45 protein-coding genes (2 of these 45 cut by a window edge) are annotated in these 57,671 nt (G+C 42.8%); 22 read left to right on the plus strand and 23 right to left on the minus strand.

Features of this window, described 5'->3' with window-relative positions; all coding sequences use genetic code 11:
- On the minus strand, positions 1-251 hold the start of the coding sequence (gene lptF, locus CXF80_RS09095) for an LPS export ABC transporter permease LptF (RefSeq protein ID WP_101032571.1). The gene continues 862 nt to the left of window position 1, outside the view; 251 of the gene's 1,113 nt are visible here — the first part of the coding sequence; the start codon lies at positions 249-251; its stop codon lies off the left edge, out of view.
- A gap of 273 nt (positions 252-524) precedes the next feature.
- On the opposite strand from lptF, the gene pepA reads away from it, so the two are divergent.
- Positions 525-2,033 carry a leucyl aminopeptidase gene (pepA, locus tag CXF80_RS09105; protein ID WP_101032573.1) on the plus strand — a complete coding sequence of 503 codons (1,509 nt, stop codon included), beginning with the start codon at positions 525-527 and terminating at the stop codon, positions 2,031-2,033.
- Positions 2,034-2,173: 140 nt separating this feature from the next.
- Here the strand turns inward: pepA and punR are convergent, their stop codons facing one another.
- Positions 2,174-3,076 carry a DNA-binding transcriptional activator PunR gene (punR, locus tag CXF80_RS09110; protein ID WP_101032574.1) on the minus strand — a complete coding sequence of 301 codons (903 nt, stop codon included), beginning with the start codon at positions 3,074-3,076 and terminating at the stop codon, positions 2,174-2,176.
- Positions 3,077-3,283: 207 nt separating this feature from the next.
- On the opposite strand from punR, the gene punC reads away from it, so the two are divergent.
- The 5 genes from punC to CXF80_RS09135 all read left to right on the plus strand — a co-directional run bounded on the left by punC (position 3,284) and on the right by CXF80_RS09135 (position 10,518).
- Positions 3,284-4,567: a purine nucleoside transporter PunC gene (gene punC, locus CXF80_RS09115; protein ID WP_101032575.1), complete on the plus strand. Its 1,284-nt coding sequence runs from the start codon at positions 3,284-3,286 to the stop codon at positions 4,565-4,567.
- A 367-nt stretch (positions 4,568-4,934) separates the two neighbouring features.
- Positions 4,935-5,384 carry a DNA polymerase III subunit chi gene (locus tag CXF80_RS09120; protein ID WP_101032576.1) on the plus strand — a complete coding sequence of 150 codons (450 nt, stop codon included), beginning with the start codon at positions 4,935-4,937 and terminating at the stop codon, positions 5,382-5,384.
- 33 nt (positions 5,385-5,417) lie between these two features.
- Entirely contained in the window at positions 5,418-8,330 is a 2,913-nt protein-coding gene (locus tag CXF80_RS09125; RefSeq protein WP_101032577.1) for a valine--tRNA ligase, read from the plus strand.
- A 144-nt stretch (positions 8,331-8,474) separates the two neighbouring features.
- Positions 8,475-8,813, plus strand: coding sequence for a PBPRA1643 family SWIM/SEC-C metal-binding motif protein (locus tag CXF80_RS09130; RefSeq protein ID WP_101032578.1), 339 nt, complete (start codon positions 8,475-8,477; stop codon positions 8,811-8,813).
- Positions 8,814-8,982: 169 nt separating this feature from the next.
- Positions 8,983-10,518 (plus strand): MFS transporter, encoded by a 1,536-nt coding sequence (locus tag CXF80_RS09135; protein WP_101032579.1) that lies wholly within the window; start codon positions 8,983-8,985, stop codon positions 10,516-10,518.
- 922 nt (positions 10,519-11,440) lie between these two features.
- Here CXF80_RS09135 and CXF80_RS09145 read toward each other — a convergent pair.
- The 4 genes from CXF80_RS09145 to CXF80_RS09160 all read right to left on the minus strand — a co-directional run bounded on the left by CXF80_RS09145 (position 11,441) and on the right by CXF80_RS09160 (position 18,802).
- The gene (locus CXF80_RS09145; protein WP_101032581.1) at positions 11,441-13,834 is read right to left on the minus strand and encodes an OmcA/MtrC family decaheme c-type cytochrome; all 2,394 of its coding nucleotides are present in this window, start codon (positions 13,832-13,834) and stop codon (positions 11,441-11,443) included.
- Positions 13,835-14,266: 432 nt separating this feature from the next.
- Positions 14,267-16,732, minus strand: coding sequence for an OmcA/MtrC family decaheme c-type cytochrome (locus CXF80_RS09150; protein WP_101032582.1), 2,466 nt, complete (start codon positions 16,730-16,732; stop codon positions 14,267-14,269).
- A 336-nt stretch (positions 16,733-17,068) separates the two neighbouring features.
- Positions 17,069-18,025, minus strand: a complete 957-nt coding sequence (locus CXF80_RS09155; RefSeq protein WP_101032583.1) for a LysR family transcriptional regulator — start codon at positions 18,023-18,025, stop codon at positions 17,069-17,071.
- Between the two features lie 63 nt (positions 18,026-18,088).
- Positions 18,089-18,802 carry a 16S rRNA pseudouridine(516) synthase gene (locus tag CXF80_RS09160; protein WP_101032584.1) on the minus strand — a complete coding sequence of 238 codons (714 nt, stop codon included), beginning with the start codon at positions 18,800-18,802 and terminating at the stop codon, positions 18,089-18,091.
- Between the two features lie 81 nt (positions 18,803-18,883).
- Between CXF80_RS09160 and glnD the strand changes: the two genes are divergently transcribed.
- Positions 18,884-21,535: a [protein-PII] uridylyltransferase gene (gene glnD, locus CXF80_RS09165; protein WP_101032585.1), complete on the plus strand. Its 2,652-nt coding sequence runs from the start codon at positions 18,884-18,886 to the stop codon at positions 21,533-21,535.
- 665 nt (positions 21,536-22,200) lie between these two features.
- Positions 22,201-22,701, plus strand: coding sequence for a YcxB family protein (locus tag CXF80_RS09170; protein WP_101032586.1), 501 nt, complete (start codon positions 22,201-22,203; stop codon positions 22,699-22,701).
- Positions 22,702-22,739: 38 nt separating this feature from the next.
- Here the strand turns inward: CXF80_RS09170 and CXF80_RS09175 are convergent, their stop codons facing one another.
- Positions 22,740-23,363, minus strand: a complete 624-nt coding sequence (locus tag CXF80_RS09175; protein WP_101034728.1) for a uracil-DNA glycosylase family protein — start codon at positions 23,361-23,363, stop codon at positions 22,740-22,742.
- Positions 23,364-23,449: 86 nt separating this feature from the next.
- Here CXF80_RS09175 and CXF80_RS09180 point away from each other — a divergent pair, with 86 nt between their 5' ends.
- A complete protein-coding gene (locus CXF80_RS09180; protein WP_101032587.1) occupies positions 23,450-23,695 on the plus strand; it encodes a hypothetical protein in 246 nt (81 codons plus the stop codon).
- A gap of 63 nt (positions 23,696-23,758) precedes the next feature.
- On the opposite strand, the gene CXF80_RS09185 is transcribed toward CXF80_RS09180, so the two are convergent.
- On the minus strand, positions 23,759-24,142 hold the full coding sequence (locus tag CXF80_RS09185) for an MAPEG family protein (RefSeq protein ID WP_101032588.1): 384 nt from the start codon (positions 24,140-24,142) through the stop codon (positions 23,759-23,761).
- Positions 24,143-24,590: 448 nt separating this feature from the next.
- Between CXF80_RS09185 and bufA2 the strand changes: the two genes are divergently transcribed.
- From bufA2 to CXF80_RS09200, 3 genes are all read left to right on the plus strand, one after another.
- Positions 24,591-25,049 carry a BufA2 family periplasmic bufferin-type metallophore gene (bufA2, locus tag CXF80_RS09190; RefSeq protein ID WP_101032589.1) on the plus strand — a complete coding sequence of 153 codons (459 nt, stop codon included), beginning with the start codon at positions 24,591-24,593 and terminating at the stop codon, positions 25,047-25,049.
- Positions 25,050-25,262: 213 nt separating this feature from the next.
- Entirely contained in the window at positions 25,263-26,207 is a 945-nt protein-coding gene (gene bufB, locus CXF80_RS09195) for an MNIO family bufferin maturase (RefSeq protein ID WP_101032590.1), read from the plus strand.
- Positions 26,208-26,209: 2 nt separating this feature from the next.
- Positions 26,210-27,019, plus strand: a complete 810-nt coding sequence (locus CXF80_RS09200; RefSeq protein ID WP_101032591.1) for an HvfC/BufC N-terminal domain-containing protein — start codon at positions 26,210-26,212, stop codon at positions 27,017-27,019.
- 74 nt (positions 27,020-27,093) lie between these two features.
- Here CXF80_RS09200 and CXF80_RS09205 read toward each other — a convergent pair whose 3' ends face one another.
- The 7 genes from CXF80_RS09205 to CXF80_RS09235 form a co-directional block, all read right to left on the minus strand.
- Entirely contained in the window at positions 27,094-28,491 is a 1,398-nt protein-coding gene (locus CXF80_RS09205; protein ID WP_101034729.1) for a sensor histidine kinase, read from the minus strand.
- 2 nt (positions 28,492-28,493) lie between these two features.
- Positions 28,494-29,897, minus strand: a complete 1,404-nt coding sequence (locus CXF80_RS09210) for a sigma-54-dependent transcriptional regulator (RefSeq protein ID WP_101032592.1) — start codon at positions 29,895-29,897, stop codon at positions 28,494-28,496.
- A 147-nt stretch (positions 29,898-30,044) separates the two neighbouring features.
- Positions 30,045-31,244, minus strand: coding sequence for an FtsX-like permease family protein (locus tag CXF80_RS09215; protein WP_101032593.1), 1,200 nt, complete (start codon positions 31,242-31,244; stop codon positions 30,045-30,047).
- A gap of 10 nt (positions 31,245-31,254) precedes the next feature.
- Positions 31,255-32,565, minus strand: coding sequence for an ABC transporter permease (locus CXF80_RS09220; protein ID WP_101032594.1), 1,311 nt, complete (start codon positions 32,563-32,565; stop codon positions 31,255-31,257).
- Positions 32,566-32,583: 18 nt separating this feature from the next.
- A complete protein-coding gene (locus CXF80_RS09225) occupies positions 32,584-33,282 on the minus strand; it encodes an ABC transporter ATP-binding protein (RefSeq protein ID WP_101032595.1) in 699 nt (232 codons plus the stop codon).
- A gap of 96 nt (positions 33,283-33,378) precedes the next feature.
- Positions 33,379-33,600 carry a hypothetical protein gene (locus CXF80_RS09230; RefSeq protein WP_101032596.1) on the minus strand — a complete coding sequence of 74 codons (222 nt, stop codon included), beginning with the start codon at positions 33,598-33,600 and terminating at the stop codon, positions 33,379-33,381.
- Between the two features lie 92 nt (positions 33,601-33,692).
- A complete protein-coding gene (locus CXF80_RS09235; RefSeq protein ID WP_101032597.1) occupies positions 33,693-34,952 on the minus strand; it encodes an efflux RND transporter periplasmic adaptor subunit in 1,260 nt (419 codons plus the stop codon).
- Between the two features lie 971 nt (positions 34,953-35,923).
- Between CXF80_RS09235 and CXF80_RS20100 the strand changes: the two genes are divergently transcribed.
- Positions 35,924-36,091, plus strand: coding sequence for a hypothetical protein (locus CXF80_RS20100; protein ID WP_157822205.1), 168 nt, complete (start codon positions 35,924-35,926; stop codon positions 36,089-36,091).
- Between the two features lie 233 nt (positions 36,092-36,324).
- Here CXF80_RS20100 and CXF80_RS09240 read toward each other — a convergent pair whose 3' ends face one another.
- The 3 genes from CXF80_RS09240 to CXF80_RS09250 all read right to left on the minus strand — a co-directional run bounded on the left by CXF80_RS09240 (position 36,325) and on the right by CXF80_RS09250 (position 41,037).
- Positions 36,325-37,608: an alpha/beta hydrolase-fold protein gene (locus tag CXF80_RS09240; protein WP_101032598.1), complete on the minus strand. Its 1,284-nt coding sequence runs from the start codon at positions 37,606-37,608 to the stop codon at positions 36,325-36,327.
- A 1,463-nt stretch (positions 37,609-39,071) separates the two neighbouring features.
- Entirely contained in the window at positions 39,072-39,890 is an 819-nt protein-coding gene (locus CXF80_RS09245; protein WP_443019086.1) for a cobalamin-binding protein, read from the minus strand.
- Between the two features lie 85 nt (positions 39,891-39,975).
- Positions 39,976-41,037, minus strand: a complete 1,062-nt coding sequence (locus CXF80_RS09250; RefSeq protein ID WP_101032600.1) for a DUF2235 domain-containing protein — start codon at positions 41,035-41,037, stop codon at positions 39,976-39,978.
- Positions 41,038-41,169: 132 nt separating this feature from the next.
- On the opposite strand from CXF80_RS09250, the gene CXF80_RS09255 reads away from it, so the two are divergent.
- From CXF80_RS09255 to CXF80_RS09265, 3 genes are read left to right on the plus strand one after another with little or no spacing between them, the layout of a single operon-like run.
- Positions 41,170-41,712: a hydrolase gene (locus CXF80_RS09255; RefSeq protein WP_101032601.1), complete on the plus strand. Its 543-nt coding sequence runs from the start codon at positions 41,170-41,172 to the stop codon at positions 41,710-41,712.
- 60 nt (positions 41,713-41,772) lie between these two features.
- Positions 41,773-42,819, plus strand: a complete 1,047-nt coding sequence (locus tag CXF80_RS09260; RefSeq protein WP_101032602.1) for a sulfotransferase family protein — start codon at positions 41,773-41,775, stop codon at positions 42,817-42,819.
- Positions 42,820-42,837: 18 nt separating this feature from the next.
- Positions 42,838-43,992, plus strand: coding sequence for an aspartyl/asparaginyl beta-hydroxylase domain-containing protein (locus tag CXF80_RS09265; RefSeq protein WP_101032603.1), 1,155 nt, complete (start codon positions 42,838-42,840; stop codon positions 43,990-43,992).
- 46 nt (positions 43,993-44,038) lie between these two features.
- Here CXF80_RS09265 and CXF80_RS09270 read toward each other — a convergent pair whose 3' ends face one another.
- On the minus strand, positions 44,039-45,613 hold the full coding sequence (locus CXF80_RS09270; protein ID WP_101032604.1) for a tetratricopeptide repeat-containing sulfotransferase family protein: 1,575 nt from the start codon (positions 45,611-45,613) through the stop codon (positions 44,039-44,041).
- 161 nt (positions 45,614-45,774) lie between these two features.
- Here CXF80_RS09270 and CXF80_RS09275 point away from each other — a divergent pair, with 161 nt between their 5' ends.
- The 3 genes from CXF80_RS09275 to bla all read left to right on the plus strand — a co-directional run bounded on the left by CXF80_RS09275 (position 45,775) and on the right by bla (position 48,578).
- A complete protein-coding gene (locus CXF80_RS09275) occupies positions 45,775-47,097 on the plus strand; it encodes an ABC1 kinase family protein (protein WP_101032605.1) in 1,323 nt (440 codons plus the stop codon).
- Between the two features lie 52 nt (positions 47,098-47,149).
- Positions 47,150-47,533 (plus strand): VOC family protein, encoded by a 384-nt coding sequence (locus tag CXF80_RS09280; protein ID WP_101032606.1) that lies wholly within the window; start codon positions 47,150-47,152, stop codon positions 47,531-47,533.
- A gap of 262 nt (positions 47,534-47,795) precedes the next feature.
- A complete protein-coding gene (gene bla / locus CXF80_RS09285; RefSeq protein WP_101032607.1) occupies positions 47,796-48,578 on the plus strand; it encodes a subclass B1 metallo-beta-lactamase in 783 nt (260 codons plus the stop codon).
- Positions 48,579-48,930: 352 nt separating this feature from the next.
- Here the strand turns inward: bla and CXF80_RS09290 are convergent, their stop codons facing one another.
- Positions 48,931-50,997: a multiheme c-type cytochrome gene (locus tag CXF80_RS09290; RefSeq protein WP_101032608.1), complete on the minus strand. Its 2,067-nt coding sequence runs from the start codon at positions 50,995-50,997 to the stop codon at positions 48,931-48,933.
- Positions 50,998-51,448: 451 nt separating this feature from the next.
- Between CXF80_RS09290 and CXF80_RS09295 the strand changes: the two genes are divergently transcribed.
- Complete coding sequence (locus tag CXF80_RS09295) at positions 51,449-53,173, plus strand: RluA family pseudouridine synthase (protein ID WP_101032609.1); 1,725 nt, start codon at positions 51,449-51,451, stop codon at positions 53,171-53,173.
- Positions 53,174-53,330: 157 nt separating this feature from the next.
- Here CXF80_RS09295 and CXF80_RS09300 read toward each other — a convergent pair whose 3' ends face one another.
- The 3 genes from CXF80_RS09300 to CXF80_RS09310 all read right to left on the minus strand — a co-directional run bounded on the left by CXF80_RS09300 (position 53,331) and on the right by CXF80_RS09310 (position 56,437).
- Positions 53,331-53,912 (minus strand): hypothetical protein, encoded by a 582-nt coding sequence (locus tag CXF80_RS09300; RefSeq protein WP_101032610.1) that lies wholly within the window; start codon positions 53,910-53,912, stop codon positions 53,331-53,333.
- Between the two features lie 281 nt (positions 53,913-54,193).
- The gene (locus tag CXF80_RS09305; RefSeq protein ID WP_101032611.1) at positions 54,194-54,988 is read right to left on the minus strand and encodes a 2OG-Fe(II) oxygenase; all 795 of its coding nucleotides are present in this window, start codon (positions 54,986-54,988) and stop codon (positions 54,194-54,196) included.
- 81 nt (positions 54,989-55,069) lie between these two features.
- Positions 55,070-56,437 (minus strand): aldehyde dehydrogenase family protein, encoded by a 1,368-nt coding sequence (locus tag CXF80_RS09310; protein WP_101032612.1) that lies wholly within the window; start codon positions 56,435-56,437, stop codon positions 55,070-55,072.
- A 121-nt stretch (positions 56,438-56,558) separates the two neighbouring features.
- Between CXF80_RS09310 and CXF80_RS09315 the strand changes: the two genes are divergently transcribed.
- Positions 56,559-56,915 (plus strand): winged helix-turn-helix transcriptional regulator, encoded by a 357-nt coding sequence (locus CXF80_RS09315; RefSeq protein WP_101032613.1) that lies wholly within the window; start codon positions 56,559-56,561, stop codon positions 56,913-56,915.
- A 179-nt stretch (positions 56,916-57,094) separates the two neighbouring features.
- On the plus strand, positions 57,095-57,671 hold the 5' portion of the coding sequence (locus tag CXF80_RS09320; protein WP_101032614.1) for a substrate-binding periplasmic protein. Its footprint extends 233 nt past the window's final position; the window shows 577 of its 810 coding nt (coding positions 1-577); it begins with the start codon at positions 57,095-57,097; its stop codon lies off the right edge, out of view.

A 57,671-nucleotide genomic window follows, 5' to 3' on the forward strand; every position in this document is an offset into this window, starting at 1 on the left:
TCATTTTCGGCATACATTCGCCCATGGGCCAACAATATCCCTAAAAAGAAACTCAGCGGCAACACTAACACCGTTAATTGAGGCAAATTTAAGCCTAATAATGTCATCACCAAGGAAGCCGGGAATTCACCATCAGAGGCATCAGCTAACACGCGCACAAACTGTTGACTGATAAAAATAGTTAACAGCACTAAAAGTACTGAGAATTGCGCTTTTAAAACTTCACTAATAAGATATCTAAATACAATCACAAGTAGGATCCGGTGGCTAAACTTATCTTTTTACTGGTATCAGAGCAACTTTCATGTAAACTGTCTACTTTCAGCAGTTTTGCTAGTTTTCTGACCAGCGCGTAAGGTGCTTTGGGGTCATGGTTAACATCTATTTTGGCTGTCAATTTACGCCTTTTTTTCGTTAATAATCCCAAACAGCTATCACCTTTTCGTTGATTATATGCCAGATGGCCTAATGCAAACATTATCTAATAAATATAGTAATTTGTCTTTAAGAATCTAGGAGTGCTCATGGAGTTTAGCGTAAAAAGCGGTAGCCCCGAAAAGCAACGTTCAGCCTGCATCGTTGTCGGAGTATACGAACCCCGCCGTCTGTCTGGTATCGCAGAGCAATTGGATAAAATAAGTGAAGGTTACATTAGTAACCTACTTCGTCGTGGTGACCTTGAAGGTAAACCGGGTCAAATGTTGCTACTGCATCATGTACCAAACGTACTAAGTGAGCGCGTTTTACTGGTTGGTTGTGGCAAAGAGCGTGAGTTAGATGAACGCCAATACAAACAAATTATCACAAAAACCATCAGTACCCTCAATGAAACCGGTTCAATGGAAGCAGTGTGCTTCTTAACTGAACTGCATGTCAAAGGCCGCGACACCTACTGGAAAGTTCGCCAAGCCATTGAAAGCACTAGAAATAGCCTGTATTCATTTGATGCCTTAAAAACCCGTAAAGACGAAACTCGTCGTCCATTACGTAAAATGGTATTTAACGTGCCAACACGCCGCGAATTAACCATTGGTGAGCGCGCAATTGAACACGGAACCGCAGTGTCAGCGGGTATGCATTTATGTCGAGACGTGGCCAACATGCCACCTAACATCTGTAATCCAGCCTACTTAGCGTCCCAAGCTCGTCAAATGGCTGAAGTGCATGAAAACCTCACTGTCACGACTATTGGCGAAGAGCAAATGGCTAAGTTAGGCATGAACGCTTACCTTGCTGTTGGCCGCGCGAGTAGCAATGAATCAATCATGACCGTGATGGAATATCAAGGCGCAGTCGACAGCACTGAAAAGCCAATTGTCCTCGTCGGTAAAGGGTTAACCTTTGATTCTGGAGGAATTTCATTAAAACCTGGCGAAGCCATGGATGAAATGAAATACGACATGGGTGGCGCTGCAGGTGTTATTGGCACCATGAAAGCATTATGCGAAATGAAACTGCCTATTAACGTCATTGGCATTTTAGCGGGTTGTGAAAACATGCCTGCGGGCAATGCCTATCGCCCAGGTGATATTTTAACCACTATGTCAGGTCAAACGGTTGAAGTGCTTAACACTGATGCCGAAGGTCGCTTAGTATTATGTGATGTATTAACCTACGTTGAGCGCTTTGAACCTGAATTAGTCATCGATACTGCAACCTTAACGGGTGCCTGTGTTATTGCCCTTGGTAAGCACGCTTCTGGTTTATTCAGTTCGCACAATCCATTAGCACATGAGCTGTTAAATGCCGGCGAGCAAAGTGGTGACCGCGCATGGCGCATGCCGTTATGGGATGAATATCAAGACATGCTAGACAGCCCATTTGCCGACATGACTAACTTAGGCGGCCGTCCTGCAGGGTCGATTACTGCCGCATGTTTCTTATCTCGCTTTACTAAGAAGTACAATTGGGCGCATTTAGATGTCGCAGGTACTGCTTGGAACAGCGGCGCGAATAAAGGCTCTACCGGTCGTCCGGTACCGATTTTAAGCCAATTCTTAATTAATCGCGCTGGTGTTGAAATTAGCGAATAAGCATTGTTAGTGCGTGATACGCAAATAAAAAGGGTAAAGCATCATGCTTTACCTTTTTTTTGTATCTCGATAGCGCAAATCAAACAATGCTAAACCATAACTTGGATTCAAATAATAAGCCCTTTTATCGCGCGGTAAGCCTACGCTAACCATTGACGATGTAATTGCTCACTATCACCTAAATAATCTAACACCCAGGCGAGTGCTGGCGACATTTGCTCATCATTCCACGCTAAACAACAAGGGCTAGGTTGTTTAACGGTGCACAGCACTTTACTGACTAATTTACCGGACTCGATTAACGGTGCAGCTAAATGTTCAGGCATGTACCCTACCCCTAAGCCTTCGACAAAACAGTTGATTGCACTGTGCCAGTCGGGTACCACTAATCGCCGTTGATTATTGAGCAACCAATCAATTCGTTTAGGGATCTCTCGCGAGGTATCTTCAAGACAAATAGACGGAAAATCACGTAACTCATCATCCACTATAAGCCGTGTAATATTCGCCAATGGATGATCAGCACTCACCACAAATAACCAATCAATATCCCCCATATGAGTGAATTTAAATGACCCATCAACTGGATTTGCAGTTGTCGCACCAATAGCGATGTCACTGCGCCCTGTGGCGAGCGCTTCCCATACACCATTAAAAATTTCAATCCGAATAATCAGCTCAACATCCTGAAACTTTCTGTAAAAGTCAGCGATTAAGGCATGCACACTGTCGGTTCTGGCAATATTATCCAGCGCAATTGATAACGAAGGCTTCCACCCATTAGCCACTCGTTGAGTGTCTCTTTTCATCAGCGCCATATCGTTAAGAAACTGGCGAGCTTTAGCGACAAAATGTTTCCCTGCCGGGGTTAGGCTGACACTTCTATGATGGCGAATAAATAACTCAACCCCAAGCTCAGTCTCAATTTGTTTAACTGAATAACTAATCGCAGACGGCACCTTATGCAGTTTTTTGGCTGCCGCGGTAAAACTGCCTGTTTGGGCAACAACATCGATTAATTCAAAAATGTGCTGTGAAAGCATATCAATTTGCTCATTATAAAATGTACCTTAACAGCACTAGATGAATAACATCTTCGGCTGAGGTAATACTGGTTTCAAGTGATCATACTCAATTCCACTCACTCCTTGCAATCAAATTTTTTGATAGCTGTCTTCAAAATTAAACGTTTCCAGCTAATTTAGTAAGCCATTAAACTAGCAAACTTTATTGACCAGACGAAAATATTTATGCCTAACTTTAGCAACAACCACATAATAATCAACAATAAACAAACAAACATAACATTTTACCTGTTCCTGTTTTATTTAGCCTTGCTGAGTATGTTGGGATTTATTGCAACCGACATGTACCTCCCTGCATTCAAATCTATTGAAGGGACGTTTAATGCTAACACTTCTGAGGTGGCCATATCATTAACCAGTTTTTTGGCAGGCCTTGCTATTGGACAGTTATTATACGGGCCATTAGTTCATAAAATAGGTAAGCGGAATTCACTCTTTGTTGGGCTAAGTCTGTTTATGTTGGCAAGCGCACTCATTGCGAACAGTGAAACCATAATGATGATGAATATTGCGCGCTTCTTCCAAGCCATCGGCGCTTGCAGTGCAGCAGTGATCTGGCAAGCGATAGTGATTGAACAATACCCCGCCGATAAAGCTCAAAATATTTTCTCTAATATTATGCCTTTGGTCGCTTTATCTCCGGCATTAGCGCCCATTGCTGGCGCATTGATACTCAATAATTTTGGCTGGCGTGCAGTGTTTATTACCTTATGTGTTATCGCCGTAATATTAATCGCTATGACACATTTTTTTGTACCTAAAGAGCCTATTCGTTTACACAAAAATAAGTCCCATATCCGCTATCAACAATTATTAGCCAACACACGTTACTTAGGTAATGTCATCATTTTTGGTGCCTGTTCGGGTGCGTTTTTCGCTTACTTAACCCTATGGCCTGCGGTGATGGAACAATATGGTTACGCCGCAACTGAAATTGGATTAAGTTTTATTCCCCAAACCATCATGTTTATTGTCGGTGGCTATTCCGGTAAGTTACTTATTCGACAGTTTGGCACCAAAGCCAGCCTACGCTATTTACTAATTTTATTTGGTTTTTGTGTTGTTGCCATTTTTGTATCAAGTGTGATCCTCGATACTAAAACAATATTACCGCTTATGGTTGCATTCTCATTGCTAGCAGCAAGCAATGGCGCTATTTACCCTATTGTGGTCAATAATGCCCTCCAAGAATTCAGCAATAACGCATCCAAAGCGGCAGGATTGCAAAACTTTCTCCAAATCAGCATCGCTTTTGGGGCATCAAGTCTGGTGGCCGTTTGGGCAAGTTCTGGCGATAACGCGATTGGTTGGGGAATTCTGGCCTGTTCAGTACTGGTTGCTGTAGGCCTCTTTATTAAAAGTCATGATTCTTGGGCGCAAATAAACCAGCATTTCACGTTTCCGGATCCAGCAAGATTATCTCAAGCAACCACTAAGGATGATGAATAAACATCCAATAGCGATAAAATAAGCCATTCAATGATGAGGTTATATTCTTATTTATAATCTCATCATATTGAGGTTTATTGATTAAACAAATTATCGCTTGCTCTAATATTCACAATCCATAAATCCGTCTATTTGACAATGGCCCCAGAGCGTCACAGAAAACCAATCATGGCTGCGATTTATATTGGATTAATGAGCACCATCAGCTCGCATTGTAGCTGTAATACCAAATACTGCTCATTATCGGCTCAGTCAGCGAGTCACTTAGGGGAAATTCAATAAATATCAACTCACGTCCCCATTAACCCGCAGAGGATTTTAGTGTAAACTCGTGCTCAACTTATTAACCTGTTAAAAGCATCACCACATGACTCAAGCCTTGTTTTACCTTATGCCTGATAATCATAATCAAATGAGTGCATTAGATGCGGTTTATTTGGCTGCATGCTGGTTAGCAGAACAAGAATATCGCCAACAAAAAACCGTCTACATTCACTGTGAAAACAAGCAGCAAGCGTATGCCATTGACGAATTACTGTGGCAATTTGAGCCTAATGCCTTTGTGCCTCACAACTTAAAAGGCGAAGGTCCGGTGACCGGTGCACCTGTCGAAATTGGTTTTGACACCCTAGGGCCAAATAAAAGTCGCCAAGTTCTGATTAATCTTGCAGACCACATGCCCAGTTTTGCGGTAAACTTGGCCCATATTATCGATTTTGTCGCTAATGATGATGAACTCAAGCGGATTGCCCGCAATCGCTATCGTCAATATCAGAATGTTGGCATTACGCCCAGCACTCAAGCATTAGCTGAATAAACACTCAATTTAGATAGAGAACATAACGCTCCTATGGAAAAAACATACAACCCAAAGTCTATCGAACAGGCCCTTTACCAAAACTGGGAAGAGCAAGGTTACTTCAAGCCGCATGGCGATGAATCTCAAGGCAATTATTGCATCATGATCCCGCCACCGAACGTAACCGGTAGCTTGCACATGGGACATGCCTTCCAAGACACCATCATGGACACGCTTACTCGTTATGAACGAATGAAAGGTAAGAATACCTTATGGCAAGTGGGTACCGACCACGCTGGTATCGCCACCCAAATGTTGGTTGAGCGTAAACTTGAAGCCGAAGAAGGTAAAACACGCCATAATTTAGGCCGTGATGCCTTCATTGATAAAGTGTGGGACTGGAAAGAACAGTCTGGTGGCACCATCACCAAACAACTACGTCGCATGGGCGCATCGGTTGATTGGGATCGCGAACGTTTTACCATGGACCAAGGCTTATCAAAAGCGGTTCAAGAAGTGTTTGTCCGTCTATACGATGACGAACTTATTTATCGTGGTAAGCGCCTAGTTAATTGGGATCCAAAGCTTCACACCGCCATTTCAGATTTAGAAGTTGAAAATAAAGAGAAGCAAGGCCACATGTGGCACTTCCGCTTTCCTTTAGCCCAAGGCGCATTAACTAGCGATGGTAAAGACTACCTAGAAGTCGCCACCACGCGTCCTGAAACCATGTTAGGTGACAGCGCAGTAGCCGTGCACCCAGATGACGAACGTTATCAGTCATTGATCGGTAAGTTTGTGCTATTACCTATCGTTAACCGCTTAATTCCAATTGTTGCTGACGATTATGTCGACATGGAATTTGGCACAGGCTGCGTAAAAATCACTCCAGCCCATGACTTTAACGACTATGAAGTTGGCAAGCGTCATCAACTGCCTATGTACAACATCTTTACCTTAGATGCCTGTGTCCGCGGTTTTGTTGAAGTAGTTAATACCGACGGCACACCAAACAAAGACGTCGAAATTGCGCTACCTGAACGTTATGTTGGCCTTGATCGATTTAAAGCCCGTGATGCTATTGTGGCTGAATTTGACAGCTTAGGTTTACTTGAAAAAGTCGCTCCGCACGCGTTAAAAATACCTTATGGCGATCGCTCAGGCGTAGCAATTGAACCCTTATTAACCGATCAGTGGTATGTGGCCGTTCAATCAATGGCAAAAACAGCCATTGAAGCCGTGGAAAATGGCGACATCAAGTTTGTGCCCCAGCAATACGAGAATATGTACTTCTCGTGGATGCGCGATATTAAAGACTGGTGTATTTCACGCCAACTTTGGTGGGGACACCGTATTCCAGCTTGGTACGACGAGAACGGTAAAGTCTACGTTGGCCGTAACGAAGCTGAAGTTCGCGCTAAGCACAAATTTGCAGATTCGGTGGTATTACGCCAAGACGATGACGTATTAGATACCTGGTTCAGTTCGGCATTATGGACTTTCTCAACCTTAGGTTGGCCAGACAATTTAGAAGATTTAAAAACCTTCCACCCAACCGATGTGTTGGTCACAGGTTTTGATATCATCTTCTTCTGGGTTGCGCGGATGATCATGATGACCATGCACTTCATTAAAGATGAAGACGGCAAACCTCAAGTACCTTTTAAAACGGTGTACGTGACCGGGCTTATCCGTGATGAAGCCGGTAATAAGATGTCAAAATCCAAAGGCAACGTGCTTGATCCATTAGACATGATCGACGGTATCGACCTTGAAACCTTGGTCGCTAAGCGGACTGGCAACATGATGCAGCCACAACTGGCGGCAAAAATTGAGAAAAGTACCCGTAAAGAATTTGCCGATGGCATTGAAGCTCACGGTACCGATGCACTGCGCTTTACCTTAGCGGCAATGGCATCAACCGGGCGTGACATCAACTGGGACATGAAACGTCTTGATGGTTACCGCAGTTTCTGTAACAAATTATGGAACGCGTCACGTTATGTGTTAATGAACACTGAAGTGCAAACCAATCCAGATAGCGATGAAGCTGGTGAGCCTTTAGATTGCGGTCAACTGTTAGTTGATGGCAAACCGGGTGCGATGGAATTGTCATTAGCCGATCGCTGGATCATTGGTTTGTTTAATCAGACCGTCAAAACCGTCGAAGATCACATGGCCGCTTACCGTTTTGATTTAGCCGCTAACACTTTATACGAGTTCACTTGGAATCAATTCTGTGACTGGTATTTAGAATTAACCAAGCCTGTTATGCAAAACGGCACTGAAGCGCAAATGCGCGGCACACGCCATACGTTAGTCAATGTGCTTGAAAAAATGCAGCGTCTAATGCATCCATTTATGCCATACATTACCGAAACGATTTGGCAACGCGTCAAACCGTTAGCTGGCGTAACGGGTGATACCATCATGCTGGCATCGTTCCCAACGTATCAAGCAGATCAAGTCGATGCGACCGCAATGGCGGATCTGGAATGGGTTAAGCAAGTCATTGTCGCAGTACGTAATATTCGTGCTGAACTCAATATCGCCCCGTCTAAGCCGCTTAATGCGCTGCTTCGTGACGTGAGCTATGAAGATCGCATTCGTCTTGAAGCAAACCAAACATTCTTTACCAGTTTGGCTAAACTTGAGTCAATGACCATTTTAGCCGAGGGTGAAACGGCACCGATGTCGACCACTCAGTTTGTCGGCAATATGGAGCTATTAATCCCAATGGCAGGCTTAATCGATGTCGGCGCTGAATTGGCCCGTATCGACAAACAGCTTGAAAAGCTTGCTCAAGAGATAACCCGCATTGAAGGCAAATTATCTAACCAAGGCTTTGTCGCTAAAGCACCTGCTGCGGTTATAGATAAAGAGCGGGCAAAAATGGCCGATTTGACTCGTGACATTGAAAAATTAAACGAACAAAAAATCGAACTGGCCAAAATAGAAGCATAATCAAAAAATACCATTAGAAACAAAAACCAGCGATGCATCGCTGGTTTTTTATTTCGCACGAAACTGAAACGTTGATTTCTCAATTTACATTTTTGGTGTATAAGCTTCGGCCAATATCACCATTCTATTTAATGGGTCAAAACCATGTCTGATAAATTCTTTTTTAAAGGTCGTAAAACACCTAAACCCGCTTATGGTGAAAGTGGTTATAACACCAAGCGCACAGCAAAACCGGGGACGGAAGCTTTACCGCTAATATTGTCAGTCCAAACCGAAGCTCGCCAACATGAAGTGGCGGCAATGGTTGCTGAACAACAGCTATTGGCTAATATCACCATTAATGCAGACAAACCTGAAAACATTATTGAATTAACCGGTGTTTTGAACAAACCTAAAACGGTAAAGTTTGACGCTAAGCCTAACCGTAACGATGTGTGCATCTGTGGCAGTGGAAAAAAGTACAAAAAGTGTTGTGGTGCATAAATCACCATACTGAGGTGAACGTCCCTTAGTGGGATGTTTATCAATAAAACATTAAAGTGGGTCTTAGGATCCGCTTTTTTTATTGATTTTGGATATTTCCCCAGAACTTAGGTAAAGTGTCAGCCTTTGTTATAAAAATGATATAGAACATAAAATAAAAGGGTGACCTATGAGCACTAATTCACATTCAGGCAACGATCTGAGTGAAGTAAAACAGTTGGGCATGTGGGCCGCGATATCCAGTTTAGGCTATATTTTTTGGCTTGTAGGTGGCATGGAACTGGTAGAGCGTATTGCCTATTATGGCGTCAAAGCCAGTGCGGGTTTATATGCTAAAACGCCAGTATCCGAAGGCGGGCTGGGGATCAACTTAAGTGATTATGGCATCATCATTTCAGTATGGGCCCTATTACAAACCTTTGTGCCTGTTCTCACCGGGGGGATTTCCGACCGCGTTGGCTACAAAGAAACCATTTTCGTTGCTACCATAGTCAAGATCTGTGGTTACTTAACCATGGCTTTTTTCCCTAATTTTTGGGGATTCCTCGCCGGCGCCATGTTGTTAGCCATGGGTACTGGCGTATTTAAACCGGGCATTCAAGGCACCTTGGTGCTGTCTACTAATCGCAATAATACCTCAATGGCTTGGGGCATTTTTTACCAAGTGGTCAACATAGGTGGCTTTTTAGGCCCATTAGTTGCGGTGCACATGCGCCAATTATCTTGGGACAATGTGTTTTACGCTTGCGCGGCCATTATCTCATTTAACTTTTTATTTTTACTCGCTTACAAAGAACCAGGCAAAGCCGAGCGCTTAGAGCGTACGCGCCAAATAACAGCAGGTGAAGTGACACAAGAAGCACTGTGGAAAGACGCGCTCAGAGAACTGAAAAAGCCAATAGTGATTTACTACATGTTAGTGTTTGCCGGTTTTTGGTTTTTATATAACTCATTATTTGATGTATTACCGATCCACATTGCTGAATGGGTTGATACCAGCGTCATTGTTACCTCGTTATTTGGTCCAGAGGGTACCAGCAACGGCATATTGCAGTTCTGGCTGGGGTTGAATAATGATGGCACCAAAGTAATGCCAGAAGGCATGCTCAATCTCAATGCCGGGTTGATCATGACCACTTGCTTTATTGTTGCGGCACTGACGGCTAAATATCGCATTACCACCACCATGTTTTTTGGCTGTTTATTGAGTATCTTAGCCATTGCCTTAGTCGGTGCTTTTAATGCGGCGTGGATGATCGTGCTGGCTATTGCGCTGTTTTCTGTCGGTGAAATGATGATTAGCCCCAAGAAAAACGAATTTATGGGTAATATCGCGCCAGAAGGTAAAAAAGCCATGTACTTAGGTTTTGTGATGTTACCTCAAGGCATAGGTTGGACCTTAGAAGGTTATTTCGGCCCAAAGCTTTATGACATGTACGCCTCAAAAGAGCGTATTGCCCGTGAAGTCTTATCAGATAATGGTATGAGCTTAACCGATATAGCCAACATCCCCCAAGGTGAAGCCTTTAGTCGCTTAGTCAGTTCTACGGGACAAGATCCCCAAGTTCTCACCCAAGCCCTCTATAATGCCAACAACATCGGCATGGCTTGGTATATTATTGCGGTTATTGGTATTACTTCGGCGGTAGGGATTTTCATCTACGGTAAATGGTTATTAAGGATGCAGCGCCAACAAGTCGCTTAGTTCATCGTGTGCAATTTGTTAGCATCAGCAACTGATTTAGCAAAAGGGAGGCAGCAATGCCTCCCTTTTGCTATCCACAACAAAATAACAATAAATGGTCATCAAGTTGCCATACCAACGCCATTAATTAACTATTCGGTTTACGACCAAATCACTAGCAAATCACTAGCAAATCACTAGCAAATCACTAGCAAATCACTAGCAAATCACTAGCAAATCACTAGCAAATCACTAGCAAATCACTAGCAAATCACTAGCAAATCACTAGCAAATCACTAGCAAATCACTAGCAAATCACTAGCAAATCACTAGCAAATCACTAGCAAATCACTAGCAAATCACTAGCAAATCACTAGCAAATCACTAGCAAATCACTAGCAAATAGTAAACCATAAGCGAAATACCGCACTCGACAAAACGGCAACCTCAAAGATTTTCTGAGCAAAAAGTCCCGACTAAGTGTCCAAAAAGAAGTCTGACCAATAAGTCGCTATCGAATACAGCAACAAACCACGATACTAAGATACTAGGATTATGCAGCTCACCTAAAATACAATTAACACCCATTGAATGACTCATAAATGGCTACAAATCGAACCGCTGACATCGGCAGAATGTGCAGGAGAGTGAAGCTGATAGTCATTATCGACGTGGTATCTATCGTCAAGGTATCTATCGTCAAGGTATCTATCGTCAAGGTCTTTAGCGACCGGGTGTTTTTCGCGGCTTTTGTTGCCGTGACATTGTCGCTAGAAAAACATTAATAACCGATAGTCATAAAGTACTTATTACTTGATCCAGCTGCACTGAGTTACAAAAAATCAATTAAAAAAATCAGTTAAAAAAACAGGGAGGCATTGCGGCCTCCCTGTTACTGACATTGTGACTTTCTTAATTGATGATTAACACCTTATCTTAATAACTAGTCCGCTGCAGCTGAGTGAACTTTATCAATACCGTAAGTTTTACCTTCAGCATGACAAGTCGCACATGATTCAATTGGCACAGCATCTGCTGAGGTGATGTTATCACCAAAGACTGTCGCGCCATTACTCTTAAAGTGAGAAAGAGCAGCAGCGCCAGAGTGAGCGTGACAGCTACGACATGCTTCAGAGACTGGGGAGATAAACTCGCCAGGAACACCATCAAATTGATTCACATCGACTTCAATTGAAGTTCTACCTGAGGTTAATGCGCCAGTGCCAGAGAAGAATGGCATAGCATCTCCTGCAGCATTGGTCTCTTTATGACACGCTTGGCAATAGGTTTGCACAGCAGGATAGTTAACTAACTCGCCATCTGTGTCTAAGTAAATGCCAGCACCTTCATCATCTGCAAACAAGCCACTGTGAAAACGGTGAGCAACAGTGGCTAAATCACGGTTGTAAAACTCTAGGCCTTCAATTACTGCAAACGTCGGTTTACCATCAGCATCTACACCTGATTGCTTATAAACATCACTATGGAAAGAACCGGCATAACTGTTGTTATGGCAATCTGCACATTGGGTAAAGTTAGTCACACCATGGTTAGGTGATTTAACGTGAGACAAATTGTCATGACAAGCATTACATTTTGCTTCATCAGCCGTTGTACGGTCGTTACCCACCTGTGTAGGTGAACTATAAGCGGTCAATGCAGGGCTGACAAAACGTAAGTTATCAGTAGTTTCAACACCTGTTGCAGCAACAGCATCAAACTTAAAGAACTTAGTAACAATGTTAGCCGGAACCGCGACATCACAAGCACCCGTGTCGGTACCAGCACCATCAGCTAACATAGTGTTAATAACAATCATGTCAGTTGTAGTGTTGCCACACATGTTCATTTCAGAAGACACTGAAAGTGTTTTGCCACCAAGTGGAGTCATGGCAACGTCTTTGGTTAAGGTTAACTTACCACCTAGAACCATAAACATTTCTGGATTATCTTTCGTATTAATACTTAATCCACGAACATAGTCACCATTGCCATCAAGTGTACCGATTAAGATATCATCACCTGATTGGAATTTATTTAAGTACTGGGTTAAATCAGTAGCATCAGCCGCAACCACACCATTTAATGTTACATCAATGATGACAGTTAATAGGTCTGCAGACACTTCAGCAGAAGCGACATTTAACACTAAGCCATTTTCAAAAACGTCACGGCGATCAACACCATGTGCCTGGATTGGGCTTAAACTACCTGCGCCATGACAGCCAGAACAAACCGCATCACTTGACGGTACAATGCCTCTATGGTTTTCACCGGTCGCTAAGTTCACATTTACGTGACAAGACAAACAGGCTTCAGCATAAATATTGTCATTCCACTGGGTGCCATTATCATGACAAACAGTACATTCATTTAGCTCAGCAGGAAATCCAATGCCACCAAACTCTGCTTTGGCTTCGCCAGTAAGCGCGTCAACAATATGGTGACCCGCGTGAATGGTGTGGATCATAGCGTTGAAGTTAGCATTAAAGCCTTTTTCAGGATCGTCTTGTCCACCCGCATAAGCAGGGTTATGACAAGCGACGCAGTTTTCAACTTTTTGGTAATTACCATGGGCACCTATGTTGGCAATACGCATATCGGTATCGGCGTAACCTTCCATTGGACTGTGACATTGAATACATGCCGCATTAGACACAGCATCTTTTGCTGACACTGCAGGTTCGCCAGTAGCAGGAATAAAATCAAGAGGAGTCGATAAAATCTTACCACTTACCCCTGAACCATCAGCCATCACAACATCATAAGCACGAATAAACACCCGCGCTAAGTCATTAACATCGCCACTGGCTAATACCACAGGCGCGTTACCATCGTGTGCCCAAGTACCAGTATAAGTACCAGGATTGGCTGCATCCTCAACTAATGTACACGCATCAACTACAGCGCCGCCTCGCGCTTCAGCTGTACCGGTTAAGGTACAATACATGCTGCTGCCAAAATCATTGGCAAGTGTATGGTTTGTCCATAACATGGGTGCGCCAGTATCTGTCGTATTAGCAGACTGGCTAGTCACATATAAGGCAACTCTTTCAAGTCCAGAGAAGGGAACGCCAGCGGCATTTTTTGCAGTAAATGTAAGCGTAAACGGATCCGCACCAACGACCACAATATCTGCTGGAGCCAGTGTAATGTTTAAGTCAAATGCATTTTCAACGCTTGTTGCAACCGAACCAGCGGGAGTACCCGGAGCGCCATCAGCACCCGGAGCACCATCAGCACCATCGACACCATCACTGCCGTCAGAGCCACAACCTGTCACAGCCAAAACTGCCATAAACGCTGCAGCCAATAATGTTCTATTATATTTTTTCATCTTAAATCCCCCGATTTAGATTTGTTGATTAGCAGCTTTAAAATAGAAGCAAATAGACCATAACACCCACAATATGTTTCAATTATGTGACTGATGTTGCAAACTAGTTAACTAAAATGGTGATTTCAGTCTTAAGTATCCGTGAATAAGTCTCCGTAAATAAGTCTCCATTAATAAGCCTCCGTAAAATGGAACCGCCAGTGTCATATCATATAAATCTAAACAGGAGTTTGTAGAGGGGAAAATTGATGTGCGAGGAAGAAACAAAAATTTATACCTAACCAATTGAACTATAACGGTTAAGCAAATGTAACTAGTAAACGTACACTTAAGTACACTCAGGTACAAAAAATCAATAAAAAAGAGGGAGACATTGCTGTCTCCCTCTTGGTTTCTTACTTTCTTAAGTGATGATTAAGAAGTTTTCAATATCTAGTGAGCTGCACCAGAGTGAACTTTATCAATACCGTAAGTTTTACCTTCAGCATGACATGTTGCACATGATTCAATTGCTACACCGTCAGCAGTCTCGGCAGTTTCACCAGCGACTGTCGCGCCATTACTCTTGAAGTGAGCTAAAGCAGCTTCTCCAGAGTGAGCGTGACAACTACGACATGCTTCAGCAACAGGTGAGATAAACTCATTGTAGGCTGTGGTAATATCATCCGTATCGTCATCAGGAGTACCATTCTTATCTGTAACAGAATAACTAACATCAATCGCAGTTCTACCTGAGGTTAACTCACCAGTGCCTGAGAAGAATGGCGTAGCATCTTTATGACACGCTTGGCAATTGGTTTGAATCGCAGGATAGTTAACTAGCTCGCCATCTGTGTCTAAGTAAATGCCAGCACCAGTGTCACCAGCAAACAAGCCACTGTGGAAGCGGTGAGCAACAGTCGCTAAATCACGATTGGCAAACTTTAAACCTTCAATCAGTGCAAACTTAGGTTCGCCAGCATCATCTACACCATCTTGCTGATAAACAGTTGCATGATAAGAACCAGGGTAGTTGTTGGTATGACACTCAGCACACTGGGTAAAGTTAGTCACACCATGACGAGGTGATTTAACATGCGCTAAATTATCATGACAAGCATTACACTTCGCTTCATCAGCCGTTGTACGGTCGTTACCCACCTGAGTAGGTGAACTATAAGCCGTTAATGCAGGGCTTACAAAACGTAAGTCATCAGTAGTTTCTACACCTGTAGCAGCGGTGTCGCCAAACATAAAGTACTTAGTGACGATATTAGCTGGAACAGCTAAATCACATGCACCATTATCAGTACCTGCTATTGGTTGTGTATTACCACGGCTAAGAACTGGATCGCCATTATCATCAACAACAATTTCGTCTATCTTAGTATTAACAACAACTTTGCCAGCCTCTGTATCAGCACACATGTTCATTTCAGAGGTTACATAAATTGTTTTGCCATCAAGTTGATTAGCGGCAAGGTCTTTAGTTAAGGTTAGCTTGCCACCATTAACCACAAACATAGCTGCGTTAGCAATACTTAACCCAGGTACATAATCGCCATTGCCATCAAGTGTACCAGCCAAAATACTCTTGCCATAGGCTAGAGTGTTTAAATACTGAGTTAAATCAGTATTTTCAGTTGGAACTGCACCATTTAATGTTACATCAATGATGACAGTTAACACGTCAGCATCCACTTCAGCAGAAGCAACATTTAACACTAAGCCATTTTCAAAAACGTCACGGCGATCAACACTGTGCGCTTCGCTTGGGCTTAAACTACCAGCACCATGACAACCAGAACAAGCGGCGTCACTTGAAGGCACAATGCCCTTATGGTTTTCACCAGTTTCGAAATCAACAGTTAAGTGACATGATACACACGCTTCAGCATAGACGTTGTCGTTCCACTGGGTGCCATTATCATGACAAACAGTACATTCAGTTGACTCAGCTGGGAAACCGACTCCACCAAACTCTTCTAATGCTTCACCTTGTAATCCCTGCCATTGTGCAAGCTCTTTACCCATATGGATGGTGTGGATCATGGCATTGAAGTTTGCATTAAAGCCTACTTCAGGATCGTCTTGTCCACCCGCAATGGCTGGATTATGACAAGCTACGCAATTTTCAACTTTTTGATAGTTATGATGCGCGCCAATGTTGGCAATACGCATATCAGTATCAGCGTAACCTTCCTTTGAGCTATGACATTGAATACATGCTGCATTAGACACAGCATCTTTTGCAGAAACAGCAAGTTCGCCAGTAGCAGGAATGAAATCAACTGGAGTCGATAAAACTTTATCACTTACCCCTGAACCATCAGCCATCTCAACATTATAAGAACGAATAAACACCCGTGCTAAGTCATTAGCACTACCGTCCGCTAACACAACCGGTGCGTTACCATCGTGTGCCCAAGAACCAGTATAAGTACCAGGGTTAGCTGCATCTTCAACTAATGTACACGCATCGACTACAGCGCCGCCTCGCGCTTCGGCAGTACCGGTTAAGGTACAATACATGCTGCTACCAAAATCATTGGCAAGTGCATGGTTGGTCCATAACATGGGCGCGCCAGTGTCTGTGGTATTCGCAGATTGGCTAGTCACGTATAATGCGACTTTTTCAAGTCCAGAGAAGGGAACGCCAGCGGCATTTTTTGCAGTAAATGAAAGCGTAAACGGATCAGCACCAACGACGACAATATCTGCCGGAGCCAGTGTAATGTTTAAGTCAAATGCATTTTCAACGGTTGTTGCAACCGAACCAGCGGCAGCACCAGGAGTGCCATCAGCACCAGCAGCACCAGCAGCACCATCGACACCATCACTGCCGTCAGAGCCACAACCCGTCACACCCAACGCTGCAATTAATGTTGCAGCAAGTAAAGTTCTATTATATTTCTTCATTTTAAATCCCCCGATTTAAATTAGTTAGTTTTACCCATACAAAGTATAAGGAAACAGACATAAATGCTTGCTTGCTGTAACAAACCTGTGAACCTTAGTTGTAAATTCGTTAACAGGAATCAGTAATTTCAGTTTTGAGTATCCGCAAAAATGAAACTGGCAGTTTTACTTTCAGTAACCCTAAAGAGGTACCTAATGAACTAGAGGCAAGTAGCAGAACAATGAAATACAGACAAAAACACCTAAGACATTGAATTTAGAGGTTTTAATATTTAAAAAAAAGATCCAACTGACAAACCTCGTCGAGTTGAATCTCATTTAAAACTCAATTAAAGTTCACACCAACAATGACTTAGTGATATCTATTATCATTTGTTTGGTTTTTAAAGAATAACGACGGTAATGCTCTGCACGCTCAATTAAGCAGTAACTGGGCATAGGCATGACCGTATTAAGCTTATTAAATTCGCTACTAGGAAGTCTTTCAACCCGTAGTTGAGGGATTTTTTCGGCAAAAGACGCTTCATTACAAATCGTTAAGGCTAAACTGTCCATGGTGAGCATGTGCCAGTACCAATCTTCTAACTTTTCAACACATTCAATATCTTCCATTAATAAACCATGAGTTTGGCAATAGAGTTCTAATGGATCAATGCGATTATTAAATCCTTTACAGCGCAAATACACGATAGGATGTTGAATAATGTCATCTAAGTTAATATTAGTGGCGGTGTCCCAAAATGCATGATGACCATGACCTACCACACACAGGGAGGTGACACTCGCAATCGAAGAGGACTCTAAACCATGAGTATCTTGAGTTTCAAAGCCAATACCAAAATCAAGCTCACCGTTATAAATCAGCTCTTCAGTGTCGTATTGCCAGCTGTGAAGTTTAACTTTGCCGATAACATCACGCGGAAGATGACTCAAGGCAATCGCCACACTGGTAATAATGCTAGGGGAGACGGCAATATGCAAAATAGGCATTTGTTGATGATTTAAACGGTCATCTGTCACTCGCTCAATTTGACCTACCATGTCGCATAATTGGCATATAGGTTGATACAAATTCTCTGCTAACGGTGTCGGTTTTAATCCTTGTTGACGCCGAAAAAATAACTCATCATTAAACATGGCTCTTAATGATGTTAAACAACGGCTAATTTTAGGTGCAGAGACAGCGAGCTCTTTGGCTGCAAAATTAGCAAAACCCGTCTCGTAAATGAGCTTAAAGACCAACAAACTAAATACATCTAACTCACGGACTTTTTTTAATGCTTGAATATCCATATCACCTAACTTAAATGCAATCGAAACATTAAATTACCATAACGCAAAATAAAAAAAGTTGATCTAGTGCTGAATAACACTATCAACTTCAGCTTTTGTTAATGAACGAAACTCGCCAAGTTTTAGCTGATTATCAAGGTAAATGTCACCAATCGACTCACGATGAAGTGCCACAACAGGATTACGGAAACGACCAAACATGCGTTTAATTTGATGATACTTACCTTCACGCAATACAACGCTTGCTTGATGACTAGACAACAGCGTTAATTGAGCCGCCAAGGTGGTCATGTTTTCATATTCAAAATACATCCCATTGGCAAATGCCTCGACATATTCTTGGTCGATAGGATTAGCCAAGGTGACCAGATAATGTTTAGCAACCTTATGTTCAGGCGCCATTAATGCCGCTGACCATTTAGCGTCATTAGTGATTAATAACAGCCCAGTAGAATGCAGATCTAATCGACCCGCAATATGCAACATATCGTGTTCAACACCGTGTAATAAAGACAATGCCGTCGTATGTTTATCATCAACCGTTGCACTCACCACGCCGTCAGGTTTATTGAGCATAAAATAGCAGGGTTGATATTGACGTAACACCACACCATTACATTCAATATGGGTAAATTCATCAATTTGTAAGTCAGGTGATTTGGCAAATTGACCGTCGACAAGCACTTTATGGGTGATTAACAATCCACGGACGGCTTTTTTCGAAATTTGTAACGTGCCAGCAATAAATTGATCAAGTCGACCTCGTTTAGACACCATAAAACTTCACCAATATAGAATGATACCAATTTGTTTAAGAATACCTTATTCTGTTAATGCACAACATCATTAAGGAGCAACATGCTTTCGCAACCTGCTTGTACAGATTTGCGTCCAGATATGACCAGCGCTGAATTAAAACAGGCCATTAAGTCACTGGATCAATATTTACAAGATAATATTTTTCAAAGTGCCATTATTGACACCTTGAACAAGCGCTCGCAGTTCTTCGATGCATTATTATGCCAACTTTGGCTGCCTTTCGAATTAGATCCCGCGCGGATCTCGCTCAATGCTGTCGGGGGGTATGGTCGACAAACCTTACATCCTTTTTCAGATATCGACATTTGCATTATTCATGATGGCCCATTAACGCCTACCGAAGCATCGCGTATTAGCCAATTTCTTACCCAACTATGGGATCTTAATCTCGATTTAGGCCATGCTGTACGCAGCTTGGACGACACCTATCAAGCATGTAAAGAAGACGTCACCATTGCGACCAGCTTACTGGAAACTCGTCACTTATTTGGTAATAATGAGCATCAACAGCAGGTTCTTAATGCGCTGTACGGCCAAGATTTATGGCAAAGCCAAGCGTTTTTCAATGCCAAACTCAGCGAACAGCAAGAACGTCATGCTAAAGCCCAAGGCACCTCATATAGTATTGAACCAAATCTTAAAACCAGCCCTGGCGGTATGCGCGATATTCAAACCCTTAGCTGGGTGGCCCGCAAGCATTTCGGCGTCGCCAATATGCAATCACTTCGCCACTTTGGTTATTTAACCAATGATGAATACGCCGAATTAATGGAGTGCCAACACTTTTTATTTAGGGTGCGATTTGCCTTACATCAAGCAGCCCAACGCTCAGAAAATCGTTTATTACTGCAATACCAAGCTGAAGTCGCTAAATTAATGGGGTTTGGTGATGGAATGCCCATCGGCGAGAGCGGCAATATTGCCATCGAAAAAATGATGCGCCAATTATTTCGTGCCATGAAACGCATCAGTGAATTAAACAAAATTTTAATGGCCTATTTTCAACGGGAAATTATTCCAGAGCTCAATCCAGAAATTATTGTGATTAACGATAATTTTGAAATTGTCGATCACTATATCCACGTTCGAGACGAAACCGTTTTTATCGATCGCACCCAAATTATGGCGTTATTTGAGTTTATCGCGATTCATCACGACAAAATAATCGGCATTACCGCTGAAACATTACGATCACTGCGCCAAGTAAGACGCCGCTTAATGGGCGACCTGCAAGATTTTGAGCGTTGTCGCGAGCAATTTAAAGCCATCTTTGTTCATCCTCAAGGCATGGGCTTGGCCATTACCTTAATGCATCAACACGGCATTTTAGCGTCTTATTTACCCCAATGGCGTGAAGTTGTTGGCCAGATGCAATTTGACTTATTCCATGCCTACACCGTCGATGAACACACCCACAAGGTGCTTAAAAATATTTACACCTATGATAAAGACATCAAAACGTTAGATAAAGATCTGGTATTAGCCGCTGATATCTATCAGAAAATGTCAAATAAATCGACTCTACTCTTTGGAGCATTATTCCATGATTTAGCAAAAGGTCGCGGCGGTGATCATAGTGAATTAGGGGCTGTCGATGCCAGTTTGTTTGCCAAGTTTCATGGCATTAAAGCCTCGCAAGAAGCACTGATTTGCTGGTTAGTAGAACATCATCTGTTAATGTCTATTACCTCACAACGTATGGATATCTACGACCCCGAAGTCGTCAACGCTTTTGCCAAAAAAGTAGGTACCTTAACCCGTTTAGACGCCTTATATTGCCTGACCATTGCCGACATTCAGGCAACTAATGATGACCTGTGGAATGACTGGAAAGCGTCATTATTAAAAGACTTGTATTTTGTTACCCGTAAAGCACTTCGTAATGGTTTTGAAAATATTCTCCAACTGCGTACTTTGGTGCGAGAACATAAACAAGAAGCCCTAAACTTATTGGCCGCTGATGAAGACAGCAGCGTATATATCAAGGCATTATGGCGTCGATTACCTATCGCATTTTTCAGTAATGCCGAAGCCGATGATATCGCCAGATATACCCAAGCTATGATTAATCACGATCTTGCGCCAGTAACCGATAATCAATATAACACCCTAATTTTACTCGACGATGCAGTAGTCAAAGGCTGCAGTGACGTGTTTGTGTACACTAAAGATCGCTCAGGCTTGTTTGTTAAATTATTTAATACTTTAGCGACGCTGCGTATTTCAGTAAAACAAGCACAAATTGCCCGTACTAAAGATGGCTACGTGGTTGAGTCATTTAAGGTCCTCGATTTTGATGAAAAACCGATCACCAGTACACAACGTCGTAAACAAGTGATCAATAAACTGCATCAAGTACTGGATAAAGGCATGATTTTATCTAAAAAACGCCAATCCAGGCGCCATCAAAGTTTTGATAATCAACCCAATGTCGAATTTTTACATTCACGTAAATCAAACCGCAGTTTAGTCAATGTATCAGCCTTAGACACCAGTGAGTTTATGGAACAAATCGCCAGTACTTTTAGGGAATTAGATTTGCATATTCATTCGGCTACCATCAGCACGGTCGGTGAACGGGCAGACAACGTGTTTTTATTATCGAACAAAGATGATCAGCAATTAACCCCAGATCAACAACAACAATTGTCAGCGACGTTAATGCAAGTCATCAGCGAAGACGATCTCTGAGATGATAAGCGGTGACAAGCGAAAGAGCCTAGAACGCTGCGCTGCTAGTACGCTTCGCGGCTAGAGGCTATAAAATCAACAGCCTAGCAGCGAAGCGACTCTAGCAGGACGCAGTCCGCCCTAGCAGCGAAGCGATACTAGCAGGACGCAGTCCGCCCTAGCAGCGAAGCGATACTAGTGATGTGGTCCGCCCTAGCAGCGAAGCGACACTAGCAGGACGTAGTCCACCCTAGCAGCGAAGCGATACTAGCAGGACGCAGTCCACCCCAGCAGCGAAGCGATACTAGCAGGACGCAGTCCACCCTAGCAGCGAAGCGATACTAGCAGGACGCAGTCCGCCCTAGCAGCGAAGCGATACTAGCAGGACGCAGTCCGCCCTAGCAGCGAAGCGACACTAGCAGGACGCAGTCCGCCCTAGCAGCGAAGCGATACTAGCAGGACGCAGTCCGCCCTAGCAGCGAAGCGACACTAGCAGGACGCAGTCCGCCCTAGCAGCGAAGCGATACTAGTATCTCGACATGCTGGCCTGTATTTTGAGGTCGTTTGGGCATCACTTATTAACGATGACCTTTTGCGACACCGTTTGTGCCAGCATTCTTCATACTTTGAGCAAATTGATGACTGTGCGATACTTATGCTAATCAACTGCCGTTAATTAGGTCATCATGCCACAAGCCTTTAGTTACACTACTGAGTATGTACTGGATAAAACCTACTTTGAAGAATGCTATCAGCAATCAATTAATCCCAACCCATCACCAAAACGCTTTATTAAAACCACCCTATTTGCACTGGTTGGCTTGGCTATTTTAATGCTCGACTCACTAAGCTCAGCAGCAATGAGTACGAAAGAAACCTACTATTTGGGCTACTTTTTCATTGGATTGGCCGTGGTAGAATTTTTGAGTATTCGCTTTAATAAAACCTGGTGGTTATGGCGTCAAATGATGAGTAAAGCGGCGGGTGAACATGTTAATCTTACTATCGATGATCATGGTATCAACAGTCAGTCTGCCCATGTTAATCAACAGATTTTGTGGACCGATATGTATCGGATCATTGAAACCGATGTCGGCTTTTTAATTAAATTACAAAAAACGACCACTTATTTATCTAAACGTTGCTTAGATGAAAACGCTATCGACTTTATCAATCAGAAACAATAATTAGAAACAATCATTAGAAAAAACGATTCATAATATCGTTACGCTAACGTCATGGCGACGCGCTGACGAATATCGGTGAGTAATTCAGCCTCAAACCATGGATTACGGCTAAGCCAAATATTATTACGCGGACTAGGATGCGGTAAGGGAATATAACGAGGTCCAAACGTGCGCCATTGCTGAACAGTTTCGGTTAATGTTTTCGGTTTATGGGTTAAATAATACTGCTGTGCATATTGCCCCACCAGCAATATCAACTGCACGTTGACTAAGTGCGGCAGCACTAAACCGTGCCATTTGGGTGCACATTCTGGCCTAGGAGGTAAGTCGCCAGACTTGCCCTTACCAGAGCCGGCATAACTGCCGGGGAAACAAAAGCCCATCGGCATAATGGCGATTTGCTTGGCATCGTAGAAAACCTCTGTCGTTACACCTAACCATTGTCGTAATCGGTCGCCACTGGCATCATTAAACAAAATACCTGACTGATGCACTTTACGTCCGGGGGCTTGACCAATGATCAGTATTTTTGCTTGCGGATCAATTTGCACCACGGGGCGCACGCCATCGACTAAACTTGATGCACAAAGCTGACAATTTTTGACTTGAGTCAGTAACGAAGCCATGTCCACTACAGCCTTACTGTTTGCATATAAAATCATAAAAAGCCCGTAAATTGTTATATCCACCGGAACTAAGCTGCAGTAATATTGGTCTAATAACAAAGTTCTCCCAAGAAGGAACAACCATGCAATCATCACGTCTCACCCATATCACTTTAGTCGCAATGTTAATAAGCAGTACAGCGATAAGTTTTAACGCTGTCGCCCTTCCCCAAGCGCCAATGGAAGATGTGTTGTCTTTAAAAGGGGCCTGCCAGCAAATTGCACTTGAAGATCAACTCCCAGAAAACGAAGTCGCGACATTTTTGCTTGATTGCGTGAATGACCAATTAACTGAAATGGGCTACGAACGCGTTGCTAGTCTAGATTAATAGTATCGGCTAACCCGATAAAAAAACGCCGTTAAGGCGTTTTTTTAGTTGCGCTAATCGATCTTAAAACCCTTGGCACAATATCCCTATCGATGCACCTATGCCTACAAACCAAGACAACGAGCGTAATGTACCGAAGTTCAATAAATACAGAACATGGTAAACCAACCGCGCCACCACATGCACAATCGCTAAAAGCGCGACCAAATCGGTAACATTATTGGTTACTAACGCAGTTAATACTGCAATACCAAAAATGATCAGCGATTCAAATGCATTTTGATGCCCCGCTAATGCTCTAGCACCAAAACCGGTTAATTGAGCTTGCTGCTCCCGCGGATGGTTATTGTCATATCGGCCCAATTTAGTCATTGCCATTGCTAACGGTACTTTTGCGGCATAAGGCAATAAAACGGCTATTAATAAACAAATAAGTATCGTCTGCATATAATCTGTCCTTAGTTATCAATTTTTTATTATGTGTTTGTTATGTGTTTTTTAACTGAGATTGAACCCGCTCCTTTTGGCTGTCGACATTGTATTGATCACAATGTGGGCAATACAGCGTGATCAATACAATGTGATCACATTCGCCGCTCAACACCGCATCAATAATAAGCCAAGTCATATCATGCTTAAGCACTTATTGAGCAAATAGTATCCAGTAAATCGTAAACTTTCTTTCCCTTTACAAATCAACCACAAGTTAACACATCTACAACATTTCAGTCACTAGTCTACACTTTACGTTGAAAGATTTTTGATCGCACCACGGTCAATACTAATAACGCCTAACGAGAATGATGGGGTTCATCCACGATAGTATCCATCAGCCTTGTCATGGGTAAACATGAATAGCAGTAAATATAATAACCACCAATGCAAGGAACACATCATGAATATTAAAGCACAAAGCAGCTTAACTGGCGCAGCATTAGCACTCGCAATGGCAAGCTTGTCAGGTCAGGCTATGGCCGCTGAAACAAGCTCTGCACCTATGGCTGCGGGTCAAACCGATTTAGTACATTGTTACGGCGTTAACGCCTGCAAAGGCCATAACGATTGTAAAACCGCAGACAATGCCTGTAACGGTAAAGCAAGCTGTAAAGGTAGCGGGTTTGTTGGTATGCCATCAAAAGCCTGCGCTGATGTTGGCGGCACTCAAAAAGATGACTGGGTTGGCAAAGTGACCAAAGCAGATTTAGTCCATTGCTATGGCGTTAACGTATGTAAAGGTCATAACGACTGTAAAGGCGCAGATAACGCTTGTGGTGGAATGGCAAGCTGTAAAGGCTCTGGTTTTGTTAACACCACAGCAAAATCATGTGCTGACATTGGTGGTAAAGCCAGCTAATTCAGCTTAAATTTGTTGACTCTGTCTCTAATCTCTATTCAGAGTCATCAAATTATTTATATTACCGCGTCATAAACTTATTTATACCTTAGTGCCATTAACGTATTTTGATCTTAGCGCGAGCACATCTTTGCAGCGCGAATGCCAGTAACTAAGCAAATAATTAAACAAGTAACTAGCTCCGTTACTAGGTCCGCAGAAATAGGATACCCCATGCCAGATACGCGTATTACAGAAGACTTTCTTGGATTTGGCTTAGGTTTGCGTACTGACCACTTCGAATATATTTTACAACACCAGCCAGACATTGACTGGTTTGAAGTCCTGTCTGAAAACTACTTAGTGGCCGGTGGTAAACCCCGTTATTATCTTGAAGCGATTGCCGAACAGTATCCGGTGGTGATGCATGGCGTATCGATGTCGATAGGCAGTACCGATCCATTAGATATGGACTATCTTAAAGCACTAAAAAAGCTCAGTAACGACATTCAGCCTAAATGGATATCCGATCACATTTGCTGGACATCAATTCACGGTGTCAACAGTCACGATTTACTGCCCTTACCTTATACCGAAGAAACCGTTAACCATGTGGCACAGCGAGTTAGACAAGTACAAGATGTTCTAGGTCGTCGTATTTTACTGGAAAACGTATCTAGCTATTTGTCTTACCAAGACTCGACCATGGATGAATGGGACTTTTTAAGCCAAGTAGCTGAAGCGGCAGATTGCCTGATTTTACTCGACATCAATAATATTTATGTCAGCGCCCGCAATCATCATTTTAATCCGCTCGATTATCTTAACAAAATCGATCCACGTCGAGTACAGCAATTCCATTTAGCGGGTCACAGTGATTATGGTGATTACGTTATTGATACTCATGACCACGATATTACGCCATCAGTGTGGACCCTATACCAAGCCGCACTTGAACGCTTTGGTGCCGTCAGCACCATGATTGAGCGCGATGCTAATATTCCACAATTCCCCGCGTTATATAATGAATTACTTGAAGCTAAGAATCTTGCTCAGTTAACCTTACCGGACCACCCAGCATTAGCGCGCTCACACTTTGGCACTCGCACACTTAGCGAGACGAGCAAGCTCGCCTCAGCAAGCCCCCATCATGATTCACCGCAAAAAATCAGGGGATAGACATGAGCCGTTTAGCTGAAATACAACAGCAATTTATGCAATTTTTACTTTCTGATAAAGCAAATGATAACCATGGCCAAATTCAGTCGGTGATGCAAAAAAATGTGTCTGATCAAGCTGGGATCAGTGCCGAGATCCGTCTAGCCATTTATGCCAACGCTTATCGCATCCGTTTAAAAGAAACCATCGAAACCGATCATCAGATCCTCGGGCTGTATTTAGGCGATGATTTGTTCGACAAAATGGCCGCAGATTATACCCGCGCTTATCCTTCAAGTAATAAGTCATTGCGCCAATTTTGCGATGCACTGCCCGATTTTTTACAACAAGATAATTTTTTTAAACAGCACCCAATCATTGCTGATTTAGCACGATTTGAACGCCGGTTGCTTAATGCGTTTGACGCAGCCGATAGCCCACGCGCTAGCTTTAATGACTTACAAGCATTACCGCCACAACAATGGCCTAATTGCTGTTTACGTTTTCATCCCAGCGTGCAAGTGTTTACTTGTCATAGTAATGCCGTTGAAGCTTGGCAAGCCTTAAAAATAGACACCCCTCCACCTGAGCCAGACTATTTGTCCCCTCGTGCTTGGTTACTATGGCGCGGTGGATCTCGCTTAACCGAGTTTGTGTCATTGTCTGCTGAACAACATGGATTATTGCTCGGTTTTATTCAGGGAAACAACTTTGCCAACCAGTGTGAACACATGCTTGAATGGCATGACGAGCAGTCAGCGCCACTGCTGGTATTACAAACCTTACAAGCTTGGTTTCAACAAGGGTTAATTCGAGCGGTAGTGAGTCGCTAATCGTGAATTGTTAAAGTTGATTCGTTAGAAGTGATGAGCTAACAGTGAACCAATAGTGAGTCGCTAATGACGTGTCAGCTTTGTTGAGCAGGTAACCAGACTTTGACGCTTAAGCCGCCTTGTGGGCGGTTTTGCATGCTAATCCGTCCGCCGTGGGCCTCAATAATTTCGCGGCATAATGGCAAGCCAATGCCAGTGCCAGACTGTTTGGTCGAATAAAAAGGCAATAACGCCTGCGATAATACTTCGCTCGACATCCCGCTGCCTTGATCATCCACTTTTATCAATAAACCCGCAAGCGGATGAATCGTTTCGTCAAAGCTCAGCGCCACATTATCGGCACTAGAGCCGGACTCATGGGCATTTTTAAGTAAATTAATCAGTACTTGTTCTAATTGCACTGCATCGAGCTTAATCGCGGTTTTCGGTAGGGCTGATAACAGACGAAACGGATATTGCTGCGCCAGCTGCTGGGTCATCTTAGTCCAATCAATCAACTCTTTTTGTGGCAGTGGCAGTTTGGAAAACTGGGCATAATGGGAAATAAACTGACTTAAATGAGTAGTGCGATTTTCAATAGTATCAAAAATTAATTGCAGCTTATCATTATCTAAATGTTGGGTTAAAAACTTACCCGAATTGACCATGGAGGCAATGGGCGCGACCGAATTATTGAGCTCATGGCTGATAATTCGAATGACCTTTTTCCACACAGCCACTTCTTGGCGGTTAAGCTCTTTAGTCAGCTGCTTAAGTAGAATTAAATGGTGCTGCTGATTGTTTTGGGTAAAACGCCCCCGAGAAATATGCCAGGTTTCAACATCGCTACTATCAGCGTTACTATCAGCGTTACTATCAGCGCTACTATCAGCGTTACTATCAGCGTTATTATCAACATCATCTGAAGTGCTATCGCTGCTGCCCATCGAAAACAAGCCTTCTTGCTCACTGTTTAACGCCGTTTTAAGCGCATCAGGCAACGTAACGACAAGTTCGGGTAACAACATGCCTTCTACTTTGACACCCTGATTAAACAAGTGCCTCGCGGCACCATTAGCATAAATAACCCGTTGATTATCATCAATTAACAGCATGACATTAGGCGAGTTTTGAATCACCTTGTCGAGCATTAACTCGCGCTGATAAATAAACTGTCGCTCGCTGCGCAATTTTGCCGACGCTTGGTTATATAAGCTCACTAACGCATCTAACTGTGGCTCGCCGTAAGGATGCAGCGACACACTAAAATCATTATCTTTAAAGTTAAGTAGACCGATTTCTAATGCTCGTAGACTGTCACTCAATCTGCGGGTAAGCCACATGCTGCAAAAATAACACACTGCCAGCATCACAATAATGGCCAGCCATAAGGTGTCGTCACCCAATGTAAGCCACACTAAAGCCCCTGAAACTGAACCCAAAAGGCAGCTCAACATGTTACTGAGCAGCAATTTAGTGCGTAACGATAACATCATTATTTAGTCACCCTAAGGCCGTATTTCTCCATCCGGCGATACAAGGCTTGCCTGCTTAAGCCAAAGGATTTTGCCACTCTGGCGATAACGCCATTATATTGCACTAAGGCATCTTCTATCTGTTGCTTATCTGGTTCGCAAATCGACTGAGTATCATCCATACCCTGCTCTCGTTGGCCAAAATGATGTTCAACGACAAGCGCATGCTGTGTAGCCGCGCCGCCATTAGCTATCGCCATCAAGCCAAAGTCATCAATCGTTAATTGTGGTGACTTGGCTAACAGCGCCGCCCTTTTGCAGGCATTTTCTAATTCGCGCACATTACCCGACCAACTATGATTAATTAACGCCTGCTGGGTCGACTTATCAAGGCTGAAATTAGCACCAATAAAGTGTTTCACTAGCGGTAAAATATCATCTTGGCGTTGATGCAATGGCGGCACACTCAGTTCAATCACATTTAAGCGGTAAAATAAATCTTCACGAAAGCGGCCATGGGCAATGTCATCGGCCAAATCGGCATTGGTCGCACTAATCACCCGCACATTCACTTTGCGGGTTTGGTGACTGCCTAAACGTTCAAACTCACCGGTTTGCAGCACCCGCAGTAATTTCACTTGGCCAGACAAAGGCAAGTTGCCAATTTCATCTAAAAACAACGTACCGCCGTCAGCGGCTTCAAAACGCCCCATGCGGGTTTTATTAGCGCCCGTAAACGCACCGGCTTCTGCGCCAAACAGTTCGGCCTCTAATAAATCCATTGGTAAAGCGCCAATGTTAACCTTAATAAACGGCTGGTCTTTTAATGGCGAGTTGGCCTGTAAAATATCGGCTATTTTGTCTTTTCCGGCACCATTAGGGCCGGTAATCATCACTGATACATCGGAGCGGGCAACTTGCAACGCCAAGTCAACACAACGCTGCATTGCACCACTACCAAAAATCAAGCCACATAAGTCGGCACCATTAATGGCCGACATCCGTTCGCTGTGAATTCGACTTAATTGGCTATTTTGCTGTGACAATCGATAAATAGATAATAAGTTACTCATGCTATTTAAAAGCTTAGCGTCATCCCACGGTTTACCCATGTAATCGGCCGCACCCGCTTTGACTAACTCGACAGCGGTTTCTAATTGAGTCCAGGCGGTCATTAAAATAATCGGTAAATTAGGCTGCAACTGACGCAAAGCATAAAACAGCTGTTTGCCCTCTTCACCCGAGGTGGTGTCGCGGCTAAAATTCATATCTTGAATAGCCAAGCTTATCTCTTGCTTGGTGACAATCTCAATGGCAGCCTCTGGTGTGTGACAAAAAACAGCTTGGTAGCCATGCAGCTCAATCATTAGCGCAAGTGCTTGGCAAATTGGGTGATTGTCATCAACAATTAAAATAGTGTCCATTGCGGTATGCTTGCGTCCAATTAGGTTATCTCTAAACAACAGTATGTTTAAACAGCATTATGTTTAAACAACAGTAGCATGACGTAATAACAAATCGTCACGCTATCGTAAATAATTTAAATGAAAAATATCGCCATGTTAATCTCTTTACACACTGCGGGTCGCCATAGCCGGTGAAATATTGGCGGCTTTGGTGGCCGGCACGATGACCGCTAGCGTTGTCACAACCAGCAAAGCAATAACAGACACAATAGGATAAATCACTGGCACCATAGGCAAGCTATAGAGTGACATTAATTGCTGACCAAGTACTAATGCCAACATGCCACCAATCACTCCACCAACAATACAAATCAGGTAGTTTTCAACCATAAAGTATTGAATGATGTCACGCTTATTAGCGCCTAGCGCACGACGAGTACCGATTTGTTTAGTGCGACGTTGAATATTAAACATCACCATGCCCGTTAATCCCAGCGACGTGATCAGTAGCAGCAATACGACCATCATAGTCAGTACTGTGATCATCAATTGATGGTCGCGGTATGAACCCTCTTTTAAGTTCTCTATTGACTTAAATCTATCGATCACCCGATTTGGATTTTCAGTCAGCAGTGCAGTTGTTATCGCGGCTTGCAGCTCAGTATGATGCTCAGGTTTAGCGCGTACCATGTATGAACTGCCGCCATAATCCACATTTTGAATAATGCTGTAATCTAAATCCGAACTATCAATCCATGCGCCTTGCAACTTATCTACCACCCCAATAATCGTAATTTGGGTATCTTCGCCTTCATAAAGCACTTTGCCTAGTGGCGATTCATCAGGCCAGGTCTGCTTAGCAAGCGCTTTAGAGATTATTGCCAACTTACCACTGCTATTAAGGCTGTCTTTAATTTCATGGGGGTAAAAATTGCGCCCCTCAATCAACTTAATACCAAAAGTATCAATGGTATGCTCTGTCCCTAAATACATGGCAAATTGTGGTGTTTTTTTAGCGGTATCAGGATCGGGTCCTAAATTTAAGGTACTCGACCAGCCACCGCCACTCAAAGGCAGCATGTTGGTTGAGGTCGCATCAATCACATTGGGTAAACCCCGCAAAATTTGCTGATCGATTTTATTTTGTGCGGTTTTATCAATCATGGGATCAAAGTTGTACAGGCTAAAGGTCAACACTTCTGACTCTTTGATCCCTGAATCACGCTGCATCAGGGCTAAACGCTCTTGAATAATAAAGCTCGCGTTCGCCACTATTGCCACTGATAAAATAATCTGGATAAGCAGTAAGATTGGACCGCTTTTACTGCGTAATAAACTGTTAAAAATAGGTTTGATATGCAACATAATGAATCCCTTACTGGCTTTTCAAATAAACACTAGGCTTAGTGCGGCACACGATCCACGCCGGATATAACCCAGCCAGCAACGCTGTGCCAACAGCAATACTTGGAGTAATAATCCACATACTGGCAGACAGATGCGTTAAGCCTTCGGCTACCTCAAACTTAGCCGATAAGCCATAAAGCGCCGCCCATGCCCACACTAACCCTAGCACCCCGCCTAATAAACCAATCATGCCGACTTCAACCATATACTGAGCGAAGATTTGCGCACGGCTAGCACCGATTGCACGGCGTACTCCCACTTCCGGTGCGCGCTTGAGGAACTTAGTCAGCATCAAGCCTAAGATATTGACTAAACACACACTTAAAAACAGCACACTCAAACCGACTAAGATTTTATTGTCTTCAGGTACCACATTGTTGTATTCAAGCCAAGTGGCCACATCGGATAGTTTCACTGAGTCAGCAGCGGATTTATTGTCTGTAAAACGGCCCAAGGTTTTCTGCTCATCGACATAATTATTCAGCCAAGTGCGGTAACTGGCAATCGTGTCTGCATCCGGTAAATCCACCCAATACAGCAACCAGACTTTTTCAGAGTTAATGCGATCGCTATAGGAATTCATCGGCTCAAACTTCCAGCCCGACGAGTTCCCCCACACATCAAACTCTTCGATAGGTGTGAGCGAAAACGGTACAAAAATTTGCTCAGACTCATTAAAGGCGCCATTGGTCGGATCGTAGTATTTAGGCGCAGGGTTCCAGGTTTTAATCACCCCAACCACTTGATAAGGTTTACGGTTAAGATACATGGTTTTACCAACACTGTTTTCGCCACCAAATAGCTTTTGATTAAGCGTCTCGTTGATCACCACATGATATGCTGGCTCAGTGTCGACAGATTTATCCCACGTATTGCCGTATAAAAATGGCACATCAAACATCTTAAAAAAATCACTGTCGGTAACACGAACGCCCTGCAGGATCGGCACAAAATTAACATCGTCAGTTTGCACCGCCAACCCAGTGCGAAACATTGCCGCTTGGCGCTTTGGAATAGTGTTGTGACGCAGATTCATCACGTCTTGATAAGTGACTAATGAATGAAATTCATCCCAAGAATCCGGTCCCTGACTCCAAAGCTGCACAGCATTAAGCTCTGCCGAACGCTCTCCCGCGGGGTTAAACGACATCATTTTATATACGTTTAAGGTCGTGATAGTAGTACCAATACCAATCGAAATCGCTAACACCATTAACATTGATAACATTGGCGTTTGTCTAATGCTTCGCCACGCTAAATCACAATAATAAAAAAACATCAGTATTCCCCTTAGCGGTTAACGAGTGCCGGTGGCAGCGTGTTGATACATCGAAAAATCACATACTTGACCATCAACAATCTGAATATTGCGCTGAGCGCGGCGGGCCAATTCTGGGTCATGGGTCACCATGATAATGGTGGTGCCGTTTTGATTGATATTTTCCAGTAATTCCATCACTTGGCGTGCCATTAAGCTGTCTAGGTTCCCTGTGGGTTCGTCGGCGAGTAAAAACCGTGGCTCACCTGCTAATGCACGCGCTATCGCGACGCGCTGTTGTTGCCCGCCAGACAATTGGGTCGGTAAATGCTTCATCCGCGCACCTAAGCCCACTTGTTCAAGAGCAGATTCAACTCGGCGCTTACGCTCGCTGGCATTCATACCGCGATAACGTAATGGTACTTCGACGTTTTCGGCTAAATTAAGATCGGTGATTAAATTAAAACCTTGAAAAATAAAGCCGATTTTTTCATTGCGCACTTTGGCACTTTTGTTATCGCTTAAATTAGACACATTAACGCCATCAAGACGATACTCGCCAGCAGTAAACCCTTCTAGCAGACCAGCAATATTCAAAAAGGTGGTTTTACCCGAACCAGACGGACCGGTAACCGCGACAAACTCGCCTTCGTTAACTTCAAGATTAAAATCGCGCAGGGCATGGGTTTCAACTAAATCAGTTTTGAACACTTTGCTGATGTTTTTCATGGATAACATAGTGACTTTCCTTGGTGAATTTGGGGTAACATCCCAGCGGCTATGGCTGCTAATGCAAGTGCTGATAAACCAAATGCTGTTATGTTAATAAAAGGGCTAAAACTGTAGCTTAATGTGTGCAATTGAGCTGATATCAATATGTAAACTGACTATAGGGTTGTTATCCCACAGACGAGTCGATACCTGGCTGCTCATATCAATTAACTGCAAACTGACAGATAACCAGTCAGTATGATTATCAATACGATAAATAACGGCTATGGCCAAAAGAACCAGCGCGGCTAAAGCAATAAATTGTCTACGTTGAGTGAATGTCATGGGATATCCTTACTCGATTAGTATTTTTGGTTATCGACTTACGCTGTCAGCTTAAGTTCTCGACCTGCTTATCGACCTGTTTATCAAATTAGTTATCGGATTTGAATCTTGGGTTCATTTTTAAAGGTTTCGGTGCCCGATATTACCCACTCGTCACCTTCTTCACCGCCTTCAATCACTTCAACTTGGCTCATACTGCGAGCGCCAAGCTTAACGGTTTTTTGCATGGCCACAGAGTTACTCACTTGATAGGCTATTTCACCGCCAAGATTGAGAAAATCACCCCGTTTAACCATCAATACATTAGGGCGATGTTCCAGTAATACTCGGGCAGATAAACGTTGGTTTTGACGCAACGATAAGGTGTTACTGTCGGCAAAACGGACTCTGGCAGTCACCTCGCGGTTACGCACTTCAGGTGATATTGACGACAATTGCCCCATCACATTGACGTTACCAAAGCTCAGCTCAACATCCATCCCTAAGCCCAGCTCATCAGCATAAGACTCTGGCACAGCCAGTTCTGCTTCAAAGGCCGTTAAATCGACTACGGTTAACATCGGCTGGCTTGCGCCAATACGGGCCTTTTGCTCCACCAGCCAATTACCAATAATGCCGCTAACAGGCGCAATAATATTGAGGGCATTGGCTTGGCGGGTTAACTCACTCACCACCAGTGCTTGGCGTTGTACTTCAAGGGTGCGGTTTTTAATTTCAAAACTAAGGGTGTCGCGCATCAACTCGACTTCTTGCTGGGCGTGCTTATGCAGTAATTTTGCTTTGTGTAAGTCATCTTTGCTTTTTTCAAAATCGATTTTGCTGATCAAACTCGATTCAATCAATTGATCGCCACGACGGCTTTCACGATCAGCGGCTTCTAAATCCACTGTCGCCATGTCTAATATCTGGCTCACCCTAAGCTGCTCACGGCGGGCATCCAACTTAGACCGCTCTAAATTACCTTGCATACCTTCAAGCAATGACTGCTGTTGTTGCAGCTCGCTTTGCAAACGCGGGCTTTCAATCTTGGCCACCACTTGCCCCTGCTCAACTTCATCGCCGGGCAGACTGAGTAACGTCACCACACCTTCTTCAGTGCTATATAAAATCGGCGCGTTGGCCGCCACAATTTTACCTGTGGTGGCGATATCACGAACTAAGGTGCCACGGGTTAGCGTTGCTAAGCGTAAGTCAGCACCATCAACTGAACGCACTGAGCTGTCATGGCCTAAACTTGCCCACACCAATGCACTCATCAAAATAGCACCGCAGCCTATTATCAAGGGTAAGCGCAACTTATTGCCTAATTTCGGCGCGATAACGGTATCTTGGCTACTTGTGTCTTTAATCATCTCAGTTCCCCAGTCGGTGCTGACAACACACACCACTTCACGTATATACCAAGATAAAGCACAAGCCATGCCAATAGTTATTTATTGTTATTTTTCATGATGATAAAGATTTAAACAGATAATCGAACACTCTAAAAGTGTCCGCGGACAGATATAAAAACTGTCCGATCATAGAGAAAGTGTCCGAGCGGACACTTATTAGTATTGATTGATTAGTCTTGAATATTTCGTACTGGTTAAGTTTGACTCAAACCATAGCTTCATTGGTATTTATTGCTTGCAGCATGTGAGCTTCAGGACGTAGTAAATGTCGCGATCACAGGGATGTGAAAGAGTGACCTTAGTGCAGATGATTAAGCGAGACGCCAGCTCTTGATTTTAAAATCAGCATCCCTGTGGGCTTAACCAAAACATCCCTGTTTTGGATACTCGCTGACTCATCTACACCTGTAATTTAACTCTCTTCGATTTAGCCGCATAGTTGTCTATAGATAAAAGCTAAATAGGAAAAGCTCAAATCTAATTAGCTGACTTATTTTGGGGCAAAGACGTTTTAGAGTGGTCGTACTAACTAAGTCGCTTTTGTCCATCGATACAGCTATTGGGCAGTGCTTTTAGGAGTGTCATTTATCCCATATTTAAATGTTCTAATTGGATGGTAATTTAAGACAAACTATACGGATATGTGAAAAATTTAGACATTAAGTTAAATCGAACTGATTTGTTTAGTGTTAGACGTTTAATCACTTATTCCAACAAGTTTTCTATCTCACCTATCTATTTTTTCATATTTTTTGCCAGCCGTCCAAGTAGGATCGTTTGCCGAAGATAAAATGCTGACCAGTTTAACAATTATAAGTTAGAACTTTAAAATCAAAGGAGTGACATACATGTCAACAAAATCAGATATGAAATGATTTGACACGCTTATTAGAAATTTGAAGACTTTATGAGCAACTAACGAGATTGATTTGTTTGAGTTAATGCCACCTAATTTTATATCTGGATGTTCTGATTTCTCTGGATTGGATGAATTATTCAGTGCCAGCGACTTCAAGGTTGAATACGCAGGAGACTTTAAAGCGATCCCAGATAATGAATGGAAAGCATTTATTATTAATAATACAACTTTTGAATAGTGGGCGACCATGCAAAAAGCTGTTTTAGATCAGTATATGAATACTTCTAATCACTTTTCCCGTTACCTGTGTGTAATCGACGTAATTGAATTCATCACGGTCGACAGAAATATTTTCAATAGCAATTACATTTTCTAAATCGATAATGTGGTTATTAGTAGTTAAAAAAATGTCGCATATTACTCTCATAAACTAAACAGTGATAATGAATAAAAACTATAAACATTCCATTTTCAGCGGCGTGTATGGCCTTTGTTTTTTAGGAGCTTAGCTTCTATAATATTTATTTGCCATTGGTTGCTTTTATATTGTATAGCCAAATTTAAAGCTTTATCATAATATTTATATGCTAATTGATTATTTTTCAACTGCTCGTAAGTAGAAGCAATATTTTTTAAATACTCTATAGAGTGCTTAAAACGTTCTTCCGACTTAAGTAATATTTCTAATGCAGATGTTGGTGAACCAGAATATCCAGCATAACTAGCTTGCATAATAATGAAAGCTTGTTCCGAGGCTGGCAGTTCAGTCCTTACTTTAGCCATAAATGCTGGGATGTCATTTGTTTGTTTTAAACGATAAAATGATCTGATAGCAGCTTTTATAGTCGGTGTTGGAATTGGTTGATTAATATTCAACGATAAAGATATACGCTGAAAGTGTTTAATTAATTGCTCAGCTGACGTGATGCTTTCTAATTCTTTGTCTGAAATAAGCCACCCTTTAAATATTTCTTTTAAATTTTTTCGTAGGGCAACTAATCCAACAGAATTATGGTTTTCATTTGGGTAATGCGAAAAATTCCAATGAATGTTTTTCGTTTGTATCTCATCTAATAATTGTAAAACCCCGTAGACTCCTTGTCTGGTTTCATCACCTAATGATAAGTATAAAGATGTAGGCTTGTGTTCATCTTTTTCAATAAAACTTTTTGCCTTTACCATAATGGCATAGTCATTTAACCATATAGAAGGACTTATCGACACAAAATGTTCAAAAGATTCTGGTGACTCTAATAGAGCATTAAATACAAATAATCCAGCTATCGAATGACCAACCAATATTGCGTTATCCGCTGCTCTATAATTACTATTTATATAAGGTTTTACTTCTTCTGTTAAAAAGGTTAAAAATTCTTTAGCTTTACCCATATCTTCTTTTTTTAAAGGTGGAGTTAATCCAACTGGTGTCATGTACTGACGATATATTTCAGTCCCTTTATCTGCGATACCAACAATAATAACGTCTGGTATTAACTGAGCTTTATTTGCCATGAAATCCAACATTCCAGATACTCCATGAAAAACATAGTCACCATCCATCAGATAAATAACAGGATAAGTTGAACCAAGGTTACTAGCATAATTTTCAGGTAGTAGAACTTGAATTTCGCGCTCCTCATTCAAATAAACCGACGTTAATTTTATTCGTTCCCCTGTATTTAATTCAGCCGATATTACAATTTGGGGTGTAATTAGGAATAGTAAAGTAAAAAAGAGTGAGAGCGATTTTATCATTATGATCATCCATAGGTATAATATTAACTAAAGGGCTAACGAGACTGTAGCATAGTTTTAACAGCCAAATTCAATTAAAAAACGAGCCCCTGAAATCAATCCCAAGCGTTTTTTAAGACACTAGGTAATGTATTTTGAACCCATAAAACAGGTTTTTTTCGTCCATTCTTGAGCGCCTTGTATGTGATTTACAGCTGCGATGCTTGTTTATTATTTTTAAGAGGAGCTAAAAGCAAATAAAATATCCAAGCAAACCAAGAGACAAAGAGACAAAGACTACTACTAGCAGCCAAGCCAATTTTTCACCACCACGAGTTTTTGATGAACTTAAAATTAAAATTACAGGTAAGAGCCAAGCTAAGAAAAAAAATTATCAATAATGGAAAAATTTCTATACCGCCCATATTACTACTCCATTTATTTAATTACATAACGATTAAATTTCATGAGCCGTAGGTCTCATGGAACTACTTTTTTTGTCACAACGAAGTGGAATGTTATCGCTACTTTCAGCATTTTGGTTTAGGCATTGATTTCAAGTTCATGCAGCTAAAACTTTGACTTACGCAGGGACCAAACATATTATTAGTGTGAATCCAGATATTCATCGCATACATTATCGCCATAAAACATTAATTACTCATCATTTTAGTAACTTATCAGCTTATTTCAATTGAATCTATTACTCTTTGGTATGGATAAAAGCGAGAATTTAGATAATCGAAAATTAGATTTCCCCGTTATGTAACCCATGATTAATTAAATCGCCATAATATCAGTTGATTATGATTATTCTCAAAGTGAAACCCAGAATTTTAATGATTACATAACGAGAAACAAAACGACTAACTTACAAAAGACAAATTATAACTGTGCTTATACACAGCATTAGAGGTCTATGGCTTCTATGGTATTTGTTGAATAAATACTCTCTATTCATTCAACATTAAGAAAACACGCAAAAAGATGCTGGTGTAAGTTGGGTATCTAGATTGCCGAAACACATAATGGGGCAGAAATTAGTCGTCTGCCTAGCTTATAAATAGTCAGGTAGCTCTGAACTTGAGGGCTGCTGAAGACTCTTTATAAAAGAATGCATGAGCAGATACATAGTTTCAGGTTCAATTGAAATTGAGAACGTTGAAGAAAATAGCGTGAGCCTGACAGGACGTCAGGCTAGCTTTCGTTGGCCAGGGATGGCCTATCGGAAGCGTTAGCATTTTCGAATAAGTCCGAAGACGGTTACAAATGAAGTTAAAAGCTGGATTAATCCCCATGGCGACCTTTTCGCATCTGTTGTTCAAGTAAATAAGGGAAATGTTGCGGGGCGGCTGGGCCAATTTTTGATAAAGAGTAAAGAGGGAACAGCCGTTGGTTTCCTCTTGGTCTGGTGTGGGCGAAGCGCCACGACGTTAGTGGCCGCAGGCCATAAGAAACAGTGCCAAACGCACCAGTTCAATAATCTACCTTCTTACTTTATCCAACGCCCCACAAACCGCATTAACGCCTTGAATCGCCCTTGGGGTGGCCCGATGAAGTAAATCGGCATCAAACTGGTAAATATGCTGATTTTTTACTGCGGGTAATTCAGGCCAATCGGCCCAGTTAATGCCTAATACATTGCCTTCATCTTGGCTTTGTAAAATCACTTCTGCACCAGTTAATAACACATTCTCAATACTGATTTGCGGGTACTCACTAGCAGCGTCATAAAACACATTTTCACCGTGGCACACTTCTATAAGGTGTTGGATCCAACTGCCTTTTGCAACGGTCATTAGTGGTGTAGACCATAACTGATAAAACACTTTTACGGCAGGTTTGGCTTGGTTTTTTAGCCTGATTTGGGCTAGTTGTTGACGATAATCTGTCGCCACTTGCTGCGCTTGCACCTCGTTACCCGTCAGTTTACCGAGCGCTTCAAGATCAGTGGCCACATCGGCTAAGTTTTTAGGGTCGCTATTAAACAGGGTAAAGCCTAAGTCACGCAGCTGATTAATGTCACCCTGTTTGTTGCCACTTTGCCAAACGATGATCAAATCTGGATTTAGCTCAATCACCCGCTCTATTTGAATACCATAATAGCCACCAATACGGGGAATATCTTTAGCCGCTGCGGGATAATCTGCATAATCAGTGGTAGCTAAAATTGACTCCCCAGCACCAATAGCAAACAGCATTTCAACCCCATGAGGTGACAAGGCAATAATCCGTTTGGCTGGTGGCTTTTGTTGTTGATCTTGCACTGAAGTGAGTTCAGCCGCTGGTAAAATCAACGACACCGACAATAATCCAATGACAATGCTCAGCGATAAAAATAGACGCAACAAGATGTTTTCCTTAATTCCTGATGTTAATCAAAAGTGGTTAATCAACCAGTTTATCGGGCCAGCCATAGTTATCAATGTAATTTACTAAGTTTTGAGGCCGGTAACGGTCGTCATTTAACCAACGGGTTTTAACCGATTGATGGATCTGTATTAGCGAAAGCTCAGACTTAAGTGCGGGCTCAAGTACAGGGGCTACTTCACGGTAAAAACGCTTTTTGATCCGATAAAAACTGCGATACGAATCTTCAATATCGGCCATAGGGTTAGGCAACAATGTATCAGCTAAGTGCAATTCTACCGTTAAATCAAATGCCATTGCTTGGCTAATCATCCACTGCAATCCAATGTCCGACAAGCTACTACCGTCTGAATTGGGCGCAACACTACCACCAATATTACTGTGGGCGCCAGCAAACCACACTTGCTTAATATCAATGCCACTTCGGGGTTGCCAAAGTGTCGGTTCAAAGTCGCTGCGATGTTCATCAAGCGCCAGCGCGTGGCGCGCCACCTTTACATTACGGCCAAGTTTAGTGTCGTAAAACTCGTCTTTGTCTTCAAACAGGCCTAAAAAAGACAGCGGGATCCCCATGGCTCCTAATGTGTCCCACACGCCAACAAACGCTACATCACGTGATGGATGAGAATGCTGCTGACGAAACTGCAGCGAACGTTCACCATCTGGAGCGAAGGGTTTAGTTTTCATTTTATAGTGGTCAAAGGCTTGCTGGATAAGCTTGGCATCTGGCCGAGTAACAATACCGCAATTGTTAATTAGGCCACACAAACAACGCACAGTGTATGCACCACGGCTAAATCCAAACAAATATATTTGGTCACCGGGGGAATAGTTTTGCACTATGTAACGATAGGCATCCATAATGTTTTTATGCAGCCCTCGCCCCGTCGCGCCGCCAATTATCGAGTCATAGTAGGAACCAATTCCCCAATCGTAAAACACCTGCTGGGGCACACCATCATCGGCAATGGGTTTGATGGCTCTGGCGAGTTTAAGCACATTAGTGGCGTGATCTTTTTCAAGATCTTTTTCTGGCCGATTCCAGGTGCCGTCGGCACAAATGACAATACGTTTATTCATATCAATCCCTGACATTATCTATGTGAACATTCATAAAAATTATTATAGCCATAATAGACTAAATGCCTATTTTCACCATCGTCAAAATAACCAATACTCGAAAGCTCACTTAATCTATTCGAGTAACTGACCATGCTAACAGCAGAACAAAGTGTGTTAATAATTGTGGACGTACAAGGTAAGCTCGCCCAAGTTATGCAGCAATCGGCCCCGCTACACCAAAAACTTGCGATATTAATTCAAGGTGCACAACTATTTGATATCCCCATTATTTGGTTAGAACAATTACCCGATAAATTAGGCCCTACTAGCGAAGAACTCTCACAATTGCTGTCGCAAACCACACAGCCCATTGCTAAAAAGCATTTTAGTGGCTGGCACTGTGAAGAAGTAAAACAACAGCTTAACTCATTAAAACGTCACAACGTGATCCTAGCCGGTATTGAAACCCATGTTTGCGTTTACCAAACCTGCCAAGACTTATTGGCTAACGACTATCAAGTGCATCTTGTCGCCGATGCGATGTCATCTCGGGGTACAGACAATAAAGTACTTGGAGTGCAAATGATGCTCAATGATGGCGCTAAACTTACCAATGTCGAATCACTGCTATTTGAACTACAGCATGTTGCCCAAGGCGATCGCTTTAAGGCCTTACTGAAATTGATAAAGTAGCCATAGGTTGCCAGTGTGGGTATGATGTTAAAATAAATATAACAATAACATCATACTGCTATGCACCCATTTGATCGGCCCATTATTATTTTATCCGCGCCCCGTTCTGGCAGTACCCTGTTGTTCGAGGTGTTATCAAAAAGCCAGTCAATATTCACTATTGGTGGGGAGAGCCATGCGCTGATTGAAACCATTCCTAAACTGAATGTTGCCTACCGTCAATTTAGTTCTAATGCCTTAACGGAACAAGATATTGATGCCGATTTACGTCAGCAATTATTGCACCGTTTTAGCGATGCGCTGCAAGATAACCAAGGCCATAAGCCCGAAAAAAATAGCGATGCGAGTATTCGTTTTTTAGAGAAAACTCCCAAGAATAGCTTACGAGTCGATTTTTTTAATACGTTATTTCCTGACGCCTTGTTTATCTACCTCGTCAGAGAACCCAAAGAAAATATTAGCAGTATTATGCAAGCTTGGCGGTCGAATAAGTTTGTCACTTACCCCAACTTACCGGGGTGGGACAAACACAATTGGTCACTGTTATTGCCTGAAAAATGGCAACAGTTAAATCAGCAACCATTGCAGGCTATCGCCGCATTTCAATGGCAAGCGGCTAATGAAGCGATTATGGATTCATTGCAAAAGATCGACAGCAATCGCTGGTGCATGGTGTCTTATGATCAATTAATTGCCAACCCTGCGAAAACCGTTAAGCAACTCTGTCAATTTACCGGTACGGATTTCGACCCAGCTTTAGCGCAATTATGCAGTAAGCCATTAGCGCATTCTCGCTACACCATATCGACACCCAAACCCAATAAGTGGCTCGAAAACTATCATGACATTGCCAAAATTTGGCCGAGTACTTCTACGACACTGAACAAAATCAATCATCATTTACAGGAACGCGGTCATCCAATATATGACACTCAATGGCAGCAACACGACATTGCTGAGCCAACCGTGCCATTAGCAAAACCGCAAGCCGCACCATTAACAAAGCCATTAACAAAAGACGCTATCTATAATAATGTGGCTCGTAACAGTCCCTGCCCTTGTGGGTCTGGCAAACGATTTAAACAATGCCATGGTGCGTTAAGCTAAACAGCAGAGAGCCAAATTATGAAGTTACCCCATGAGTTTTATCAGTTACCTTTTAGCTTTGATGTTGCTCAATTAACCAAAGAGATCGAGCAATTTACCGAATCAGATTGGGTGACTCATCATGAAGGTTTTCAAGGCAATTCTGCCATTCCGTTAATCTCGGTCAACGGCGAATTTAATAATGACTTTAAAGGGCCAATGAAGCCCACATTGGCGCTAGATAAAAGCCCTTACATCAAACAAATATTAGCCTCATTTGGCGAAGTACTCAGTCGTTCACGCTTAATGCGTTTAGCCCCTGGCGCACAAGTACCACTGCATTCAGACATCAATTATCATTGGTATAAACGCGTTCGCGTGCACATTCCTATTACCACCACCGAGCAAGTACAGTTTTTTTGTCATGACAAACAAGTCCACATGGGTGCGGGTGAGTGTTGGATTTTCGACTCGTGGAAACATCACAAAGTGGAAAATAACAGTGACCAGTATCGAGTGCACTTAGTGATAGACCTTGCTGGTTCAAGCCAATTTTGGCGCACTGTTTTTCAACACTCGCGCTCAATCGTAGACGATCAATCAACCGCATTAAGCAGTCAATTCGTCGGCTTTAACCCAAACTCACCAGCAACATTCATCACTGAGCAATTTAATTCCCCGCTGATCATGCCTGCGGCAGAGGTTGAATATTTAACCAATGAGCTGTTAACTGAAATTAATCACAATGCCCAAAACACAACTGAAGAAGTGAGTGCATTTAGGTTGCTGATGGCTGAGTTTGTTGCCGATTGGCGGGTGTTATGGCTGCAATTTGAGTGTACTAAAGCCGGTTGGGCGCATTATCATGCCCTGCGCCAGCAAACCATGGTCAAAGCCTCACAATGCGCTAAGTCGCTGCAACTAATGCATTCGGGCTCGGCGATAAAAGCCTTCGAACAATTGGTTGTCGTGGCGTGTATGAATATTGAACTAAGCGAACAATATCAAGGTAGCAACAAATCGGCAGCCGCGACACCTAACGTCGTCGCCAAAAGTGGCGTTGGTAAAAATCACCCCGCTAAAGCGGCGACGGCAACAACCGCCAGTCCTATCGCGGCACCACAATCACGCAACAGTCCTTGCCCATGCGGCAGCGGCGAACGCTATAAAGCCTGCCACGGTAAAGTGAGTTAGCATTAATGCTAATCAGATAAAATGGCGCCTTATTGGCGCCATTTTATTAACCAAAAAATTGCTGCGATGCTTTTTTGGCAATCGCATCAAGTTGCGCAATTTCCGCCGCAATAAAAGGCTGGTACTTAGCAGCCTGACCAATAGCCTTAGGGTTCATAGGCTGCCTAACCTGACTGGCACTGGGCGTTAATACGGCGCGATCTGACTCATAAAAAGTAAAGCATTGCGCCTGAGTAGTTAAGCCACAATAGTCCAGCATGCGCTGAATTTGCGAGTCTGGTTCACGCACCAGTTGCTCAAAACACACATGTAATATCTCGTTCGGGTACAGTTTGTCCCAATGCGCCATGATGTCTAAATAATGCTGCCAGTAACTGGTTATTCCCGTAAACGAATACGAATAATCGTGACCAAAACTGAAAAACTGCTTAAACACGCTCAAACCATTGTCGACCGTGTTACGCACCACGTTAATGATTTTTGCTTGGGGAAATAAGCTTTTAATGAGGCCAATATGCAAAAAATTATTCGGATTTTTATCAATCACATAAGTCGGTGCCTCGGTAAAATAATGATCCACTTCGGTTAAATAACGTTGGCGGAACTGCATAATCTCATTAGCAGAAAGCTGGCTTAATTGAGATTGATAACCGCCCGACATGTCCATTTGTAGCGCAAATCGCTCCATAAATGGTAACTCATCGGTAGCACCTACCTCACTATGACAGGCTAAAATCTGTTCAACCAAAGTGGTGCCAGAACGCGGCATACCGACAATAAAAATGGGCGTTTGGCCAGTTGTCGGTAAACTATCAATATGTGGCGACGGAGTATGTCCAAGTAAAGACAACACAATTTTAGCGAACAAAGGCTGCTTAAATGGCCGATAAACCGCCATAATTTGATTGGCTAATAACATCGACTCACAGGCTTTATCGATTTGCTGATGTTGTTCATAGGCTTTACACAAGGCGAAATAAACTAACGCCTGATTTTGCTTACTGAGCGACGCGTCCGAAGCAAAGTTTTGTAATAACGCTAAATCATTAGCGCTAAATCGATACTGCTTTAAATCAGCTAAGCTCCAATAGCCAACACCGACTTGCTTTGGGCTTAATTGAATATACTGATGATAAAAATTAGCCGCGCGCTCAGTATCACCTTTCGCTTTATAAATATGACCTAAATTGAGCTGCACCGCTGGCTCTGAAAAATCGTGTTCCACACACCATTCAAAACTGTGTTCAGCTAATGCCATATCGGCCACTTTAGTCGCGACTAGCCCCAGTTTATAACGGTATTGGCCGACCTGTGGTTGCAGATTAATTAACTGTTCTAAATAGCCTTTAGCCGAGAAAAAGTCTTGTTTCACTTCAGCTATAGCCAGTAACCCCGTCAACACTGAAACCGTATGAGGTTCAATCGATACAGCGCTAACAAAATAGCTTTCGGCTTGGGCATATTGTTGCTGCTGTAAATGAATGTGGCCTAATAATGCTAGGGCGCCAACGTGCCTATCATCACGCTTAACCACTTTACGAGCATATATTCTGGCCGACGAATAATTTTTAGATTTAAACAGCGATTCCGCTTGGCTCAAATATTGATTAATAATACTCAAACGAGGGTCCTTTTCTTATTATTAGTTTATGAGTCCCAATAACATTAACATAAAATACCGCTATTTCTGACTAGGGCATCAGCGCATATTGAACGAAATAATCAACTTAAGCGTACAATGACTACATGCGTTCCCCATTTACGCGACACAAGTGAGTGATGATGAAAAATAATGAAGCCAAAGTGCCAACTAGCCGTTTATCTCGATTATCAAAAATGGGTGGGCTGGCTTCACGCCTAGCGGGTAACGTCCTGTTTGAAGGCGCAAAACAGTTTAGCCAAGGCAAATCACCATCAATGCAACAACTGATGATGACCCCAACCAACATTGGCCATGTAGCAGACAAGTTGTCACAGCTGCGCGGCGCCGCGATGAAAGTGGGTCAAATGTTGTCAATGGATGCGGGCGATCTCGTGCCTCCCGAGTTAGCAGACATATTCGCAAAACTGCGTTCAGACGCTAAAGCTATGCCACATAAGCAATTAACCCATTTATTAGTTGAGCATTGGGGCCCAGACTGGCTTGCTCCGTTTGCTCAATTTGAATTACGCCCATTTGCCGCGGCCTCTATTGGCCAAGTGCATTTAGCCTATTTAGAGACTGGCGAAAAACTGGCAATCAAAATTCAATACCCAGGTATTCGAGACAGTATCGACAGCGATATCGACAACGTTGCCACATTATTAAAAGTCTCACGCCTAATTCCGGCAAACGTTAAACTCGATACCTTATTGGCTGAAGCTAAAGCACAGCTGCATAACGAAGCAGATTATCACTTCGAAGCACAACAAATAGCACTTTATCAGCAGCAATTGGCCGACGACCCAAGCTTTATTGTGCCCAAGGTGTATAAGCAACTCAGTAATGACAGTATTTTGTGCATGCAGTTTGTCGAAGGGGTGGCCATTGAGTCATTAGCACAATCACCACAAGAGGTGCGGGATCAAATTGCTACCACGCTAATGGCCTTGTGCTTTAAAGAGCTATTTGAATTTAAATTAGTCCAGTCTGATCCTAACTTTGCCAATTTCCAGTATCAAAAAGATACTCAAAAAATCGTTCTATTCGACTTTGGCGCTACGCGAGCGATCAGTGATACGTTATCAGATGGCTACCTAGAGCTCATGCTAGGAGCCGCTGATGGAGACAAGACTAAAATGACCGCTGCAGCCAAGCAAATTGGCTTTTTTCAAGATCAAATTGATCCCGCCCAGCAACAATTAATTATTGATATTTTCTATCAAGCTTGCGAGCCACTTCGCTTTGACGGGGATTACGACTTTGGCGCAAGTGATTTGGCTAAAAGGATCACTCAGGCAGGTAAAGTCATGAGTACCCAACAAAATGAATGGCACACACCACCAACCGATGCTATTTTTATACATCGAAAATTGGCAGGTATGTATTTATTAGCCGCCAAACTCAAGGCCAACATTAATATACGCACCCTGTTTAATCAGGTTATCAACAGTAAAAATAAATAAGTAAAATAGATAAATTAAATTGGTGTTTATTCACCCCACAAGGAGAGTCACAATGTTCAGCCACATCATGCTTGGTGCCAATGATATCGAAAAATCAAAAGCCTTTTACGACGCTACACTAGGCGAACTCGGCATTAAACCAGGGGGAATTGATCCTAAAGGCCGTTGTTTTTATATGACTAGCAGCGGTATTTTTGCGTTAACAAAACCATTAAACGGTGAACCCGCTTGTAACGGTAATGGCAGCACCATAGGTTTTCATGCTGATAATGCAGAACAAGCCAATGCTTGGCATGCCGCTGGCATTGCCAGTGGTGGTGAAGCTTGCGAAGATGCTCCAGGTGTTCGCGACAGTCCAAATGGTCCATTGTACCTAGCTTACTTACGCGACCCGTCTGGTAACAAAGTCTGTGTATTGCACAGACCAAAGGCATAATCGTCGTTATTGATAACAACTTCTGTCATCAATAACTATGCCCTAATATAGGTGAAACCAGTACGGTTTCACCTATATTGATATTTCAATAATGCATCATTTAATCCTCCACTTGTCATCCACTTCACGTAACCAATTTCATCTAAGCCGATGGTTATAATAGTGACTTCCCAATGCTATCCATTATCCACAAATTCAGTGATACACTTTGACGCCTATTCTCTTCAACTAACCTTCAACTGAACTTCAACTGAGTACCATTATGTTTTCACGAATTTTGATATTACTAATCGGTTTTGTGTATTGTACGCCACCCGTGATGAGCGCAGACTCATCAGGCCAATTGACCATTACACCGATAACCAGCATTGCTTTGGTTAAGGCCAATCAAGCTCAATCGGCACAAATCCAACTCTTTGAATATCAGTCGTATTTTAAAACTGACGATTTTGGTTTAGTCGATGCTAATGGCTTAGTAGTTGTTGAAGGCAAAGATGCGTATTTAATTGATACCCCATGGAGCGAGAAAGACACTCTTGCCTTGGTGGATTGGATAAAACAGCAAGGGTTTGTACTCAAAGCCAGTATTTCAACGCATTCACATGCCGACCGCACGGCTGGCATTAATTACTTAAACAGTATTGGGGTTAGCACTCACGTATCTGCAATGACTCAGAAAATACTGGCTAAACAAGATCAAGCACTCGCAAATCAGCCGTTTAATGGTAACTCGTTTACCCTAGCCAATGGTTTACTCGAAGCTCGATATTTAGGGGCTGGGCATACGGTAGATAACATTGTGGTGTGGATCCCCAAGGCACAATTATTATTTGGCGGCTGTTTAGTTAAAAGCGCCCGCAGTAGGAGTATGGGCTACATTGCTGAGTCGTCGTTATCCGACTGGCCGGTGACGATTAGTAAGGTTAAAGCGGCATTCACTGATGCTGAAGTTGTTGTGCCTGGACATGGGGCGATTGGGAATGTTGAGTTGCTTGATCATACTCAAGGGTTGGTGAAGGATTATCTGACGAAGTCTGCTCAATAGTGACTGAACTGTGGTTTATGCTGTTCATCTTACAATAAAGAGGAAAAACATTAACACTTTCGATAAGCATCTGTTGTGAATGAATTAACCAATGTCGTGTTGATATTGTCAATGATGTTCAGTACATCACCATAATATTCCTCTTATCCATATGGGTAAGATGCCAATGAGTAACCTTGTACCTCAACAGCTAAACTCAGATCTTGCGGGCAAGATACCAGAATGCTTTTAGCACATGGCTGCGCGAAAAAGGCCATATAAGCTTCACGTAAAATCAATTTGTTGAATAATAAAAAAGGAGCCTAATCATAGGCTCCTTAGTTAATTTAATGCATCAATATCTTAAGCAATATTAACGTTTAAAATTATGGTATTTCTCGATACCTGAGCTTCGTCCTTCAGCATGACAAGTTGCACATGCCTCACTTGCGTTTAACTTATACCATTCAGTAGCAGGTACATCTTCAGTAGTAGTACCTCCATTTTGAACCATGTGATTGAGTGCGCTTTCATCAGTATGACAAGCAAAACAGTTAGCTGTGATTGGGCTAGCCATCTTGTCATTTACACCATAAGCACGTGCTTTAATGAATTGATTTGGAACCGCATTTAAATCAACAACACCACTATCATGGCACGCTACACAGCTGGTCTGCGGTGCAATAACACTTGCCGCGTTAGATACTTCTTTACCATCTGCATCTAAGCTTTTGCTACCAACACCCCAATGCATGCTATGGACCATTGGGCCAAAGCCTGGTGATGAGTAACCTGCACGACGGTCTTGACCATTGTTATGACAAGCGACACAACCTAAACCACCTTCAGCGAAGTTGCCGTTTTTGTGAAAGTTACCAAGGCTGTTATGACAAGTAGTACATGATTCAGTGCCCACATTGTGACGACGATCGTAGTCAGCTACTGACTCATCAATCTGTGATGCAACATCCGTGTATCCATGTATAGTCACAACGTCAGATTCAGCGCCCATAAAGTCTTTAGCGGTAAAGCTGACACGTAATGATGCCATCAAGCCCGCATCAGGCCATGCTGATAGGTCTGGAGTTGAACCGACGGTATGTGGATTGCCATGACCTGCAGATTGTGCATAACACATAGTCTTGCGACCTTCTGTGTCATAGCTGTAATCATAAGCATCAGAAATACGACCAATAACACTGTTTTTATACACTCCGTGCAAGTATGAACCTACATAGTTAACTGGCTTGTCTGGGTTATGAGTCGTTTGTGACTCGTCGAACAAATCATGTATATTAACTAAGGTTTCAGCTCCTGTTGCGGCGTCAACTTCGAATAATGACAGCGTGGTACACCATTGGCCAGCGTCACCAGAATCTGGGAACCATGCCGGTGCGGTACCAGTAACCTTGTAGGTATCAGTGAGCGCTTTATTAGAAGTGATAGCACTTTTTGCTTCATGTAACTTACGTAAGTCAGAACCGTTGCCTGGAAGGATATCACCAGGAATACCACCCGTGTCATGACAGTCGGTACAGCCAGGGCCCGCAACATTAATGTTTATCGTAGGTTCTGCATGACAAGAACTACAGTTCATCACGCTAAAGCCTGTCTCGAACTCTTGGTGATTGATATGACCAATTTTAGAGAGTGTATTTCCAGCGTAACCGCCGACAGAGAATCCCTCTGCATTAACAGCTTCTCGACTAACAGAGCCGTGACACGTCAAGCAACCTTCAACGAAAGTGACTTCACCATCCATGCCTTGAGCGACATAGCTGGCATGACGATTAGGGCTGGTCGAGTAGTCAATGTGACAAGAATAACAAGCTTCGGTTGTGGTCGACATTGACCCTTCTGGCTTGTTAACCACCAATGGGGTTGAGCTTGCGATGCCGGTTGCAGAGTTACCGCCAACACGCAGCCAAACGATACCTTCGGTTCCCACATCAACCCCTTTCAAAGGAAGCACGAATTCATAGTGCCCATCTTCTATTTGAGTGAGTGTAGCCCCTTCAGTATCTGGACTTCTGGAAGACTCCATGTTTACTCCACCGTAACCGCCAATATGCACGTTGTCTTCGACTCCGTTGATTGGGCTTTCGGTGCGGTTGTTGATAAAGCCTTTGTCTGTTAATGCTGCGACTTTACCTTCAGCTTTCATTAGACCGTTAACAAGTTCACCATTTTCGTTAGTGACTTCAAACTCGTAACTGATTGTACCTTCACCGAAAGTATAGTTAATCACGTTAACATTTGTTGCTATTGAGTTGGTTACAACAGCTGGAGTCCAAGACTCTCCGGGAATACCGGGTTGTCCATCGACACCATCAACGCCATCAACGCCATTAGCACCATCGTCACCACCACAACCCACTAAAGAGCCAGCCAGCATAGCAGCGATCAGATAAGCTATTTTTTTTGATTTAAAAAATTCCATCATAATTCTCCGTTTGATCTAAAACGCAAAGATGATTTCGTTATCAGCCTAGTTATTGGGAAATAACAGGTTTTTACCGTTCATTCTTGGACTATCAGATTCAAGTTATATTTATTATTTGAGCTTTGACCAAGATTGATATCTGCTCGCCGTCAGTTTACGGTTAAAGCTTTGTTAGTTATTTGAACATATTCACAACAAGTGTTATCAATTAGGATGTACATCACAATTTGGAAAACAATCTCAATAATGATGGGTTAGCATCTTTTAAAAAGCGTAATACAAAAAACAACTTACCCCATAAGCGTCGAATACAACGATTCACCAAGTTCCCCATATAAACACACATAATCAGCTGATTAATTGCTGTGATAATTGTTAGTCCATAAAGGTGCACCAAACGGTGCAACGAGGTAAAATAGCTGCCCTTTGGTGTAGTGAGTGTGTTTTGATGTCTGTTAACGACCCGTGTTTTATTCCTTTTAATGATGCGATGGCTTTCAATAACACGCTTGCCGAACAAGGGTTACCTGCATCTTTTACCTTCCCGTTTTATTATCAACCTCACCCATTGACGATTCTAGCTGCACAGCAATTGCAGCTGGAGTTGCTTGAGGCGAATCCTTGGCAACATAACTTTGGCTTAGACAGCGTAAACGATCGCGGTATGGTGATTGGTAAGATGTTTGGCGTGTTGGTGGTAAAAACAGCCCAAGGTCAAATCGGTTTTTTAGCAGCTTTTTCGGGTAAATTAGCCGACAAAAATATCTTGCCACCGTTTGTGCCACCAGTATTTGACATGCTAACCCAAGACAGTTTTTTTAGTGCCGAGAATAAACAGATTAATCAAATTAATCTGTCGATTAGTCAGCAACAAGCCAATCCATTACTGGCGACGCTAACCGCGAAATTACATCAGCAACAACAGCAATCTGCCACCGAACTTGAGCAGCAACGCGGTTTAATTGTGGCAAGTCGCAAACAACGAAAAATAGAGCGTGAGCAAGCAGATTCGGCATTAGCGCTATCAAACATAAGTGCCGATGAGTATAAAAGATTGTCGATTGAGTTAAGCCGTCAAAGCGTGCAGCAAAAGCACCAGCTTAACGGGTTAAAGCAACAATGGCAGATTCTAATAGACGCGACACAATCACAACTCGGTAGCCTGCAACAACAGATTAAGCAGCTTAAATATCAGCGTAAACAACTGTCTAATGGCTTACAAAAAAAGCTATTTGCCCAGTATCAATTTTTAAATACCTTAGGTGAAGCGCGAGATTTAAACGATATTTTTAATGATGCTCCCAATCATTTACCGCCCGCTGGGGCTGGCGAATGTGCTGCACCTAAGTTGCTGCAATATGCGTTTAGCCATCAATTAACCCCCATTGCCATGGCGGAGTTTTGGTGGGGGTCATCACCTAAATCTGAAATCAAACAACATCAAAACTACTACCCTGCTTGCCACGGAAAATGCCGCCCGATTTTGACTCATATGTTAACAGGCATGCAGGTTGATGATGACCCATTACTGATTAATCCAGGTAAAGACTTACCGATTGATATTATTTATCAAGATGAGGCGATGGCCATTATTAATAAACCCGCTGAACTGTTATCGGTTCCGGGTAAAAACATTACCGACTCGGTATTTAGCCGCATGCAGCAACAATATCCTACTGCAACCGGGCCATTAATTGTCCATCGCCTCGATATGTCGACCTCTGGTTTAATGGTAATAGCGCTCACCAAAGAGGCCAATAAAGCCCTGCAACAGCAGTTTATTCAGCGCGTTGTCACCAAACGTTATATTGCCCTCATTGAAGGTGCGCCGGACCAAGATGAGGGCGACATTAGCTTGCCGCTTAGGGTTGATTTAGACGACAGGCCGAAGCAACTCGTGTGCTATGAATACGGTAAGCATGCCGAGACATTTTGGCAGGTGTATCAACGTCAAGGAAAACGCACTTTACTGCATTTGTATCCTAAAACAGGTCGCACGCACCAGTTGCGCATCCATTGCGCTCATCATGACGGATTGCACATGCCGATTGTGGGCGATGATTTATACGGGGTTGTCGCTAATAGACTGCATTTGCACGCCCAGTATTTAGGCTTAAATCACCCGGTGAGCGGCGAAGCAATGGTGTTTGAAGTAAAAGCCGATTTTGAATAATGGCTTAACAGCAAAGCGCTTTAGTTTATTGCCCACAGCACTAAGCGCACAGCATTAGGCCAAAGCACTAAGCTAAAGCATTAAAAACAGCAAACCGATATTGGGTCAGCAATATCGGTTTTCATTGTTAACTCGCGTTGATGATGACTTACGCTAACTAGAACTGGCGAGGCTGCTCTTCTAAATGCATTTGCTCAACCAAACCTTGACCGGTTCGTTGCTGATACTGAGATTCAGCTTGCTGCATTCTAGTGCGACCGTTGGTGAGCATATTTTGACCTTGTTCAATGGAACTCTGGCCTTCTGCTAGGTTGGTATTACCGTCTTCGATAAGTTCTTTACCGTCTGCATACATGTCGTCGGCATCTTCCCAAAGATCGGCAATATCATCTAATCGTTCAACTAATACCAGTGCTCGTGCGCCATTTTGAGCACCGTTTAACGTGCTCGCCATCAATTGAAATGCAACACGGTGTTGTTGTGCGGCTTCTTTGGCAACGATAATCAGCTTTTCTCCTTCACGGATTTTCGTATTACCTTTACCGATCAAATTCCGGCCATCAACTAACAAGCTGCTGCCATTTTTAACGTCTTTTTGACCTTGTTCCCATTGCTGGGACAAGTCGAGGTGTTGCTCACCTTCAGCTTTCACTTTGGATGCAAAATTATTTTGCGTTGCTGCACATCCAGACAGGCAAACAACACTCACAACCAACAAACTACACAGCACAGCTCTCATGTAAACGCCTCTTTAAATGTGGTGGAGAAAGCGGCACAATTAGATAACCTAGTCACTAAAATAGCAAGTACTGAGACGGATTAAATTTGGTTAATAAAGAGTTAATTGAATAGCGCTGATCGCCTCTAGAGATAGATAAACGTAACGTTTGTTCTCTCTAATATAGAACCACTCTCCGTTAAACGTAACAGACGCTACACACCAATTATATTGCCCCATAAAAATGGGTTAGCTTATTGTTAAGCTAACCCATCATATTGTTTATCGCTTAATCGTTATGTCTACAGCTCAAACAACACATCGGTGCGGATAATGTATTTAATCCCTTGATAAATCGGTTCAGAGCTATGAATACAATGCAGCGGATGCATACCGTGAGGGAAACAAAGCACACTCCCCGCTGGGGTTCTGACATCCACGGTCTTAACATTATCGCCGTGTTTTGCCGGTAAATGAGGGTTATCCGCATTGACTAAAAATCGGGTGGCACCACCTTCAAAGTCTTCAGTCAGTAAGATTAAAAAAGTCAGCTGACTGTAACGATCGCCAAAAGCATCTCGCACGAGTTCACCGTCTATCACTTGGCTGCCTGGCCACGAACCATCTGAATGCGGCTTAAAGAAATCGCCTTCGTTATAACGGTAAAAACGAAAACGGTTATTTAATCCTAAGGCGGCTTTACCATCAAAAATGCCTAAGGTGTCATCCATAAGATGCTTAACCCTATCCCAAATGACTTGCTCAGTGGTGTTATCCACCACCCAAGTTAAGCTGTCGTTATGACGAACATGACGAGGCAGTGACACTGCGGCATCCGGTAAAAAGCCCATCGTCTCGCTGGCCGAAATTAACCGTTTACACTCATCGGCCGACAACACATTGAGTAATTGAAAAGCACCAGGCACTTCGGCTAACATTTTTTTGCTCACCTTAGTTCGCTCTGTTTGCGTCAGCTCTGCATCGTTAAGCGCTGCGATATTGGCTTGATGATTAGCCCACGTTGGCAACGCCGGATGCTCTGCGCCGGGTTCACGTGCCACCACAAAATAAGCTGAATTTTCACTTGTTGTGTTCATTTTTTTATACCTTTAACCATAAAATGGGCCAGCGATTGTTCACCAAAAAATGGGTTAATCAATGTTGCCCAGCTCAAAAATTTAATAACTCATTACGCGTACTTGGGCAAATTGACGATGCCCTGCAGCAGTACCATGAAAGCCAAAACCACTTTGCTTAGCGCCAACCCATGGCGCATTACCGGCACCCGCACCTTGGTTAACTCCCACCATGCCAGCCTCAAGTTGCTCAGCAACCGCTTTAGCGCCCTGGCCACCAAACACCACTGCAGCTAAACCATAATGGCTATCGTTAGCTCTACTTATAGCCTCATCAATGTGCTTATAACGACTGATAGCGACCACAGGGCCAAAGGTTTCTTCGCGCTCGATTAACATCTCTGGCGTTATTCCGCTAACCACGGTTGGCTGAATAAACGGTAATGCATAATCATCGCTACCAAGTAAAAAACTCGCCCCTTTGGCTTTAGCATCTTGCAATTGCTCAAGTACTTTCTGGTGCTGCATTGGGTTCACTAAAGGACCAATATTTACATTGGCTTCATCCCATTTACCGACTTGATAACGGCTGGCCAACATCACCACCTTCTGTTCAAACTCATCGGCAATACGTTCATCCACGTAGACGCGCTCTGTTGAGGTACACATTTGTCCGGCGTTTTCAAACGAACTAGCTACTGCAAACCTGACCGCTGCGTCAATATTGGCCGTCGCCATCACAATCATGGGATCGTTGCCACCAAGCTCCATCACTAAGCGCTTTAAGCCCGCTGCCGCATTGGCCATAATGTGCTTTCCTGCCGCCATAGAACCCGTAAATGCCACCATATTAATGTCTGCCGCCACCAGAGCTTGGCCAAGGGATCTATCGCCTTGTGCCAGTTGCAGCACATTTTTTGGCAATACACTATTCAATGTATTGATAAACAACTCAGCCACTAATGGTGTCTGTTCCGACGGTTTTAATATCACACTGTTACCGGCCATGAGTGCTGGCATCAGCAAGTTATTGGCCATGGCTAACGGATAGTTCCATGGCGAAATCACCGCCACAACACCTAATGGTCGATATTGTATTTCAGTGCGGTTATCAACTTGCTCAGTAGTTAATGCATCGCTTATTTCACTGGCAAAATACGCTGCATTTTGTACCGTACCACCCACTTCATAAGTGGCTCGGCGATGATCTTTACCCATTTCTTGGCCGATTAATCTTGCCAGCTCATCTTGTACCGCCACAAGTTGCTGGTAGGCCTTGACCAGATACTGTTGACGTTCAATGAGCGACAAACTCGCCCAACTTTTTTGCGCGACTCGGGCATTGGCAATGACCTCAGGTAACTGAGATATCGCTAAGGTTTCAACACTGCCAACCGCTGTGGCTTCAATATGTTGGCCGTCATCGGCTTTGTGATAACTCGCCGGATCGTAAGAGGTTAATACTGCCATGGAGAAATATTCCTTAATGGGACAAAAATGACACTAGCCTGAATTAAGTCTATTTTGATACAATAGGATACAAAAGCAACCAGTATACTTTTAGTAACCTAGGCTAACTTAAGTTGAAAAAATGAAAACAACAATTGAAACAATGAATAACGGTCAAAAAAAAGTTATCAACCCTTGCGCAGAACCCTGCTCAGTTGAGCGTGGAATGCGAGTGTTAGGCGGAAAATGGAAAGCATCAATACTATGGCACTTGCAAGATGGTCCAGTACGATTTAATGATTTATCTCGCATGTTAGGCGGTGCCAGTAAGAAAATGGTCGATCAACGTCTTAAAGAATTAGAAACCCAAGGATTAGTGAGCCGCCATGTGATTAGTGATCGCCCTATTGCAGTGTCTTATGCCATTACCGATCTTGGCCGTACCGCATTGGATATTTTAGAGCGCTTAAAAGATTGGGCAGACGAATATGTGGTGTAACTGAATCAGTGGTAAATAAATCACGATAACAAAGACATAAACTAAAAAACCAAAATTAGAAACACCACTGCCTACAACTTTTCAACATCCAGTAATAAACTATAATGAGTAGGATCGTTGATATATAGAATAAATAGGATAAGATGCGCGGAAAATTCGGCTTAAGGTAATCCTATTTCATGATTAAGTCTCTTTTCACTTTTATAACTATTGTGGTGATATCGCTTATTTCGCTCGTTAGTGAAGCAAAAGAAAAAGTGACTTTTTATACTGAGGCATACTCGCCATTTCAATCTCAAAATCAGCAAGGTCAATTAGTTGGTTTTTCAATTGATATCTTACACGCTACCCAGCAATATGTTAATTTTGATATCGATATTCAAATGATGCCTTGGAGTCGGGCCTATAGAAATGCTCAAAAGCACCCTAATACGTTTATTTTTTCAATTGGGAAAACCGACAAACGCTTGACGTCTTTTAAATGGGTAAGCGATTTTTACACGGTACAAGACGCGATTTACAAACAAACCGCAAGAACCGATATCGATATATCTAATCCAGATGATATCGACAGGTACAACATAGCGCTATCTCGCAATGACGTGTCACTGGAGCGCTTAAACATTGAACATGATTATGACAACGTGTATTTAGTGACCAACCAAACTACTGCGGTAAAAATGCTCCAATTTGGCCGCGTTGATTTAAATTACAACAATGAAATTGGTTTTAATGAAGCAGTAAAAAACTTAGGAT

This window comes from Shewanella sp. Actino-trap-3 (assembly GCF_002836275.1).
Classification (GTDB): Bacteria; Pseudomonadota; Gammaproteobacteria; order Enterobacterales; family Shewanellaceae; genus Shewanella; species Shewanella psychromarinicola.

Coding starts and splice junctions, on each gene's coding strand:
- pepA (WP_101032573.1), top strand. CDS start 525: ATGGAGTTTAGCGTAAAAAGCGGTAGCCCCGAAAAGCAACGTTCAGCC.
- punR (WP_101032574.1), bottom strand. CDS start 3,076: ATGCTTTCACAGCACATTTTTGAATTAATCGATGTTGTTGCCCAAACA.
- punC (WP_101032575.1), top strand. CDS start 3,284: ATGCCTAACTTTAGCAACAACCACATAATAATCAACAATAAACAAACA.
- CXF80_RS09120 (WP_101032576.1), top strand. CDS start 4,935: ATGACTCAAGCCTTGTTTTACCTTATGCCTGATAATCATAATCAAATG.
- CXF80_RS09125 (WP_101032577.1), top strand. CDS start 5,418: ATGGAAAAAACATACAACCCAAAGTCTATCGAACAGGCCCTTTACCAA.
- CXF80_RS09130 (WP_101032578.1), top strand. CDS start 8,475: ATGTCTGATAAATTCTTTTTTAAAGGTCGTAAAACACCTAAACCCGCT.
- CXF80_RS09135 (WP_101032579.1), top strand. CDS start 8,983: ATGAGCACTAATTCACATTCAGGCAACGATCTGAGTGAAGTAAAACAG.
- CXF80_RS09145 (WP_101032581.1), bottom strand. CDS start 13,834: ATGAAAAAATATAATAGAACATTATTGGCTGCAGCGTTTATGGCAGTT.
- CXF80_RS09150 (WP_101032582.1), bottom strand. CDS start 16,732: ATGAAGAAATATAATAGAACTTTACTTGCTGCAACATTAATTGCAGCG.
- CXF80_RS09155 (WP_101032583.1), bottom strand. CDS start 18,025: ATGGATATTCAAGCATTAAAAAAAGTCCGTGAGTTAGATGTATTTAGT.
- CXF80_RS09160 (WP_101032584.1), bottom strand. CDS start 18,802: ATGGTGTCTAAACGAGGTCGACTTGATCAATTTATTGCTGGCACGTTA.
- glnD (WP_101032585.1), top strand. CDS start 18,884: ATGCTTTCGCAACCTGCTTGTACAGATTTGCGTCCAGATATGACCAGC.
- CXF80_RS09170 (WP_101032586.1), top strand. CDS start 22,201: ATGCCACAAGCCTTTAGTTACACTACTGAGTATGTACTGGATAAAACC.
- CXF80_RS09175 (WP_101034728.1), bottom strand. CDS start 23,363: ATGATTTTATATGCAAACAGTAAGGCTGTAGTGGACATGGCTTCGTTA.
- CXF80_RS09180 (WP_101032587.1), top strand. CDS start 23,450: ATGCAATCATCACGTCTCACCCATATCACTTTAGTCGCAATGTTAATA.
- CXF80_RS09185 (WP_101032588.1), bottom strand. CDS start 24,142: ATGCAGACGATACTTATTTGTTTATTAATAGCCGTTTTATTGCCTTAT.
- bufA2 (WP_101032589.1), top strand. CDS start 24,591: ATGAATATTAAAGCACAAAGCAGCTTAACTGGCGCAGCATTAGCACTC.
- bufB (WP_101032590.1), top strand. CDS start 25,263: ATGCCAGATACGCGTATTACAGAAGACTTTCTTGGATTTGGCTTAGGT.
- CXF80_RS09200 (WP_101032591.1), top strand. CDS start 26,210: ATGAGCCGTTTAGCTGAAATACAACAGCAATTTATGCAATTTTTACTT.
- CXF80_RS09205 (WP_101034729.1), bottom strand. CDS start 28,491: ATGTTATCGTTACGCACTAAATTGCTGCTCAGTAACATGTTGAGCTGC.
- CXF80_RS09210 (WP_101032592.1), bottom strand. CDS start 29,897: ATGGACACTATTTTAATTGTTGATGACAATCACCCAATTTGCCAAGCA.
- CXF80_RS09215 (WP_101032593.1), bottom strand. CDS start 31,244: ATGTTGCATATCAAACCTATTTTTAACAGTTTATTACGCAGTAAAAGC.
- CXF80_RS09220 (WP_101032594.1), bottom strand. CDS start 32,565: ATGTTTTTTTATTATTGTGATTTAGCGTGGCGAAGCATTAGACAAACG.
- CXF80_RS09225 (WP_101032595.1), bottom strand. CDS start 33,282: ATGTTATCCATGAAAAACATCAGCAAAGTGTTCAAAACTGATTTAGTT.
- CXF80_RS09230 (WP_101032596.1), bottom strand. CDS start 33,600: ATGACATTCACTCAACGTAGACAATTTATTGCTTTAGCCGCGCTGGTT.
- CXF80_RS09235 (WP_101032597.1), bottom strand. CDS start 34,952: ATGATTAAAGACACAAGTAGCCAAGATACCGTTATCGCGCCGAAATTA.
- CXF80_RS09240 (WP_101032598.1), bottom strand. CDS start 37,608: ATGATAAAATCGCTCTCACTCTTTTTTACTTTACTATTCCTAATTACA.
- CXF80_RS09250 (WP_101032600.1), bottom strand. CDS start 41,037: ATGAATAAACGTATTGTCATTTGTGCCGACGGCACCTGGAATCGGCCA.
- CXF80_RS09255 (WP_101032601.1), top strand. CDS start 41,170: ATGCTAACAGCAGAACAAAGTGTGTTAATAATTGTGGACGTACAAGGT.
- CXF80_RS09260 (WP_101032602.1), top strand. CDS start 41,773: ATGCACCCATTTGATCGGCCCATTATTATTTTATCCGCGCCCCGTTCT.
- CXF80_RS09265 (WP_101032603.1), top strand. CDS start 42,838: ATGAAGTTACCCCATGAGTTTTATCAGTTACCTTTTAGCTTTGATGTT.
- CXF80_RS09275 (WP_101032605.1), top strand. CDS start 45,775: ATGAAAAATAATGAAGCCAAAGTGCCAACTAGCCGTTTATCTCGATTA.
- CXF80_RS09280 (WP_101032606.1), top strand. CDS start 47,150: ATGTTCAGCCACATCATGCTTGGTGCCAATGATATCGAAAAATCAAAA.
- bla (WP_101032607.1), top strand. CDS start 47,796: ATGTTTTCACGAATTTTGATATTACTAATCGGTTTTGTGTATTGTACG.
- CXF80_RS09290 (WP_101032608.1), bottom strand. CDS start 50,997: ATGGAATTTTTTAAATCAAAAAAAATAGCTTATCTGATCGCTGCTATG.
- CXF80_RS09295 (WP_101032609.1), top strand. CDS start 51,449: ATGTCTGTTAACGACCCGTGTTTTATTCCTTTTAATGATGCGATGGCT.
- CXF80_RS09300 (WP_101032610.1), bottom strand. CDS start 53,912: ATGAGAGCTGTGCTGTGTAGTTTGTTGGTTGTGAGTGTTGTTTGCCTG.
- CXF80_RS09305 (WP_101032611.1), bottom strand. CDS start 54,988: ATGAACACAACAAGTGAAAATTCAGCTTATTTTGTGGTGGCACGTGAA.
- CXF80_RS09310 (WP_101032612.1), bottom strand. CDS start 56,437: ATGGCAGTATTAACCTCTTACGATCCGGCGAGTTATCACAAAGCCGAT.
- CXF80_RS09315 (WP_101032613.1), top strand. CDS start 56,559: ATGAAAACAACAATTGAAACAATGAATAACGGTCAAAAAAAAGTTATC.